Source organism: Citrobacter sp. CK206 (genome assembly GCF_030333125.1).
GTDB classification, from domain to species: Bacteria; Pseudomonadota; Gammaproteobacteria; order Enterobacterales; family Enterobacteriaceae; genus Citrobacter_B; species Citrobacter_B koseri.
The window spans coordinates 1-57,370 of the sequence record NZ_JAOWGM010000021.1; the positions used below are offsets into that span (position 1 = coordinate 1).

Genomic DNA, 57,370 nt, shown 5'->3' on the forward strand with positions numbered 1-57,370 from the left:
GTGGAGCGGTAGTTCAGTTGGTTAGAATACCTGCCTGTCACGCAGGGGGTCGCGGGTTCGAGTCCCGTCCGTTCCGCCACTTATTAAGAGCCCTGAGCTAACGCTCAGGGCTTTTTTCTTGCCTGCTGTTCCATTATTGCTTATTTCGCAAAAATCCTCTGCGTTCTACGATCTTTTTCCGCATAAAAATAACCAAATTGAACTGTCTCCGTATCTGCAAAACCGCAAGGTCGTGGATTGGGCAAAAAAGGCGATTGCCGCACTGGACTGCAACGATCGCCTTGTCAGCCCGGAAGGTCTGGCGCCAGAGTGGGACTGATCGGCTAACACTCTCTCTGTATCCTTAACCCTCTTTTACAGCTCCTTCGGGGGCTGTTTTTACATGATCGCTGAGAAAATCGATAAACGCCCGAATGCGGGTACTGACCGCACGATCGCTGTAATAAACGGCACTGAAAGGCATCTCTACCGGTAGGCGCTTATCGGCCATCAGCTCCACAAGCTCTCCCCGCGCGATTTCTTTATCAATCATATAGTCAGACAGGCAGGCGATCCCGTTACCACTCAGACAAAGCTGCTTGAGCGTCTCACCGCTATTTGACGACAGACCGCTGCTGATTTCATGGAGTTGTCCGTCGCTGCATGCTACAGGCCATGTATTGAGCGAAGCCGGTTCAGTGAATCCGAGACATAGATGCTGTTTTAACTCTTCAATGGTTTCGGGTTTGCCAAAGCGGGCAATATAATCCGGCGACGCGATAATCTTTCGATAACTGGTAAAGAGCGGGCGGGCGCGCAGGCTTGAATCGGTCAGTGTCCCGGCACGTATGGCGACATCGACCTTTCGTTCAATCAGATTGATGAATGTTTCTGAGGAAACCAGTGATAGCGTCATTTCTGGATAACGCTCGCGAAAAGGCTTAACCAGCGGCATCAGAAAGTGCAGTATCACCGGCGTGGCGGCGTCGATACGCAACAGACCGCGTGGAGTGCTTCGCGTTTCCATCACCTCCGTTTCAGCGGCGGCCATGTCTTGTAGTATCGACTGCACGCGACGAAAATAACGTTCGCCTTCTTCCGTCAGACTCAACTGGCGTGTTGTGCGATTAAGCAGACTCACGCCCAGTTTCATTTCCAGCTTTTTGACTGCCCGGCTGACCGCAGAATTCGCCTGTCCAAGTTGCTCCGCAGCGCGGCTAAAGCTACCGCTTTCGACTACGGCAACAAATATCACGAGTTCTTCTGAAGTGGCTTTCATTTTTGCACCTGAAGCAAAATTATATTGATATTTTGGCTATTTTTTCATTAAAACATCCTGGGCTGTTGGTTTCAATCTGCGCGTGAGGTGTGGTGGCCGGAGCGCCTGTTCTGACGGCGTTAACCTGTGATCGGTTGGATAGGCCAGTTCGCGCTGTTCCTGGTTAAATTTACGGAGGTAAGCGCTTGCTTACAAAACAATATGTAACTGCTCGTTGAAAGTGTGAGCTAAAATCCCTATAACAGAATAACCAGTCCGTGCCCGGGCTGGTTGACGTTACAGAGGTTTTAAAGTCAAACGTGCGAAAAAATACTTATGCCATGCGCTATATTGCCGGACAACCCGCCGAGCGGATTTTACCGCCTGGGTCGTTTGCGAGTATTGGCCAGGCATTACCCGCCGGAGTGCCGTTAAGCAGTGAAGACCGCATTCGGATCCTGGTGTGGAATATCTTTAAACAGCAGCGGGCCGAATGGTTATCGGTGCTGAAAAACTTTGGCAAAGATGCGCACCTGGTTTTATTACAGGAAGCGCAAACCACGCCCGAACTGGTGCAGTTTGCGACCGCTAACTATCTTGCAGCCGATCAGGTTCCTGCTTTTGTGTTACCTCAGCATCCTTCGGGTGTTATGACGCTTTCTGCTGCTCATCCCGTCTACTGTTGTCCGCTGCGCGAACGTGAGCCCATTTTACGTCTGGCGAAGTCAGCGCTGGTGACCGTTTATCCTTTGCCTGATACGCGATTATTGATGGTGGTAAACATTCACGCCGTTAACTTCAGCCTTGGGGTGGATGTGTACAGTAAGCAGTTACTTCCTATTGGCGATCAAATTGCGCATCACAGCGGCCCGGTGATTATGGCCGGTGATTTCAATGCCTGGAGCCGACCACGAATGAATGCGCTGTATCGCTTTGCGCGCGAGATGTCCCTGCGCCAGGTGCGTTTTACTGACGATCAGCGCCGACGGGCGTTTGGCCGTCCTCTTGATTTTGTGTTTTATCGAGGTTTAAACGTTAGCGAGGCTTCCGTACTGGTCACGCGCGCGTCCGATCATAACCCGCTACTCGTTGAATTCAGTCCCGGCAAACCTGAACAATAAGGTGTGTCAGGTCTGCCGTGGGGCAGGCCTGAAGTGGTGCTGCCCTTTATTTTGCAAACAACCAAAGGACAACACGATGACAACACACTCCCACCATGACAACGTCGAAAAGCAGTTTGGCTCTCAGGCAAATGCCTATTTAACCAGTACCGTTCATGCTTCTGGTCGTGACTTACAGCGACTGGCGGAACGGCTGTCCTCTTTTTCGCATGCCAGCGTACTGGATATGGGATGTGGCGCCGGGCACGCCAGTTTTATTGCTGCGCAGAACGTAAAGCAGGTGGTGGCTTACGATTTGTCTTCGCAGATGCTTGAGGTCGTCGTACAGGCGGCGAAAGGGAAAGGTTTAGAAAATATCGCGACCCGACAGGGGTATGCTGAAAATCTGCCGTTTGAGGATCACGCCTTTGATGTTGTGATTAGCCGCTATTCTGCACATCACTGGCATGATGTTGGGCAGGCACTGCGTGAAGCCAACCGGGTCCTGAAAGCGGGTGGCGTGTTGATTATGATGGATGTGATGTCGCCTGGGCATCCGGTGCGCGATATCTGGTTACAGACTGTAGAAGCGTTACGCGACACTTCTCATGTACGTAACTACTCCAGCGGTGAGTGGCTGTCTCTGGTGAATGATGCGAATCTGATTGTCGATACGTTGTTAACGGACCGCTTACCGCTGGAGTTCAGTTCATGGGTAGCGAGAATGCGTACGCCTGCGGCGCTGGTTGAGGCTATTCGTTTGTATCAGAAGAGCGCATCCGCGGAGGTAAAAGCGTATTTCGCTTTGCAGGAGGACGGTTCGTTTACCAGCGATACGATTATGGTTGAGGCGCATAAAGCGGCATAAATAAAAAAGGCACTGGGGGGAAACCAGTGCCTTTTCTGAGTCATGCTATCAGGAGTCAGGTGTGCTGCTGTTCTTCACAAACAACGTTAGCTGATCGCCTGGTTGCAGATTTGCTGTATCGCTGTTCCAGCGCATCACATCTTTGATGTTCACCCCGTGACGTTTGGCGATACTCGAAAGCGAATCACCTTTCCGCACACGATAGGTAATGCTATCGCTGTTGTTGGCCAGACGCTGTGCGCTACTGCCTGCGCCAATCGTCAGACTTTGGCCCACTTTCAGGTTAGATCCGCGCAGACTATTCCACTGCTGCAAATCTTTCGTGCTCACGCCAAGGCGTGCCGCGATGCCGGAAAGCGTATCGCCAGAGCGAACTTTGTAGCTACGGCTGTTCAGCGGCGTATTGTCTGCGACCAGCGTAGACTGTACGGCAGCAATTTCGCCTGAAGCCAGAGACTCACGCAGTTGTTCTGCATGCTTCTTTGGCACCATCACGTACTGTGGGCCGCTAACGCCTAGCGTAGAGCCTTTCACGCCAGCATTAAACGCCTTCAGCTTGGTGACGGACATGCCCGCCATATCTGCAACTTGTGCCATCTCAACCGGGCTGCTCAAACGAACGCGCGCCAGCGCACGACTTTCGTCTGTGGTTGGCAGACGCACGCCATAGCGTTTGCTGTTTTTGAGAATATCACTCAATGCCAGCATTTTTGGCACGTACAGCTTCGTTTCCTGAGGTAACGAAAGCGACCAGAAGTCGGTGGCTTTGCCACGCGCCTTATTCGCTTTGATTGCCTTCATCACGCGACCTTCGCCGCTATTATAAGCTGCAACGGTCAACAGCCAGTCGCCATCAAACATCTTATTCAGACGCTGCATCATGTCTAACGCGGCCGTTGTGGAAGCCACAACGTCACGACGCGCATCATAATTGCGGGTCTGTTTCAAACCATAATTGCGCCCTGTGCTCGGAATGATCTGCCAGATGCCTGCGGCATTGGCGCCAGACGTTGCGTGAGGGTCAAAAGCGCTCTCCACTATGGGTAGTAGTACCAGTTCCATCGGCATGTTACGTTTCTTAACCTGCCCGGCTATCCAGTACATATACGGCTCTGCCCGTAAAGTTACATCGTGGAGATAGCTCTTATTGCGTAAATACTTCTGTTTCTGTTCGCGTATCCGGTTGTTCTCCGGAATTCCCATCTTTAGCTCGTCGCCAATGAAAGCCCACAAGTCTTGATCTGGCGCGAGAGACGTCCCATCGTCCATCCATCGTGCCTGACTCGTAAACTTTCCTGCTTCCCCTTGACCAGCTGCAGAAAGGCTCTGTGCGTGCTGTTGGACGTTGCCAGTGTTCTGAGACGACTGGCACCCCACAAGCAGGACAGAGGCGAGTAATATCGCTTTTGCCTTCATGTGTGTGTCAATAGTTGCTTAAAAGACGACCGATCATAACGGCGAAGTTCGCCAATGACAAGTAGGAATTGTCAGAAGCTGTCTTTCTTTGACCTTAACCAGGCAAAACGCTCTTCAGGTTGTTGCAACTTTGTTTCTTTGTTTATTTCATTAATTAAATCAGGATCTTCCGTTCTCAAAAAAATATTATTTTTCCGCTCATTTTTCAGAATTACGGGGAGTGTAATTTGGTTTTTTGCGCGTAACTCATTAACTTTACGATAATATTCATTTATGAACGAATCGTGCGGTAGGATGCTCAATGCAAACTTCATGTTTGCTAAAGTATACTCATGTGCGCAACAAATCAGCGTATCGTCAGGAAGGGCGCTGATTTTTTTAAGTGATTGATACATCTGTGAGGCTGTACCTTCAAACAGGCGTCCACAACCTCCAGAGAAAAGGGTATCGCCGCAGAAAAGGTAAGGGTGGCTAAAGTAACAGATATGTCCTAAAGTGTGACCCGGTGTGGCAAATATACTAAATTCATGCCCTAAAACGAGGGCGCTATCGCCATCTTTGACTACGCGCGTGGTTCCCTTATCTTGTGTTTCTGCCGGTCCGTAAACCACTACGTGCGGAAAATGTTGAAGAAGTTCTTTCACGCCGCCAACATGGTCGTGGTGATGGTGAGTGAGGAAAATCGCTTCCGGCTGCCAGTTCTTCTCTTTGATGGCGTTTAGCACGGGAGCCGCTTCGCCAGGATCAACGATCAGACAACGACCTTTATTATTACTCAGAACCCAGATGTAATTGTCCTGAAATGCGGGAATACTGTTAAGATTCATAAATTACCTCTTAGTGCGTAGCGGAAGGTTGTGATGAAACCGGCAAGGATCCCTCAAACAGTCATAGCTCCCCATCGCTGGGGCGATTTGCCCTGGGGTGAATACTATCGTGAGGCGCTGGAGCATCAGCTTAACCCGTGGTTCGCCAAAATGTATGGTTTTCATTTGCTTAAAATTGGTAATTTAAGCGCAGAAATCAACTCTGAAGCGTGCGCCGTTTCTCATCAAGTCAATATTTCCCTGCAAGGCGCGCCCGTCCAGGTTCAGGCCGATCCCTTACATCTTCCCTTTGCCGATAAGTCTGTTGATGTTTGTCTGTTGGCGCATACGCTACCGTGGTGCGTCGACCCACATCGGTTACTGCGTGAAGCCGATCGGGTGTTAATTGATGATGGCTGGCTGGTTTTGAGTGGTTTTAACCCGATTAGCCTGATGGGCCTGCGTAAGCTGGTGCCCGTCTTGCGTAAATCTTCACCTTATAACAGCCGGATGTTTACGCTGATGCGCCAACTGGACTGGCTCTCGTTATTGAATTTTGAAGTGCTGCACTACAGCCGTTTTCATGTTTTACCCTGGTCAAAGCAAGGGGGAAAGCTGCTGAGCACGCATATTCCGGCGCTGGGCTGCCTGCAACTGATTGTGGCGCGTAAGCGAACCATCCCGCTTACGCTTAACCCGATGAAACAAAATAAAAGCAAAGCGCGGATTCGCCAGGCCGTGGGCGCGACCCGGCAATACCGTAAGCCAGACGCTTAAGCCTCTGCCTGATAGCCAACGTCTTCCTGCGTAGGGTTCATCGCTGCCGCACGCGCCAGCTCATCGCAACGTTCGTTTTCAGGATGGCCGGCATGGCCTTTTACCCATTCCCATTTGATTTGATGTTGGCCCAGCGCGGCATCAAGGCGCTTCCAGAGATCGACATTCTTTACCGGCTTTTTCTCTGCTGTTTTCCAGCCGCGCTTTTTCCAGTTGTGGATCCATTGCGTAATTCCCTGACGGACATACTGGCTGTCCGTGCTTAATGTGACTTCACAATGTTCTTTTAACGCTTCCAGCGCGACGATGGCCGCCATAAGCTCCATGCGATTGTTAGTTGTGAGGCTATATCCTTCGCTAAAGGTTTTTTCATGGCCGCGATAGCGTAAAATAGCGCCATAACCACCTGGACCTGGATTTCCCAGGCAAGAACCATCGGTGAAAATTTCTACCTGTTTAAGCATCTCTGGTAGACTTCCTGTAATTGAAATCGATCGTAAAACGACAAGTCTGACATAAATGACCGCTATGAGCACTGCAATTACACGACAGATCGTCCTCGATACCGAAACCACCGGTATGAACCAGATCGGCGCCCACTACGAAGGCCATAAGATCATTGAGATCGGTGCGGTCGAGGTCGTGAACCGCCGCCTTACCGGCAATAACTTCCACGTCTATCTAAAACCGGACCGACTGGTGGACCCGGAAGCGTTCGGCGTACACGGTATTGCGGATGAATTTCTGCTTGATAAACCCGTTTTTGCCGATGTGGTTGACGACTTCCTGGAGTATATCCGTGGCGCGGAACTGGTGATCCATAACGCATCGTTTGATATCGGCTTTATGGATTATGAGTTCGCCAAGCTCAGTCGTGGTATTCCGAAAACAAGCGAGTTCTGCAAAATCACCGATAGCCTGGCGCTGGCGAGGAGGATGTTCCCCGGCAAGCGTAACAGCCTTGATGCGCTTTGTTCACGCTATGAGATAGATAACAGCAAACGTACGCTGCACGGCGCATTGCTCGATGCCCAGATTCTGGCCGATGTTTATCTGGCGATGACCGGCGGGCAAACGTCGATGGCCTTCTCAATGGAAGGGGAAACGCAGCAGCAGCAGGGTGAAGCGACAATCCAGCGTATTGTCCGCCAGGCCAGCAAGTTACGCGTTGTTTTAGCGACTGATGAAGAGCTGATGGCGCATGAGTCGCGTCTCGACCTGGTGCAGAAGAAAGGCGGAAGTTGCCTCTGGCGGGCGTAATTCGGGGTTTTACGACGTAAAAATAGCCGTCCGGGTGATTTTTACAGCAAACGATTCAAAACGTGAGAAAAACCGTTGACGAGGTGCGAGGCAATCCGTAATATGCGCTTCGTTCCCAAGAGGAACACAACGCGGAGCGGTAGTTCAGTTGGTTAGAATACCTGCCTGTCACGCAGGGGGTCGCGGGTTCGAGTCCCGTCCGTTCCGCCACTATTCAGAAAGCCTGAATCAGAAATGATTCAGGCTTTCGTCGTTTTAGCCTTCAACATAAATTATCCTTCTCTGTAGAAATGCCAGAATCGTTGCAGAGAAGGATGAACAATCATCAGCGTAACGTGAACGGGTCGGCGTCCTGCCATGCCGGAAATTTCTCGCGGTATTCCCGTAACGCCGTGAGTGACAGATCTGCATCAATACGTGTCGCCTGATGTGGCTCGGCGGTGGCGATAATCTCTCCTTGCGGGTTAATCACCCGACTGTCCCCACGGTAATGGTGCCCGTTGCCGTCAGTGCCAACACGGTTGCAGCCTGCTACATAGGCCTGGTTTTCAATCGCGCGTGCGGTGAGCAGCGCCTGCCAGTGTAGCGAACGCGGAGCAGGCCAGTTTGCTACATACAGCGCCAGGTCATAATCATTAAGATTGCGGGACCATACCGGAAAACGCAGGTCATAACACACTAACGGCAGAATACGCCAGCCGCGCCATTCAACGACAACACGTTTATCGCCCGCCTGGTAATGATGATGTTCATCCGCCATGCGGAACAGATGGCGTTTATCATAGCAATGAACGTTGCCGTCAGGTTCAACCAGTAAAAAACGGTTTACCGGGCCACGTTCGGTTTGCAACGCAGCGCTGCCCGCAATCAGGGCATCAGTCTGTTGTGCTTTGGCCTGCATCCAGTCGATCGCATCTTCTTGCGGGAGTGACTGAAGTGCGGCTTCCATTGCAAAACCGGTGGTAAACATTTCAGGTAAAACAATGACGTCACGTCCGGTGATGGTTTCCAGCAGTCTGTCAAAATGACGTAAATTGGCCGGACCGTCCATCCAGACCAGCGGTTGTTGCAACAGGGTAATTTTCAAACCAGGCACGATCGGGGCTCCTCGTTGAACAGCATTTTTACACTGTAGCATGAGCATCAACGAAAATGTGGCAATAAAAAGCCCCGCAGAAGCGGGGCTTTCAGGGGAGATGAGGATTAAGCGGCTTCTACTTTACGCACTTGCTTCTCTGGCAACTTTACCGGCTGAGTCGCCAGCGCGTCGGCATCAAAATCATCAACGTTAATGCTGCGCAGACGGCTTTCTTCCGCTTTCACCAGAATGGCGGCTTCATCGTTATCAATCAGCCCTTTTGCCAGCGCGTTATGCGCCAGTTCATCCAGACGGGTAAACGGCAGATTTTTACCCAGCTCTTTGCAGATCCGCTGGTGGATAGGATCTGCCGCTATTACGTCCAGCAGCGCTTCTTCCAGCAAACCGACCGGGTTATGCTCGCTCGGCGTCAGGTATTGACCGCGACCGATACGTGAACGGGTTGCACTCGGTACTTGTAGAATCTGCGCGACCTTATGATCCAGCTTGTCGGAAGGGGCAAGGTAGTGACGACCGGTTGGGAAGATCACCACGTTCAGCAGACCCGCAACAAAACGGTTCGGGAAGTTTTGCAGCAGTTCATCCATCGCTTGCTCCGCCTGATACAACGCATCCTGTACGCCCCAGTGCACCAGCGGCAGATCGGCTTCGTTACGGCCTTCATCGTCATAGCGTTTCAGTACGGCGGAGGCCAGATACAGCTGACTTAAAATATCGCCCAGGCGTGCGGAGATACGTTCACGACGTTTCAGGCTACCGCCCAACACCGCCATTGAGACATCAGACAGCAAGGCCAGGTTGGCGCTCAGTCGGTTAAGGTGCTGGTAATAACGTTTCGTTGCGTCGCTGGTTGGGGTGTAGCTGGTCAGGCCGCGGGTCAGACCGAGCCAGAAGCTGCGTACTTTGTTGCTACCGACATGGCCGATATGTTTAAACAGCAGATTGTCGAACGCATTCACATCGTTGCTTTGTGCGGCGGCCATCTCTTCCAGAACATACGGATGGCAGCGAATCGCCCCCTGACCGAAGATCATCATGCTGCGGGTCAGGATATTCGCACCTTCAACGGTGATGGCGATAGGCGCTCCCTGGTAAGAACGCGCCAGGAAGTTGCTTTCGCCGAGCATAATGCCTTTACCACCGGTAATGTCCATTGCGTCGATGATGGACTGCTGGCCGCGATGGGTACAGTGGTACTTGACGATAGCTGACAGCACCGCCGGTTTTTCACCCAGCATAATGCCGTAGGTAATCAGCGACGCTGCGGCGTCCATTACGTAGGCGTTACCGGCAATGCGCGCCAGCGCCTCTTCAATACCTTCCATCTTGCCGATAGAGATTTTGAACTGGCGACGAATATGGGCATATGCCCCGGTTGCCAGCGCGACGGATTTAACCCCGCCGGTCGAGTTGGACGGCAGCGTGATACCACGGCCTACCGACAGGCATTCCACCAGCATACGCCAGCCCTGGCCTGCCATCTTCGGCCCGCCAATGATGTAGTCGATCGGCACAAAGATATCTTTGCCGTGCGTAGGCCCGTTCTGGAACGGTACGTTCAGCGGGAAGTGACGGCGACCAATTTCGACGCCAGGCGTTGAGGTCGGGATCAGCGCACAGGTGATACCCAATTCTTCTTCGCCACCTAGCAGTTTTTCCGGGTCAGAGAGTTTAAAGGCCAGGCCCAGCACGGTCGCGATAGGGGCCAGCGTAATGTAACGTTTGTTCCAGGTCAGGCGCATACCCAGCACCTGCTGGCCTTGCCATTCGCCCATGCAGACGACGCCGGTATCAGGAATTGCGCCCGCATCGGAGCCCGCTTCCGGGCTGGTCAGCGCGAAGCAAGGGATCTCCTGACCACGCGCCAGACGCGGCAGGTAATGGTTTTTCTGCTCTTCAGTACCGTAGTGTTGCAGCAGTTCACCTGGGCCTAATGAGTTAGGCACGCCCACGGTAATCGCCAGAATCCCGGAAACGCCGGAGAGTTTTTGCAGCACGCGAGACTGCGCATACGCCGAAAACTCCAGGCCGCCATACTCTTTCTTGATGATCATCGCGAAGAAGCGATGCTCTTTCAGGTAGTCCCACAACTCCGGCGGCAGATCGGCTAATTCGTGCGTGATCTGGAAATCATTCGCCATACGGCAGGCTTCTTCTACCGGGCCATCCAGGAACGCCTGTTCTTCAGCGGTCAGATGCGGTTGCGGATAGTTGTGCAATTTTTTCCAGTCAGGTTTGCCCTGGAAGAGATCGCCTTCCCACCATGTTGTACCGGCATCAATGGCCTCTTTCTCCGTGCGCGACATCGGCGGCATCACTTTACGGAAGCTACGAAACGCTGGCGCAGAGATCATCGACTTACGCATCGGCGTAACGTTAAACGGTACGAGGATAATGGCCAGAGGAACCAGCACCCAGATAGACCACAGGCCAGCAACGCCCAGCGCGGCTGTCCATGCGAGTAAAATCAGGCTGCTGAGGAATAAGCTCACGCGGTGATAAAACAGCGCGCCGAGCAGAACAACCGTTGCGAGAATACTCAAAATCATCATAACGAAAAGCTCCCTTGCTTGTAGGAGGTCTGACCACTTGTGATGATATGGTTGTAGTGGATGTCATTTCTTTTAGCAATGTGTTTACAAAATAATTACAACGAAGCTCACATTGTTGCCGTTTTCACCGGCACAAAAAATCAAAAGCCAGCGGCATTCCTGTGGCTTGTGCTTCTCGCTTTCTGCGCTATCCGGTACACTGCATCTGTCAATTACATTCATGCTGAAGGATATCCTCATGTACCAGGATCTTATTCGTAACGAACTGAACGAAGCGGCGGAAACGCTGGCCAATTTTTTAAAAGATGAAGCCAATATTCACGCTATTCAGCGCGCGGCGGTCCTGCTGGCAGACAGTTTTAAAGCGGGTGGCAAGGTACTTTCCTGCGGTAACGGCGGCTCTCATTGCGACGCGATGCATTTTGCCGAAGAGCTGACCGGTCGCTACCGTGAAAACCGTCCAGGCTACCCGGCGATCGCTATTTCTGACGTCAGCCATATCTCCTGTGTCAGTAATGATTTTGGTTACGACTATGTTTTCTCTCGCTACGTTGAAGCGGTTGGCCGTGAAGGGGATGTGCTGTTAGGGATCTCAACTTCGGGCAACTCTGGTAACGTGATTAAAGCGATTGCCGCAGCACGCGAGAAGGGAATGAAAGTCATCACCCTGACCGGGAAAGATGGCGGTAAAATGGCAGGGACGGCGGATATTGAAATTCGCGTGCCGCATTTCGGTTATGCTGATCGTATTCAGGAAATCCATATCAAAGTGATTCATATCCTGATCCAATTGATCGAAAAAGAGATGGTTAAGTAAGCGGATAATTCTTTACTGTGTTTTTGCCGGATGACGACGTTAAAGCGTCTTATCCGGCCTACATTTGATTTGTCCAGGCCTGATAAGCGCAGCGCCATCAGGCGGTTCAGCGTTTTAAGGTAGGTGATGTATGTGCGAACTGCTCGGGATGAGCGCCAATGTGCCAACCGATATTTGCTTTAGTTTCACCGGGCTGGTTCAGCGTGGTGGAGGAACCGGGCCGCACAAAGACGGCTGGGGCATTACGTTTTATGAAGGTAAAGGGTGTCGCACATTTAAAGATCCGCAACCCAGTTTTAATTCGCCCATCGCCAGACTGGTGCAAGACTATCCCATCAAATCCTGTTCCGTCGTCGCCCATATTCGCCAGGCGAATCGTGGGGAAGTGGCGCTGGAAAATACGCATCCGTTTACCCGTGAGCTTTGGGGACGTAACTGGACGTATGCGCATAACGGGCAGCTCAACGGCTACAAATCGCTTGAAACCGGTAATTTTCGCCCGGTTGGTGAGACGGACAGCGAAAAAGCGTTCTGCTGGCTGCTGCATAAGCTGACGCAGCGTTATCCGCGCACGCCGGGCAATATGATGGCGGTATTTAAATATATTGCGACGCTGGCAGAAGAACTCCGTAAGAAAGGCGTCTTCAACATGCTGCTGTCAGACGGGCGCTATGTTATGGCCTATTGCTCGACCAATTTATTCTGGATCACCCGCCGCGCGCCGTTTGGCGTTGCCACGCTGTTGGACCAGGATGTGGAAATCGACTTCAGTTCACAAACCACACCGAATGATGTGGTTACCGTGATTGCAACGCAGCCGCTGACGGGAAATGAAACCTGGCAAAAGATTATGCCAGGCGAATGGCGATTATTTTGTCTCGGGGAGCGTATAGTTTGACGCCAGCTGTGGCTGAACCACTTCATGGCTCAACGGTTTGCTGACCACGTAACGGCCATCAACAACGGAAACTGTTGGTGGCTTACGGGTTTGCTCAAAGTAGTCGTAGCCCGGTTTTAGCTGCGTCCAGAAATCTTTGTAATACGAATACTTATGGCGCTGCATATTTGCATCGGTCATGCGGAAGGGATAGATGCTCACCTGTACGCTGGATTGCCCGAATACCAGGGCGCCGGTTACAAACTGGAAAATCTCATCAATGCCGCTGTCGGTCATGGCATAGCAACCGACGGAGACGCAGGCGCCGTGGATCATCAGATACTTACCTTCATAACCGTGTGCGCGGTCATAGGCGTTCGGAAAACCGATATTAATGGCCTTATAGAAACGGCTATCCGGTTTGAGCTGATTACGCTGGACGCTGTAAAAACCTTCCGGGCTTTTAAAGTCACCCTGGCGTTGTTTGGGGCCTAAGCCACCGGAATAGTTGCAAATTTTGTAGCTGTCGAGCAATTGATATTGCTCACCCATCTTGACGTACAGATCGAGAGTACGCTCTTCTTTAAAGATCTGAATATAGACAGGCGACCCCATCAACTGCTGCTTATATTCTTTGCTGACTGGCGTGGTTGGGCTGCTACTGCTTAGCAAACCGGCAAATGAGACGCACGGGATCAGAAGCATCGCAAGAAAAAATGCGATTTTACGCATACTGCTTATTCCTTGATAAAACGGTTACACACGCCAGAACGGCAAACAGAGTCCCCAAATCAGACTAATCCGTATTTGGTGCGCTCACATTATCACCACGGCAGTTTTTCGCAAGCCCCAGGCGATGCGTTTACAATTTAGTTTCTCTTTATACTGAAATTTAGCCGTCAAGGCAGTCAGAACCCGGCGCATTCTGCCGCGGCTTAATTTCCACTCGCTTCTCACAATACAAAATATACTGTATACTTAAACAGTATTGCAGAGGTGAGCCATGCGCAAAATCATACATGTTGATATGGACTGTTTTTACGCGGCGGTTGAAATGCGCGATAACCCGGCCCTGCGTGATATTCCCATTGCTATCGGCGGCAGCCGCGAGCGCAGGGGCGTTATCAGTACGGCAAATTATCCCGCCCGCAAATTTGGCGTGCGCAGCGCGATGCCGACCGGTATGGCGCTTAAGCTTTGCCCGCACCTCACGCTATTGCCGGGGCGGTTTGAGGCATATAAAGAAGCGTCGCAGCATATCCGTGAAATCTTCTCTCGTTATACCTCGCGTATAGAGCCGCTTTCGCTGGATGAAGCCTATCTGGACGTCACCGACAGCACTTATTGCCACGGCTCCGCCACGCTTATCGCTCAGGAAATCCGTCAGACGATTTTTAACGAACTCCAGCTCACCGCATCAGCAGGTATTGCTCCGGTTAAGTTTCTGGCAAAAATTGCTTCTGATCTTAATAAACCGAATGGGCAATATGTGATTACCCCCGCCGATGTTCCTGAGTTTCTCAAAACCTTACCGCTGGGGAAAATTCCGGGGGTGGGTAAAGTGTCTGCGGCCAGGCTGGAAACGATGGGGCTGCGTACCTGTGAAGACGTGCAAAAGTACGATCTGGCGATGTTACTCAAGCGCTTTGGTAAGTTTGGCCGCGTGTTATGGGAGCGTAGCCAGGGGATTGATGAGCGGGATGTAAACAATGAAAGACTGCGTAAATCGATAGGCGTTGAACGTACGCTGGCGGAGGATATTCACGAATGGGCGGAATGCGAGGCGATCATTGAGCGGTTATATCCAGAGCTGGAAAGGCGGCTGGCAAAAGTGAAGCCTGACCTGCTCATCGCCCGCCAGGGGGTTAAATTAAAATTTAACGATTTCCAGCTGACCACTCAGGAGCACGTCTGGCCGCGTTTAAGCAAGGACGATTTAATCACGACGGCGCGTAAAACCTGGAATGAGCGGCGGGGAGGGCGGGGCGTGCGGCTGGTAGGGTTACACGTTACGCTACTGGACCCACAACTGGAAAGACAGCTTCTGCTGGGGCTGTGACTTTGATGTATTGCCGGATGGCGGCGTAAACGCCTTATCCGGCCTACAAATCAGCGTGTAGGCCGGGTTAGTTGTAGGCCGGATAAGCGCAGCGCCATCCGGCAATGTTTCGTAGCGACTTACTTCGCCGGAATAGACTTCAGCAGTTCAGTCAGAAGCCGCCAGTAGTGACCGACGCTTTCGATATGAACCTGCTCATCTGGAGAGTGCGGGCCGGTAATGGTTGGCCCGATAGAGACCATGTCCATATCCGGGTACGGTTTTTTGAACAGACCGCATTCCAGACCCGCGTGAATAATCTGGATGTTCGGCGTCTTATTGAACAGACGCTGGTAAGTTTCACGCACCAGGTGCATTACCGGCGAGTTCGCATCTGGCTGCCAGCCCGGATAGCCGCCTTTTGCTTCGGTTTTCGCGCCAGCCAGTTTACCCAGCGAATCCAGCATGCTCACCACGTAGTCTTTACCGCTGTCGATCAGCGAGCGGATCAGGCAGTGGATTTCCACGTTGTTGTCGGTCATGGTCACAACGCCCACGTTCAGGGACGTCTCAACCACGCCTTTCGCTACGTCGGAATTGCGAATCACGCCGTTTGGCGTGGCGTTCAGCAGACGGATAAAGCCGTCGCGGGACGAAGCAGTCAGCGCCGCTTTGTCGTTAGCGGCAGCTTCCAGCAGAACCACCAGATTCTTCTCTTTCTCTGCCAGCTCGTTTTTCAGGATCTCCTGATAAGCGTTCACCCGCGTTTTCAGCGCATCGACGTTATCTGCCGCTACGGCAACGGTGGCGAAGGCTTCACGCGGGATAGCGTTACGCAGCGTACCGCCGTTGAAATCAACCAGACGCAGACCCAGTTCTTCAGCATGATCCGCCAGGAAGCGCACCAGCAGCTTGTTGGCATTGCCGAGACCGACGTGGATTTCGCCGCCGGAGTGGCCGCCTTTCAGGCCTTTCAGCGTCAGTTTAAAGCTCTGGAAACCCGCCGGAATGGCTTCACGGGACAGCGGCAGGTTAGAGGTAAAATCGATACCGCCTGCACAGCCCATGTAGATCTCACCTTCTTCTTCGGAGTCGGTATTGATCAGAATATCGGCCTGTAGCCAGCCAGGTTGAAGGCCGAATGCGCCGTCCATACCGGCTTCTTCCGTCATGGTCAGCAGCACTTCCAGCGGGCCGTGCACGACGTTGTCGTCAGCCAGAACGGCCAGCGCGGAAGCCATACCAATGCCGTTATCCGCGCCCAGCGTGGTGCCGCGGGCTTTTACCCACTCGCCGTCAATATAAGGCTGGATCGGATCTTTGGTGAAGTCGTGTACGGTGTCGTTGTTTTTCTGCGGAACCATATCCAGGTGCGCCTGCAAAACCACTGGTTTGCGGTTTTCCATACCTGCGGTGGCAGGTTTACGAATCAGGATATTACCGACCCGATCGCGCTCAGCGTGGAAACCTTTCTCTTTGGCCCAGCCCATAATGTGTTCAGCGAGCTGCTCTTCATGGTAGGACGGATGAGGAATAGAACAGATTTTTGCAAAAATATCCCACAGCGGTTGTGGAGATAATTGAGACAGTTCAGACACGATAAGTCTCCTTGACGATGTCCTGCAAAACTTTCTTGCAGGCCACAGGGTTAGCAGATTGATTGTCACCACAAGTCGGGCTTGCGAGATGCGATTGAGAATACCACTTTCCTGGTCTTCGGGTAGTATAAAGCACGTAAAAAGAGGGCTGGATTCCGCGAAACACTGGTTTTTAGCGCGTCAGGTCTCTATAATCTCGCGCAACCTGGTTCACCCTCAATTTTTAAGCCGTAGATAAACAGGCTGGGACACTTCACATGAGCGAAAAATACGTCGTCACCTGGGACATGTTGCAGATTCACGCACGCAAACTGGCAAGCCGCCTGATGCCTTCTGAACAATGGAAAGGCATTATTGCCGTCAGCCGTGGTGGTCTGGTACCGGGCGCATTGCTGGCGCGTGAGTTGGGTATTCGCCATGTCGATACCGTTTGCATCTCCAGCTACGACCACGACAACCAGCGCGAACTGAAAGTGCTGAAACGTGCGGAAGGCGATGGTGAAGGTTTCATCGTGATCGACGATCTGGTCGATACCGGCGGTACTGCTGTTGCTATCCGCGAAATGTACCCTAAAGCTCATTTCGTCACTATCTTCGCTAAACCGGCTGGCCGCCCGCTGGTGGATGATTATGTGATTGATATCCCGCAGGACACCTGGATTGAACAGCCGTGGGATATGGGCGTGGTATTCGTCCCGCCAATCTCTGGTCGCTAATCACTGAAATTTTCAACGCCTGGCAATGCCGGGCGTTGTTTTTTTTAGCCGCACACACGTTACAATAGGCCTCAGTAAGTACCCTTGGAGGCTGCACGAATGTCACAGGCTAACCTCAGCGAAACCCTGTTTAAACCCCGTTTCAAACATCCTGAAACGTCGACGCTTGTCCGGCGCTTCAATCACGGAACGCAGCCGTCCGTGCAGTCCACTCTGGATGGTAAAAACGTGCCGCACTGGTATCGCATGATCAACCGTCTGATGTGGATCTGGCGCGGTATCGATCCGCGAGAAATCCTTGATGTGCAGGCGCGTATCGTAATGAGCGAAGCCGAGCGAACCGACAAAGAGCTGTACGACACGGTGATTGGCTACCGTGGCGGTAACTGGATCTTTGAATGGTCGAAACAGGCGATGGAATGGCAGCAGAAAGCCTGCCAGGAAACAGACTCACAGCGCAGCGGGCGTCACTGGCTGCACGCTTCCTCGCTCTACAACATTGCGGCTTACCCGCATCTTAAAGGGGATGAGCTGGCGGAGCAGGCGCAGGCGCTGGCGAACCGCGCGTATGAAGAGGCCGCGCAACGCTTGCCGGGCTCGCTGCGTGAAATGGCGTTTTCGATCCCCGGCGGCGCGCCTGTCACTGCGTTTTTGCATATGCCGAAAGGGGATGGCCCGTTCCCGACCGTACTGATGTGCGGCGGCCTGGACTCCATGCAAACGGACTATTACACCCTGTTCGAACGTTACTTCGCGCCGCGCGGTATGGCGATGCTGACGCTGGATATGCCGTCGGTTGGATTCTCGTCAAAATGGAAACTCACCCAGGACTCCAGTCTGCTGCATCAGCATGTGTTGAAAGCGCTGCCTGGGGTGCCGTGGGTTGATCATACCCGGGTGGCGGCGTTTGGTTTTCGTTTTGGCGCTAACGTTGCGGTACGTCTGGCCTACCTGGAAGCGCCGCGACTGAAAGCGGTAGCCTGTCTGGGGCCGGTGGTCCATGCGTTGTTAAGCGATTCACAACGTCAGGGGACGGTGCCGGAAATGTATCTTGACGTGCTGGCAAGCCGTCTGGGGATGCATGATGCGTCAGATGAAGCGCTGCGCGTTGAGCTAAATCGTTATTCACTGAAGGTGCAGGGGTTGCTCGGCAGACGCTGCCCAACGCCGATGTTATCTGGCTTCTGGAAAAACGATCCGTTTAGCCCGGAAGAGGAGTCCCGGCTCATCACCTCGTCATCTTCCGACGGTAAGCTGATGGAGATTCCGTTTAATCCGGTGTATCGCAATTTTGACACTGCGCTGAAAGAAATTACCGGTTGGATCAATCACAGATTGTGTTAATGGATTGCTAAATTTTATTGTTTTGGTAAAACAGTTGCTTCACCAAAGGAGATCGCAATGACGTTACCGAGTGGACACCCGAAAAGTAGATTGATCAAGAAATTCACTGCGCTTGGCCCGTATATACGCGAAGGGCAGTGCGAAGATAATCGTTTTTTTTTCGATTGCCTGGCTGTTTGCGTCAACGTGAAGCCAGCGCCTGAGAAACGTGAATTCTGGGGCTGGTGGATGGAACTGGAAGCGCAGGAAAAACGCTTTACCTACAGCTACCAGTTTGGCCTGTTTGACAAAGAAGGTAACTGGACCGCCGTGCCGATTAAAGAGACCGAAGTGGTTGAACGCCTGGAGTACACCCTGCGCGAGTTTCATGAAAAATTGCGTGCACTGCTGACTTCGCTGAATCTGGCGCTGGAACCCGCCGATAACTTCAAAGAACCGGTGAAGTTAACGGCGTAACATAGAATAATGCCGGATGACGCTACGCTTATCCGGCCTGCAACAGTGCAAAAGAGTAGGCCGGATAAGACGCCTGAGCGTCGTCATCCGGCAAATTAAGACAATCAGAACTGGTACGTCATACCAATCGCGACGATATCATCGCTGCTTACGCCCAGCTTGTTATCATCGTCAATCTGGTTGATTTTATAATCAACGAACGCAGACATATTTTTATTGAAATAATATGTTGCGCCCACATCGATATATTTCACGATATCTTCATCACCGATACCTTCAATATCTTTGCCTTTAGACTGAACATAGCCCAGGGAAGGACGCAGACCGAAATCAAACTGATACTGGGCAACCGCTTCGAAGTTTTGCGCTTTATTGGCGAAACCACCGGAAATAGGCGCCATGTTGCGGGTTTCAGAATAGATAGTCGCCAGGTAAATGTTATTGGCGTCATATTTCAGACCCGTCGCCCAACCTTCCGCGTTTTTACCTTGTCCGCGAGATTGCAGGTTCTGCTCATTGGTGCGGTCTGAATTGGCGTATGCGCCGATGATGGCGAAGTCGCTGCCGCCGAAGTCATAGCTCAGAGATGTGCCGAAACCGTCGCCATTCTGCTTTTTGACGTCGCGGTTTTCGTTTTTACCCTGATATTGCAGGGTTAAGTTCAGACCATCGATAACGCCGAAGAAATCGGTGTTACGGTAAGTTGCCAGGCCACTGGCGCGTTTGGTCATAAAGTTGTCGGTCTGTGCAAGGCCGTCGCCGCCGAATTCAGGGAACATATCCGTCCACGCGGCAACGTCGTACAGGGCGCCCAGGTTACGACCATAATCTAACGAACCGAAATCGTTCAGCTTCAGACCCGCAAAAGCCAGACGGGTTTTCTGACCGCCTTCGCTTTCTGTTTTGTTACCGGCGAACTCAGCTTCCCAGCGACCGTAACCGGTCAGCTGATCGTTAATCTGCGTTTCGCCTTTAAAGCCAAAGCGGATATAAGTCTGGTCGCCATCTTTGCTGTCATCATCACTGATGTAGTGCATCGCTTTTACTTTGCCATACACGTCCAGTTTATTACTGTTTTTGTTATACACTTCTGCTGCCTGCACGGATGCCGATGCAACAATACCCATCACCACTAATGCCAGAGTGCTCTTTTTCATTTTCATTCCTGATTTAAAATTACGCGCTAATATTCGCTGGGAGTGATCCCCGTGAAAAACAGGATGGTTTTTAACGCTCTGCAATGAAGGTTTTATGACAAATTAAGAATATTTTTAAAAAAGGATGATTTATTATTGCGGTAATAAAATTGTCAGAAACTGCCGCTACGCTTGCTGATCCTGCGCAACAAAATTTCATGCTTTGTGCTCTGGTTGTTGGCAACCGGGGCCAGTCCTGCTAAAACGTTCGTTTGATATCATTTTCCCCTATTTTGAATGGCAGAGAATCATGAGTGACAGCCAGACGCTGGTGGTAAAACTCGGCACCAGTGTGCTAACGGGCGGATCGCGCCGCCTGAACCGTGCCCATATCGTAGAACTTGTTCGTCAATGCGCGCAGCTACATGCCGCAGGCCATCGTATTGTGATCGTCACGTCGGGCGCTATCGCCGCCGGGCGTGAGCATCTTGGCTACCCAGAACTCCCGGCGACCATAGCGTCTAAACAACTGTTGGCGGCGGTGGGGCAGAGTCGTCTGATTCAGCTTTGGGAACAGCTATTCTCTATCTACGGTATTCACATCGGGCAGATGCTGCTGACGCGTGCGGATATGGAAGACAGAGAGCGCTTCCTGAACGCGCGTGACACCCTGCGTGCGCTGCTGGACAACAATATTGTCCCTGTCATCAATGAAAACGATGCCGTGGCGACCGCTGAAATAAAAGTGGGCGATAACGACAATCTTTCCGCGCTGGCTGCCATTCTGGCGGGCGCCGACAAATTGTTGTTACTGACCGATCAGCAAGGGTTGTTTACCGCCGATCCGCGAACTAACCCGCAGGCTGAACTGATTAAAGACGTGTACGGCATTGATGATGCGCTGCGTGCGATTGCGGGCGACAGCGTCTCTGGCCTGGGAACCGGGGGAATGGGCACCAAATTGCAGGCTGCCGACGTTGCCTGTCGTGCCGGAATCGACACCATCATCGCGGCGGGTAGCAAGCCGGGCGTGATTGGCGATGTTATGGCAGGCATTTCTGCGGGAACCCGTTTCCATGCGCAAGCCTCCCCGCTGGAAAACCGCAAACGCTGGATCTTTGGCGCGCCGCCTGCCGGTGAAATCACGGTGGATGAAGGGGCGACATCTGCGATTCTGGAACGCGGTAGCTCATTATTGCCAAAAGGCATTAAAAGCGTGACAGGTAACTTCTCGCGTGGTGAAGTGATCCGCATCCGTAACCAGGAAGGGCGCGATATCGCCCACGGCGTCACCCGTTATAACAGCGACGCGCTGCGCCGTATTGCTGGTCACCACTCTCAGCAGATTGACGCGATTCTTGGCTATGAATATGGCCCGGTCGCTGTCCATCGCGATGACATGATTACCCGTTAAGGAGCCGACGTATGCTGGAACAAATGGGCATTGCTGCCAAAGCGGCGTCCTACAAACTGGCGCTACTCTCCAGCCGCGAGAAGAATCGCGTACTGGAAAAAATAGCGGACGAACTGGAAGCGCAAACTGAAAGCATCCTGAGCGCTAATGCTCAGGACGTTGCCGAGGCGCGCGAAAACGGCCTCAGCGAAGCGATGCTGGATCGTCTGGCATTGACGCCGGCGCGCCTGAAAGCGATTGCCGATGACGTCCGTCAGGTGTGTAACCTGGCCGACCCGGTCGGACAGGTGATTGATGGCGGTCTGCTGGACAGCGGGCTGCGTCTGGAACGTCGTCGTGTTCCACTGGGCGTCATTGGCGTGATTTACGAAGCGCGTCCCAATGTGACCGTTGACGTCGCCTCGTTGTGCCTGAAAACCGGCAACGCGGCGATTCTGCGCGGCGGTAAAGAGACATATCGCACCAATGCGGCAACGGTTGCGGTGATTCAGCAAGCGCTGGAAGCCAGCGGCTTACCTGCTGGCGCAGTCCAGGCGATCGACAGCCCGGATCGCGCGCTGGTCAATGAAATGCTGCGTATGGATAAATACATCGACATGCTGATCCCTCGTGGCGGCGCGGGCCTGCACAAGCTGTGCCGTGAGCAGTCGACGATCCCGGTGATCACCGGCGGGATTGGCGTATGCCATATCTTTGTTGACGACAGCGCGGAGATCGAACCAGCGCTGAAGATCATCGTCAATGCGAAAACCCAGCGTCCGAGTACCTGCAACACGGTGGAAACGCTGCTGGTGCATCAGGATATCGCTGCGCGTTTTCTGCCTGCGCTGAGCAAGCAAATGGCGGAAAGCGGCGTCACGCTGCATGCTGACGATGCGGCGCTGGCCCAACTGAAATCAGGCCCGGCTAACGTGGTGGCGGTGAAAGCCGAAGAGTATGACGACGAGTTCCTGTCGTTGGATCTGAACGTGAAAATCGTGGCCGACCTGGATGATGCGATTGCGCATATTCGTGCACACGGCACTCAACATTCCGATGCGATCCTGACGCGCACTCTGCGCAACGCCGATCGTTTTGTGAATGAAGTAGATTCGTCCGCCGTTTACGTCAATGCTTCAACCCGATTTACCGATGGCGGACAATTTGGCCTTGGCGCGGAAGTGGCTGTCAGCACGCAAAAATTACACGCACGCGGCCCAATGGGGCTGGAAGCGCTGACCACCTACAAGTGGATCGGCATTGGTGACGATACCATTCGTGCGTAATTAAAACCGGAGTGATGCAAAATCAGCCACTTGATTCACAAGGCTATTGACGCATCATCCGGTTAGTTTTAACCTTCTACCCCGTGATTCACACTCGTGGTCATGTCCTTTCAGGGCCGATATAGCTCAGTTGGTAGAGCAGCGCATTCGTAATGCGAAGGTCGTAGGTTCGACTCCTATTATCGGCACCATTTCAAACTCTTCCCAAGTCTACCGAAATCAACTTAAAGCCCGTATACTGCGGCTTCAAGCCCGTATTTTATCTCCTGTTATCAACTGGACTCAACCGGAATCAAGTTACAGTTGGGGGCATAAGTGGGGGCATTCTGTGTTCGGTCCAGGGAGATGCCCCCAATGAAGCTTAATGCGCGACAGGTAGACGCTGCTAAACCCAGAGAGAAAGCCTACAAGCTGGCAGATGGTGCTGGTTTGTATCTTGAGGTTGTTCCCTCTGGTTCCAGATACTGGCGGATGAAGTATCGCTTCAATGGAAAAGAGAAGCGTATGGCTTTTGGTGTTTATCCAGCAGTGTCCCTTGCACAAGCGAGGGCACTACGTGATGAAGCCAAGAAAAAACTGGCCGAAGGTATCGATCCAGCGTTTGCCAAGAAAGAAGAAAAGCTGGTTCGCGATGTGCAACTCAATAATACGTTCCAGTCTGTGGCGCTTGAGTGGCACGGTACGAAGGTGAGCAGATGGTCAGAAGGGTATGCTTCTGACATTCTGGAGGCCTTCAATAAAGATATTTTCCCCTATATCGGCCAGCTGCCGGTGAATGAAATCAAACCGCTGGTTCTGCTTAATGTGCTGCGTCGAATGGAAAGCCGTGGCGCGACAGAGAAGGCCAAGAAGGTTCGCCAGCGCTGCAGTGAAGTCTTTCGTTACGCCATAGTTACTGGTCGTGCGGAATACAATCCTGCAGCGGATCTAACCAGCGCGATGTCAGGGCATGAATCGAAGCATTATCCCTTCCTGACTGTTGAAGAGTTACCAGACTTCTTTGAAGCCCTATCCAGCTATACAGGAAGCCCGCTAGTTGTTCTTGCCGCACGTTTGCTGATCCTTACGGGAGTTCGCACCGGTGAGCTTCGAGGTGCTTTCTGGAGTGAGTTTGATCTTGAGAAAGCGGTGTGGGAAATTCCTGCCGACCGAATGAAGATGAAACGGCCTCACCTTGTCCCCCTCTCTACCCAAGCACTAGAGATCGTACAGCAGCTCAAAGTGATGTCTGGGCAATATCCTCTTGTGTTTCCTGGGCGGAATGATCCCCGCAAAACGATGAGTGAAGCGAGTATTAATCAGGTGTTTAAGCGGATTGGATATACGGGGAAGGTTACTGGACATGGTTTTAGGCACACGATGAGTACAATTTTGCATGAGGAAGGGTTTAATACGGCATGGATTGAAACCCAGCTTGCGCATGTCGATAAGAATGCGATCCGTGGGACGTATAACCATGCGTTGTATTTGGAAGGAAGGAGGGAGATGATGCAGTGGTATGCGGATTATATTGATAACATTAGAAAACATAAGATAATCATGGTCTTATGATACAAACCTTAAATTGGTCGTTCATTAGTAGGTAGTGTGAAATCTAAAGCTTAGCTCCTCCGTTTTGGAGGAGTTCAACCCCAGTAATTTTTTTGTACTGATTTACATTTGCGTCTGACTGTCTGCTTAGTGCCAAAAGCAGAGGTTAAAGCAGTAAGGTCATGGTTATGTGATGAAACAGAAGATCTTCAGTGTTTATTTTTTATAAGATGGCTTAGGTCAGAGTTAACTAAGAAAAGATGAGGTAATAAAATGACAGATTATATTTATAATTCAAAAGGAAGCGCCGTAGGCTTTATCCGTGGGAAATATATACATAGCATGAACGGTAGTGCTGTCGGGCAACTTCGCGGAACACATGTCCACAGACTTTTTGGTCAATATGTTGGTGAACTCCATGAAAGCATGGTACTAAACAAGCATTTGGGGAATCTAGGGAATATAGGTAATCCGGGAAACCCAGGTAACGTGGGAAATCCAGACAACCCAGGTAATAGAGGGACTCGTAATTACGGATTTCCTGATGTATCAATTGACTTGTTTGGCGAATAGCTGTGCCAATTTCCGCTCTGTGCCAGGAGTGGAGGTTGCTGACTTCATGCTATGTTAGTACACATTATGAAGATAATTTGAATTGGCAAGGTCACATCATGGATACTTCTGAACACTGTAAAGAGGTCTACGCATACTTTGGTCTTGCGATGTATAGAGCACAATGTGTAGAGCAGTCGATAGTTCAACTTCTTATTTTCTTCGATTTTTTTACGAAAAATGTACCCACATTTACTACCCGCGATAAGTGGGAATTAGAGTTTGACAAGTTTGATAAGGTATTATCTGAGAAAACAATGGGGCAGCTTTTAGGCCTGATTAGAAAACTTGAGCTTCTTGATGGTAATATTGAAATCATGCTTTCAACAACTTTAAAAAAAAGAAACTGGCTAGCACATTCTTTTTTTGTCGATCATGCAGTAGATTTCATTAATAAAAATGGACGGGATCAGATGATTAGAGAGCTTAATGATTCAATCGAGCTATTTAATTCTGTTGAAGATATCCTCTACCCTATAGCACGTAACGCTGCACTAAAATACGGTTTAACCGATGAGTTATTGGACAAAATTCAAAGCGAACTGTGTAAATCTTCAACGAGTGATTATTAGGTAAGTTTAATTTCGAGAGTTTGAACTAGTTTTCCATTAGGTATCACAACTTCCTCTTTTCGCTCCGAGCGGATCCTCAATTCAGTTAGCTTGTCCGCTCAGTACCATGAATCGACTACAAAGGTACTCTGGATATCTAAAAGCTCATGGTTTGCTAGGATGGATATGTGATTGATATATCCATCTAGTTTTGGTCGATTTTTCTGCTGATATGTAATAGCTGAGGGTTATGGTCTAGACGTTGTATGTTAAAACAAAGCTGGAGTTATGTTTCCGACAAGAAATTTCTTGATAAAAAGGCCTCCAATTTTTGATGCCGAAATAAAATATTATTTGGTGATGTTATGTAAGGTTAATAACTTTAAAGTGTTAGTGTTTTTTTCGACTTTCGGCATGTCTATATCTCAATGGTGGCAATTTGTATTTTTTAGAGAAGACTCTCGTAAATGTTTGCTGGGAATCGAATCCATATTTATAGGCTATACCCATCACTGGCTCATTAGTCTCGATGAGATCTTTAGCTGCAAGTTTAAGTTTTTTATCTCTTATATATTTTCCAAGGCTGACTTCTTTTACCTGTACAAAAATCCGCTGAAGATGCCACTTGGAGTATCCTGCCCGCGCAGCAACATCCTCTATCTTCAGCGGCTTATGTAAGTTTGAATCAATCCATTGAGTTATCTCATCGACGATGTCTTCTGTTCTGAACATAGAACGACGCTCACTATAAGAGGGCTGTAACACATCCTGTTTGGGATTTTTTTTGATTTACTTATAGATTTCAGCAACCCCGTGCAGTCGGTTATTCCCCGTAGTCGACAGAATTTTGAACGATGTTGCTCCTTGCTCATCAGCCTTACGAGAGAGCGCATTCGATAATTCATCAAGCGTATAGGCATTGCTGGCTGAGACTAAACCTATCTTTTCTTTCCCATCTGCATGGTTAATTTCCTGAGCGGCAGATGCGGCATTCACTGCAATAAATCCCATGACTAATGAAGTAATAAGTAGTGATTTCATATCTAATACCTCTTTTAAACTCAATGTTTGAAACTGGATTCGTATCAGGGGAACTCTCCCCTCTGTACATTCAAATATACAGACCTAAGCTGTCATGAGACTGACCGCTATATGACAAAATTGTCAGGGTGGTAGATTGGTTAATTTTTTGAATACAGGTTCAGCTCGTTAATAATGCAGTCAGGTTCTTCACTCAGAGGCATATTGTCTATGTCCAGAACCCCATCATTTTTTTGTGGATCATCAGCCTGCAAATCTGAAAAGAGTGGGGTAAGATCCTGCTGTGCTTCGCCTCGCTCAGCCACCAGCTCGAACGTTTTATTTTTTGCCTCGTCGTTGCTCAGAACATCAACCAGCACTCGGGCGATTTGCTCCCGGGATATCACACCATCTTCCGGAGTGCCCGCATGGCGACGATCTCCCTGAAGCATAACGATTCTGTGCTCATCATCATTGTTGTAATCAAACCAGCCGGACCTGACGATGGTATAGGGGTGACCACTGGCCCTGACCAGACGCTCGGCACGTCTTTTCCAGTCATGAACCTCAGTGCGTTGATTCCAGGTGCTGAGCCGTTCAGTCACGCCAATCGTGGTCATCAGGCTGATACGAACAGGTCTATTCTTGAAAATTCGTAAAATATTACGCACTCCGCCGTAATCGATCGCTCTGGCACCAATACGCCCCTGACCATCAGAACCGAGCGTGAAGATGATAGCATCAATATCTTTCGGTAATTCGGTGAGTGTTTCAGGCATTGAAACATTGCCGTATAAAACATCCGTGCCACGAGGAAGCAATTTTACTTTGTGTTTATTTCTGACCAGCGCGACGGGCTGATGGCCCATTTCGATAGCGATATTCACGACATGAAGACCAATACCTCCGGTCGCCCCTGCAACGAGTATTTTCATGATAAACCTTCTGATAATTCGGACTTATTTTCGATATGGTCAGAATATCAATTATCATTATTGTCAGTAACAGGGCTAAAATGATTGTGTCTATGAACACCCTTCATGAGTGTGCGATGAAGGGAATGCCTCCATAAGGAAATCTCCGATGCTGAAAGAAAACTTCAACGAACTGCAAATCTTTCTTGTGGTGGCAAGGGAGCGAAGTTTTACCAAAGCAGCGGGCAAACTGGGCGTTTCTCAGTCTGCACTCAGCCACGCGATGAGGGCCCTGGAGGAAAGGCTGAATATCCGCCTTCTGACCCGCACGACCCGAAGCGTTGCCCCCACAGAGGCCGGTGAGAGAATTATTGCCTGCCTTGAACCGCGTATTGCCGATCTTGAACAGGAGCTGGAATCGCTGGTTCAGCTGAACGGCACCGCCTCCGGAAATATTCGTTTATCAGCCGGGGAGCATGCCGCGCGAAGTCTGGTATGGCCGAAGCTAAAACCCTTCCTCAGGGAATACCCGGAAATTAATCTCGAACTGGTGGTGGATAACGGCTTTGTCGATATTGTTGAGGGGCGTTTTGATGCCGGGATCCGCCTGGGCGAAAGCGTGGATAAGGACATGATTGCGGTAAGAATTGGGCCGGATATGAGAATGGCAGTAGTGGGAGCGCCGTCTTATTTCGAGGCAAATCCTGCACCTGAAACGCCGCACGAACTACAAAATCACCGGTGTATCAATATGCGCCTGCCGACAGCCGGTGGGCTTTACCACTGGGAGTTTGAGAAGGAAGGGAAACCGTTACGGGTCCGAGTGGAAGGGCAGGTAACGTTTAATCTGCAGGCAGAAAGGATTGATGCGGCGTTATCAGGTTTTGGCATCGCCTGTATACCTGAAGACAGGGTGCAGGATTATATAAAGTCAGGAGAGCTTATTCAGGTTTTGCAGGACTGGTGTCCGTCTTTCCCCGGATATTACCTTTACTACCCGAGCCGTAAGCAGCATCCGCCCGCTTTTGCGCTGATGATCGATGCACTTCGCTACCAGGAATAACGGGTCCCCCATTCGCAGAGGGCCCGTTCGAGTGTTAACGGCCCACGCGAGCCTGATGCTCAGGAGAGTAACGTTCGCCGACGACTTTAATGGTTTCAAGCGCCTGGGTTATCTGCCGTGAGTCATCCTGCGAAAGAATGATGTCGGCAGCCGCCAGGTTTTCTTCCAGCCGGTGCAGTCTGGTGGTACCAGGGATAGGAACAATCCACGGCTTTTGTGCCAGCAGCCATGCCAGCGCAATTTGCGCAGACGTCACGCCTTTCTCTGCCGCCAGTTCACCCAGCAATGAGACCAGCTTTTCATTGGCTTCAATCGCCTGCTCGGCGAAACGCGGCACGGTGCTGCGGTAATCATCCTTGCCAAAAGTGGTTCCTGGCTTAATCGATCCCGTCAGGAAGCCTTTGCCTAATGGGCTGAAGGGCACAAAACCAATGCCCAGTTCCTCCAGCAACGGCAGGATCTCCTGCTCAGGCTCGCGCCACCACATTGAGTATTCGCTTTGCAGGGCAGTGACAGGTTGTACGGCATGCGCACGACGAATAGTTTGTGCACCCGCTTCGGACAGACCGAAATGTTTAACTTTGCCTTCAGCGATCAGGTCCTTCACTGTTCCCGCAACATCTTCAATGGGGACATCCGGATCGACACGATGTTGATACAGCAGATCAATAACATCAGTCTTGAGACGGCGTAATGATCCTTCCACCGCTTCACGGATATGCTCCGGACGGCTGTTTAAAATCTGCTGCTTGTTGTCGTCGCCAAAAGTAAAACCAAACTTAGTGGCGATGACCACGCGGTCACGAAACGGTTTTAAGGCTTCGCCGACAACTTCTTCATTAAGGAAGGGGCCATACACTTCAGCGGTATCGAAGAAGGTGACGCCACGTTCAACCGCAGCGCGAATGAGCTCGATAGCCTGACGAGTATCTGTCGCCGGGCCATAGCCATGGCTTAAGCCCATGCAGCCGAGCCCAAGCGCGGATACTTCGAGTCGGGATTTACCCAGATAACGTTTTTGCATTGAATGAATACCTCTTTTATCGCGACTTAAACATCAAGTTTGCGGCTAGTCAGCCATTCCACCATCGCCGGGTCGCGGTGAGAGAAGAAGGCGCTGGTTGCAGTGTCGAGGGCAACAATCTGCAGCATATCTTCAGAGCTGAGTTCAAAATCGAGAATGTTGATGTTCTCTGCCATGCGTTCTTTGCGCACCGATTTCGCCAGCGAAACGATGCCTCGCTGGAAGATCCAACGCAGCACAACCTGACCCACGCTTTTGCCGTACTTCTGGCCAATCGCCGTTAACACGGGATGCTGGAACAGGCCATTTTTACCCTCAGCAAACGGTGCCCAGGCTTCCGGCTGAATGCCATGGCTTTGATTCCATGGAACAGCATGCAGCTGCTGGTTGAAGGGGTTAACTTCAATCTGGTTCACCGCAGGGGCAACTTTGTTGAAGGCGATAAGGTCGGCCAGTCGGTCAGGATGGAAGTTGCTGACACCAATGGCGCGAATTTTGCCTGCCTGCTGCAGTTCTTCCATAGCACGCCATGCCCCATGGACATCGCCATAAGGCTGGTGAATCAGATACAGGTCGACGTAATCAAGTTGCAGCCGATTCAGAGAGCGTTCGAACTGTGCTTTAGCGCCTTCGTAATTGGTATCCTGTAGCCAAAGTTTGGTCGTTATAAAAAGTTCGTTACGTGCGATACCGGTCTGTTTCAGTGCGTTCCCGACCTGGGTTTCATTCTGGTAAGACGCGGCGGTATCGATCAGGCGGTATCCCGTATCGATGGCATCAATAACTGCTCTTTCGCATTCAGCGGCATCAGACATCTGAAACACCCCAAAGCCCAACAGGGGCATTTCAATACCGTTGTTCAGTTTTACAGTTTGCATGACGTTATCCTTCAGCTGTTGTGTTGGAAAAGCATAACGCAAAGTGATTTATTCGATTAGATGGGGTAATTAGCTAGGGTTTATTAGATGTGTTCATTAATTTTTAGGGAGGGGGGAAGGTCGGCTTTGTGCCAGAAGCGGACATTGGGCTGTGCATGTTATTCAGTTCTAGGTATCTTGGCTGACACTTAGCCAGTACATTTAATAAAGCATTTCAGTTACTGATGGAAGATGACACTTTCACCGAGGGGCGCTTTATTAATTCTGTCTTGATTTGCAGGGTAATCCCGGCCCGGGTAGCCCAGAGAGATGCCGAACAGTAATTTCAACGCGGGGTCCACACGCAGTTCTTTGCGGATGGTTTCGGCATAAAAGCCCAGCATGTTCTGCGGAATGCCTCCTAACCCGGGAGCGGTGAGAGACAGCAGAAGCGTCTGAGCGTACATACCTATGTCACCCGCAACACGAACGTTATCGCCCACTTCTGGCATAAAAAGCAGCACAACATGGGGCGCGCCAAAGAATTCCAGGTTACGACGTGAATCATCGCGACGCTGCTCAAAATCCTCGCATTTATCCTTATGTCTTGTTGCATCAGTCATACCTGATGAACTTAAAGCAGAAGAGTCAATAAGTTAATTAGCCCTGCCGCTTAGTAAGATTTCTCACAAAAGGCAAGATGGTAGGTAGGGCGAGAGAGCCTGCATTTTGTCAGAGGAAAGTGAATTATTCTCTCTTTTCAGAGGGAAGTTCTAAAAAGTTGAATGTGAAAAAAAGCCTGCTGTTAGCAGGCCATAAATGTTATTAACTCATTTTTTGTTCGCTTCTGATAAATAGGGTGAGTATGCAGTTAAACGTGAAGCATAGAGCATAACAAAAATGCTATAAATATTTCCTGGCCGCATTAAGTATCTCCTGTGACGTTAACTCCCTGTCAGAAGCTACGTAAACAATACCATGATCGCCAGTTAAGGAAGGAAAACTTGCAGACATAATCCGAAGATGTGTTTCTTCACCGTTTGGATATTCCTGCCTGATAGAGGATATACCTTCCAGAACTGTCGTGACTTTACAGGATTCAGCATTAAAGAAAACAAGGACTTTTATCATATTCTATTACCTTGTTCTCGCGTGAATGTCAACTGGCAGATGCCATTAAGGTAAAAGCAAAGACGTGATGCTTTCGGAGGCAGCCTCGCCTCTTACGCACTTTATTATTTAACAAGCAGTTAGCTTCTGCTTTCAGACTTTTATGCAGCAGTCCTGCACTTCATCACATCGGTCAGTACACTCATAATTGCGAAAAAATATGCTGACCTGATATTAAGAATAAACGACTTTCATCTGATTTAAGTTATGGATCTGTCTACTCAGGAATAATCCTTCATCGTTATCGCAGATCCACAATGATTTATTTATCGCAAAGTATTACGTTTGCAGCAGCAGGACCTTTGTCACCGCTGTGAATGGCGAATTCAACTTTCTGTCCTTCAAATAAAGTTTTAAAGTTGTCGCCATTAAGTGCAGAAAAATGGACAAAGATATCTTTGCTGCCATCAAGAGGAGATATGAAGCCAAAACCTTTGTCTTCGTCAAACCATTTTACCAGGCCTGTAATTCTTGAGGTCATACTGACTCCCGTTATATATGATTGTATTGATCGTAAACGTATAGTATTAAACGTATAGACTCATAAGGAGGGGATATCAGCGATAGCGCCTGGTAATGAGGACTGCCCGGAAAATGTTTAACGTTCGTTAGTACATCGAACTGTTGGAATTCATTAAGGCACAGGGAATCAATATAAGCAAATTATATTTTAGACGTCCAGAGGTCCTGCAAGGAAAATAAAAGTGGCTGAATACTATTTTCAATGTATAGTCTTAACGTGTTTTCAATAAGGAATTGACTTGTCCCATAAAATGACAGGAATTGTCAAAAGCTTTGACATTCTTAGTGGTAAAGGCCTCATCATCCCATCTGATGGCCGAAAAGACGTTCTGCTTCACATTTCAGCCGTTAACTCCCGCGAATCAGAATTACTCATCCCTGGAAGCCGCATAGAATTTTGCCGGATAAACGGTCTCAGGGGGCCTGTGGCTGCGAACATTTATCTTTCCTGATTTTCAGTGTGTCAAAATAAATAGATTAAAACTTAACCATATGTGGTACGGTGAAGCTCATTCATTGAAAGGTTAATGGTTATGTCTGTTATCAATTATGCAATGAAACTCTTCAGCAGTGCGTCCACTGCCACTGCTGCCTGTCCTGTTTGTGGCTTAAAATCAGCACAACCGTTGTCAAAAATCCGGCTCAACCAGGCCATGCTTTGCCCCGGATGTAAATCTCTGTTTATCTTCCAACGCTAGTTCGAGTAAAACCGCAGATCAGAGCCCATGTCCTATACTTATGTTAGATTCCGGCAGTTGTTAAATCCCTGATGCCTGACGCCCATCCTGAGAGAACGTTTCTGAACTGATTTCGCAACTGCTCCTGCGCGTTAACGTCGCATCAGAGCAATGCTATGAAAATGAACCCAAGAGCGTGGTTTAACCGCACCCGTATTCCGATGAATGCTGCCGAAAACGTAACGTTTTCGGCGAACGATCCTGCGAGTGAAAGCACACCGCGGTCAGAACTCTTTTCGACCGTCCAGATGGAGCGCTACGGTCAGAAGCTGGCGCAGACTCATAAAGTATCGCCGGATAAACATCCTTATTATCTTCTGAAACGGCTTGGCGACAATGAGGACGTCATCACCCAAAACTGCTATGAGCTTAACGCGGGTAAAAAGACCAGTATCATGCCCGCCGGTGAATGGTTGCTGGACAATTATTATCTTATTGAGGAACAAATCCGTACCGTCCGCCAGCACTTGCCGAAAAGTTTTGGAAAAGGTCTCCCGTCGCTGGTATCGCCACTGAATTGCCCACGAATTTATCATATCGCATCAGAGGCAGTTGCTCACGGTGATGGCCGCTGGGATGCCGCGAGCCTGACCAGCTATCTCACTGCCTATCAACAGGTGACACCGCTGACGCTAGGTGAAGTCTGGGCACTACCGGGAATGCTGCGCCTGGCGCTGATTGAAAATCTTCGTCGTATCAGCATGGAAGTGATAAATGCGCAGCAGGACAGAAACCTTGCCGATACGTGGATAACCAGGATTTTCGAATGTGCAAAGAGTGCACCTGGTAATTTAATCATGGTGGTTGCTGATATGGCGCGCTCTCGCCCCCCGTTAACCAGCGCGTTTGTCGCAGAGCTGATGCGGCGCCTGCAGGGGCATGGCAACGCGCTGTCGTTACCTCTGACCTGGGTTGATCAGTGCCTTCGGGAACAGGGGCTCACCACCGACGTTCTCATACATAGTTTCAATCAACAGCTTGCCGCCAGCCAGCTGTCTGTCAGTAACAGCATCGCGGGTCTCCGATTAGTGAGTGAAACGGACTGGGCTGATCTCGCCGAAACGATAAGCGTCGTTGAACAGGCATTACGCAATGATCCTGCCGGGATCTATCCCCGGATGCACTTCAATACCCGAGATCATTACCGCCACGTTGTAGAGATCCTGGCCAGAGACAGTGGTCTCAGCGAGCATGAGGTTGCTGACAGGGTGCTGGCGCTTTCAGAGGAAAAAGCACCCAATACACCGGAACATCATGTTGGTTATTATCTCGCGGGCGAAGGTCGACAGGCGCTGGAAATTCATCTCCTGGCAGACACTTCAGGACTCATACGCTTGCGGCACAGTTTCAACAGAATAACCCTGCTGTCATGGCTTGGCAGCCTGGCATTGTTGACAACCGCAGCGACCGCGGCAATATTGCACGAAACTGCCATGCAGGGCGCAGACTGGCTGTTAATCGCGGTGATATTGCCTCTGGTTATCGCTTTAACTCAGTTAATGAGTGATTTACTCAGTGACGCAACCACCCGTTTTCGCGTTCCTCGCCCCTTGCCGGGGATGGATTTTTCAACCGGAATTCCCGCTGACAGTGCCACCATGGTCGTCATCCCCTGCATGCTGACCAGCCACGAAAGTTTCAGCCAGCTCCTCTCCAGTCTTGAAGTCTGCTGGCTTGGGAATGAAAACGAAAATCTCAGGTTCGCGCTGCTCACTGATTTTGCTGATTCTGAAAATGAACCCTCGCCGGAAAGTCACGCGCTGCTCAGACAGGCGATCGCCGATACGCAGGCGCTGAATCGGCGCTACCCCTCCGGTCCACCACGTTTTTATCTGTTACACCGCCAGCCTGAATGGAACCCCGAGGAAGGAATGTGGATGGGCTATGAACGCAAGCGGGGAAAACTGGCGTTACTGAACAGCTGGTTGCGCCATCCGGGGACGCAATTCGTCAGCGTTGCAGACATGCCTGCTCACATTTTACCGGGTCACATTAAATACGTTATTACCCTGGACAGTGATACGGTGCTGCCGCGCGATACGGCTCACAAACTGGTCGCGGCGATGGCCCATCCGTTGAATACGCCAGAGTATGATCCGGTACGCCAGAGGGTGGTCAAAGGATTTGGTATTTTACAACCCGGTCTTGCGGAGGAGATACCACGCAACGGTCAGGGGCGTTACGCAGGCCTGCGAAGCAGCATACCCGGCAATAACCCTTATTCGATGATGTCTTCGGATATCTATCAGGATCTCTTTGGGGAAGGATCGTTCGTGGGCAAAGGGATTTACGATGTTGACATTTTTATGCAGGCCACTGCCAACACCTGCCCGGAAAATCTGGTTCTTAGCCATGACCTACTCGAAGGGTGCTATGCGCGCTCGGGTCTGCTGAGTGAGGTGTTACTCTACGAACAGTACCCTAATAATTATCTGTCGGATGTTGCGCGGCGTTCACGCTGGATCCGGGGCGACTGGCAACTGCTTAACTGGCTGAAACCACGTGTCCGAAAAGCCGATGGAGCCCGGGCCAGGAATCCGCTGACTGCGCTTTCTTACTGGAAATTACTTGATAATCTGCGTCGCAGTCTGGTCGCTCCCTCTTTACTTGTATTGCTGTTCTTCACCCTGCTTGGGGTACCCAATCCGGTTTACTGGCTGGGCATCTTATCACTGATTTGGCTGTTGCCAGCCATCCTATGCATCACCCATGACCTTCTCCATAAACCTCTGCGCCGCCGCCTGAAGCCGCATCTGTTACTGGTGGGGTCGGGCGCGCTGAAGCGTCTGTCTGGAATCGGTCTTAATGTTGCGATACTGCCGCACGAAGCCGGATATTCACTGAAAGCGATCGCCGTGACGCTATGGCGATTGGGGATAAGCAGGCGTCACCTCAGCCAGTGGGTCAGCCACAGCCAGGACAGCAATCAGGCCAGACCCACTGTTGCACGTTTTTATCAGGCGATGTGGCTGAATGTTGTCGGTGGCGTGGCGCTGATAATACTGACCGGACAATTTGCCCCCCAGCTACTGTGGATTGCGTTGCCGATCGGTTTGTTATGGTGCGTGGCACCGCTGCTGATGAGCTGGTTGAGTCGCCAGCCCGTGCGTAAGGTTTTTTCGCCAAATCAGAAACAAAAACAGCTGTTACGCCAGACAAGCCGTGAAATCTGGGCTTTTTTTGAAACCTTTGCCACAGCAAAAGAGAACTGGCTTCCGCCTGATAATTATCAGGAAATACCACAACCGACGGTGGCACATCGAACTTCCCCTACCAATATTGGTCTTTCGCTTATGGCTAACCTGACGGCATGGGACTTTGGCTACCTGCCTGGCGGAGAGGTGCTCCGGCGCGTGTCGCTCACGCTCGACACGCTGGATAAAATGGAGCACTACCGGGGCCATCTCTACAACTGGTATGACACCCGTACGCTGGTCCCCCTCAGTCCACGCTATATCTCCAGCGTCGACAGCGGCAATATGGCCGGGCATTTGTTGACGCTGCGTGCAGGGCTGTCCGCCATGCGTCATCAGCCTGTTTTAAACAGCCAACAGATACTGGCAGGACTGAACGATACGCTGGATATTCTGGAAAAACAGTGGGGTCAGAACCCACCTGACAACCTGAGACTGCTGCGCAAACACTGCCTGAGCGCGGTGTCACTCTCTCCACAGGCATTTTTCAGTGAACTGAAAAACATGAGCATCCAGTGCAACCATCTGTCCACGTTATGTCATCAGGGGGCGCCCCTTCAGATTCGCTGGGCAGGACATCTGGAGAATCAACTGGTTCAGTTCTGCAATGAGTGGTCGTTATTGCTTGGCTGGTTACCTGTATCGTGGGACGAACAGACGCTGCCGACGCTGAGCGAGCTTGCCCGTCAGACATCAACCGGTACAGGAACATCACAGGCGTCAGCGACGGAGCAGGCCCGAATGCGACTCAATATTATCACCGAGCTAGAACAGCGGCTGGATGAGCATGCGAGAATGGATTTCGCCTTTCTGTACAGTGAAGCAACCAGTCTGCTCAGTATCGGTTATAACTGTGACACGAATACGCCTGACAAGAGCCACTACGATCTCCTGCCGTCTGAAATCCGCCTGACCAGTTTTCTTGCCATTGCGACTAATCAGTTACCTCTTAAAAGCTGGTATGCGCTGGGGCGATTGTTTACCACGATTGATAATGAAACTGCCCTGATGTCATGGAGTGGGTCCATGTTTGAATATCTGATGCCGAATCTGGTGATGCCCACCTGGCCCGGCAGCCTGCTCGATGAAATGAGTCAGTCGGCGGTTATGCGCCAGATTCTCTGGGGGAAAGAACGCGGGGTACCATGGGGTGTTTCAGAGTCTGGCTATCATGCTTTTGATGTTCAGCATAATTATCAGTATCAGGCATTTGGCGTACCGGGTCTTGGTCTGCGCAGGGGGCTTGCCGATGACATGGTTGTTGCTCCTTACGCCACACTGCTGGCGCTGATGGTTTCCCCACAGAGAGCCTGTGAGAACCTGTTCAGGCTGCAAAAAAATGGTGCATGCGGCGAATACGGTTTTTATGAAGCGCTGGACTATACCCCCTCACGTCTTGCAACCGGCCAGCTTTATGCGGTCGTACAGTCCTGGATGGCGCATCACCAGGGTATGGCATTTCAGGCGCTGGCTCATGTGCTGCTTGACGCCCCCATGACTGAACGCTTTATGTCCAGTACGGTATTCAGGTCAGCGAGTCTCCTGTTACAGGAGCGCGTGCCGGATGCGGTCGATCTGTACAGTCCGCGCCGTCACTTTGAATCTCATGAGGGCAGGGTCAAACCCGTTCGCTATGAACCCCGTATTTTCTATAGCGTGGATACACCAGCTCCTGATATTCAACTCCTGTCCAACGGCCATTATCATCTGATGTTGACCGCGGGCGGCGGTGGTTACAGTCGCTGGAATGATATTGCACTCACACGCTGGCGCAGTGATACCACCCGTGATAACTGGGGAGCATTCTGCTACATCCGTGATACACAGACGGGGGATGTATGGAGCAATACCTGGCAACCGACAGGCAACTTCAGCGGACAAGACGAGGAAGTTTTCTTCACCGATGCGGGGGCTGAATTCCGACGCACCTTCGGAGAACTTAGCGTCAAAACTCAGGTGGTGATCTCCCCGGAGGATGATGTTGAGTTGCGACGGCTCACACTGATCCATCGTGGTCGCCAGCCCCGCTCTCTGGAACTGACAACCTATGCTGAAGTGGTAATGGCACCTGATGCCAGCGATCTGGCTCACCCTGCATTCAGCAATCTGTTTATTCAGACTGAGCTGGATCCTGAGCGTGGCGCCATTCTTTGCCACCGGCGCCCGCGCTCTCCGGATGAAGCGAGCCCCTGCCTGTTTCACATGATGGTGGTGCATGGCGATAACCGACATAACGTCTCGTTTGAAACGGACAGGGCAAAATTTCTTGGTCGTGGCAGAAACCCTGCTGATGCCCTGGCAATAGAGACGGGAGGGACGCTCAGCAACACGTCGGGGTCAGTGCTGGATCCGATACTGGCAATACGTCACTCCATCACTCTACAACCGGGGCATCCGGTCACGATTGATATCATTTATGGTATCAGCGAGACCCGCCAGCAGAGCCTGGCGCTGCTGGAAAAATATCGCGATTACCCTATTGCCGATCGCGTCTTTGAACTGGCCTGGTCTCACAGTCTGGTGGTATTACGCCAGATGAATGCCAGTGAAGATGATGCAACTTTGTTTAATCGTCTCGCCAGCGCTGTGCTTTACCCTGCCCAGGAGCTTCGCGCCGAAGGTCTGGTGATCAGCCGCAACCGGCGTGGTCAGTCCGGTCTGTGGGGCTGGGCAATTTCAGGCGATCTGCCGATAGTGCTGCTCAGTATAACCAGCGAAGAAAGTATTGCCTCAGTGACAACACTGATTCAGGCACACCGTTACTGGAGACAGAAAGGGCTGGATGTTGATTTGGTTATCCTGAATAACAGCCCCGGCGGCTACCAGCAGGGATTACAAAATCAGATTATGGAGTTAATTTATGCCGGGTCTGAAGCCAGTCTGCTGGATAAAAAGGGCGGGCTTTTTGTCCGCAACGGTGAGCATCTCTCCGCTGAGGATAAGTTGCTTTTGATGAGCGTGGCCTGTCTTTATCTTGATGACCGCGCTGGGGGTATTAATGAGCAGCTTAATCAGCGTATTCATACCCTGAAATCGCCGGCTAGGGCATTCATTCCGCGTGCTGTGCGCGAACGTAATCAACATACGGACTGGAGCCCTGATATCAGTCAGCTATGCCATTTCAATGGGTACGGTGGATTTTCTCAGGATGGGCGGGAGTATCAGATCGTCCTTCGGGAAAATGCGCTTACACCGGCTCCCTGGTCGAACATACTGGCAAATTCCCGTTTTGGCAGCGTGATCTCAGAGGCAGGACAGGCCTACTCTTGGTATGAGAATGCACATGAATACCGGTTGACGCCGTGGGAGAACGATCCGGTGAGCGATCGCAGCGGCGAGGCATTTTACCTGCGCGATGAAGAGAGCGGGGAGTGCTGGTCGCCAACGGCTTTACCTATTCGCGGACACGGTGATTACCTGACCCGCCATGGTTTTGGCTACAGCGTTTTTGCCCATCGAGAGAGTGGTATCGACAGCGAGTTGACGGTCCTGGTTGCCGAAGAGGATCCGGTTAAACTGGTGCTCCTGACGCTCAGTAACTCTTCGGGACGGACACGTCAACTTTCCGTCACAGGCTATGTAGAGTGGACGCTCGGAGAAACACGAACTCGCTCAGCTCCTCACATTGTGACACATGTGGCCAGAACGCCCGGCGGCTGCGGGGTACTTGCGAACAACTTTTATGGTGATAATGGTGGCGGCCGAACTGCATTTTTTGCCGTCAGCGGTAATGACTGTTCTCTGACAGGGGACCGCCGGGAGTTTATTGGCCGTAATGGTTCCCTTCACGCCCCGTCGGCCATGAAACTGCAAAAGCTTTCTGGTAAGACGGGGGCCGGTCTGGATCCCTGCGGAGCGGTGCAATCGGCGGTGACATTAATTGACGGGGACCAGAGGACATTTATTTTTATCCTCGGCGCAGAGGAGAATGATGTTTATGCTCAGGAGACGCTGGCCCGTTACATGAACGAGGATACGGTCCGCCAGGAGCTGAACCGGATTCATAATCACTGGCACAATGTGCTCGATAAAATCGTAGTTAACACCCCCGACACGTCCATAAATTTACTGGTTAATGGCTGGCTGTTGTATCAGACGGTAGCCTGTCGTCTTATGGCCCGTAGTGGCTACTATCAGTCTGGCGGTGCATTTGGTTTTCGCGATCAGCTGCAGGACTCACTGGCACTGAGCCATGCCGATCCGAACCGGATGCGTGAACAGATAATACTCTGTGCCTCCCGGCAGTTTATCGAGGGGGATGTGCAGCACTGGTGGCACCCGCCACACGGCAACGGTGTCCGTACCCGTTGTTCCGATGACTACCTGTGGCTGCCGCTTGCCGTTTGCCACTATGTTGAAACGACGGGGGATATGGATGCTCTGGGAATATGCATTCCTTATCTGGAGGGACGCCCGCTTCAGCCTGGTGAAGAGTCTGTCTATGACACGCCGGTCATCAGCGGCACCGAAGAGACTCTCTGGTTACACTGTGTCAAAGCTATTCGACATGGGCTGCGGTTCGGGGAGCATGACCTGCCGCTGATGGGGGCTGGTGACTGGAATGACGGGATGAACCGGGTGGGTATCGAAGGCAAAGGCGAAAGCGTCTGGCTGGGCTTCTTCCTGTACGATATTTTGCAACGGTTTGCTGCGCTGGCGGAGCGCAGGCTGGATGAAAGTGTCGCCTCGATGTGCCGTTCACAGGCTCTGCGCCTGCAAAGCAATCTCGAAGCCCACGCCTGGGATGGTGAATGGTACCGGCGTGGATATTTTGACGATGGTACTCCCCTGGGGTCGAAAGCCTCACAGGACTGCCGGATTGATGCGATTGCGCAAAGCTGGTCTGTATTGTCCGGGGTCGCGAGCGCGGGGCGGTGTGCAAAGGCCATGCGGGCGCTGGATAAGCATCTTGTGGATAACGAAGGGGGACTGATTAAACTGTTAACGCCTCCTTTCGATGGACACGGTCCAAATCCAGGTTACATACAGGGGTACCTGCCCGGTGTGCGGGAAAACGGAGGGCAGTATACTCATGGCGCCATCTGGGCCGTGATGGCATTTGCCCGGATGGGGAATGCCGAACGTGCCTGGCAACTCTGGTCAATGCTCAACCCTATAAATCATACTCTGAATGCGGACTCTGTCGGGATTTATAAAGCTGAGCCTTATGTCATGAGTGCTGATGTCTACAGCGTCGCTCCCCATACCGGACGCGCAGGATGGAGCTGGTATACCGGTTCTGCTGGCTGGGCCTGGCGTTTGCTTACCGAGGAATTACTGGGGATAAAACGCACCGGCGCTGACTTTACTGTTCATGCCCGGTTACCGGATGAGTGGCCGTCTTTTTCTATGGCCTATCAGTATGCCGAAAGCCATTATCAGATTAGTGTCTCACGCGGCGATGCAGAATATCGCGTGACACTGGATGGTGTTCTCCTCTCTGATGACAGAATACCGCTGAAGAATGATGGACAAAACCATACGGTTGAGATCATTCAGAAATAACACTTATCCCAGAGGCGCATTAACGTCTGCCGTTAATGCGCTGATTATCCCTGAGAACATCAATCGCAGTCTGCATGGCGATTTTGTCATCCCGCCTTTTTTGTTTGTCCTGCATGACCTGAAGGTATTCCAGCAAGGTGCGGGTATTAATCGGTCGGCCCTGTTTGCCCACAGCCAGCACGGCTTCGCCAAGAATAATTTTCACTGGCGGTAGTTGTGCCGGATACCAGTCAAGGGTGTCTTCTGATTTCATCATAAATTTCTCACGGAAGGGTAGTGTATCATAAATCAGACGTTCAGTTTTCAATATCTGATATCCTGATTCAGACACAACTTAACATAACTTATGCCAGTTATTTTTATATCAAAGCGTATAATAATTACTGTATTCCTCAGAGAATTATTTATGTCTTATACTAAAGGGCTCAGGTATTTTAAAGGAAGACCGGTTCATGTTGCCTGCCCGGTATGCGCACACAGAGCTGATCAGAAAGCAGGTAAACTAAGAAAAGATGCGGTTCTTGAGTGCCCTGCCTGCGGACTGTTGTTCAGACCTTCAGAATGCTGGTGTATCGGCGGCTGATCAGCTTCTGCCACTTAACGTAAGTGATGTCGGGAAATGACAACATTTCTCCTGTGCTGCGGTTGTCGAGGGTATGATGATGAAATTTAAAAAATCTGTTTTTATTGAAGGGCATATCCTGTCGAACAGCTGTCACGGGCAGGCCGGTCAACCTTTCTGTATTCACCGGGTCAGGTTTAGTAATGGTAAATATGCGATTATCCGGGTGGCATCCGGGATATGTTTCAAACCTGGCGAAATTATTCAACGAAACGATTGCGAGTGGTTTTATAAACTTACCAAAATTCGCCTTCTTTCTTTTGAGTACCTTGATGATGATGAATCCAGAAGACAATTTCTTGAGTATCAATGATAAATCCATGAATTTATAACAGAATAACTTTACTGGCTTACAATTCATTCATGACTCTTTAAATCCTTTACCAGTCATTGCAAAATTATTTGTTTTATTCTGAATTTAGATAAATTTAAATTGTCTAAAATAAAATGTATCGCTAAAGACGAATTGCCTCATTGTTTTCCTTTTGCGTTATAACCTTCATTAGCATTAAGGAAATTTATGGCACAGACTTTTACTCATAATTTACTTTATCCCCGCTACTGGCTTACCTGGTCTGGTTTGGGTCTGCTGTGGCTTCTCGTTCAACTTCCTTACCCGGTTTTACACATTCTGGGCTCCGGCCTTGGAAAAATATCCAGACCCTTTCTGAAACGCCGGGAAGGAATTGCGATTAGAAATATCGAACTCTGCTTTCCCGAGATGACACCGTTTGCCCGGAGCCAGATGGTCAATAAAAACTTTGTTTCTCTCGGGCTGGGACTGATGGAAACAGGAATGGCCTGGTTCTGGAGCGATGCGAGAGTCAAAAAATGGTTTGATGTCGAAGGGCTTGAAAACCTGACCGGTGCGACCAGAGGAGTAATAGTTGTCGGGATTCATTTTATGTCCCTTGAATTGTGTGGAAGAGTAATGGGTTTATGCCATCCTATGATGGCAACGTATCGCCCACACAATAATCCACTAATGGAATGGGTACAGACAAAAGGGCGTATGCGTTCAAATAAGGCTATGATTAATCGACGTAATTTATCTGGTTTTGTTCATGCGCTAAAAGCTGGTGAAGCCGTTTGGTTTGCACCAGACCAGGATTATGGGTCTAAGGGAAGCGTTTTTGCACCTTTTTTCTCGGTAAAAAAAGCAGCCACGACGAACGGAACGTATGCTCTGTCAAAACTCGCTGGTGCACACTTGATCACACTTAGCATGATCCGACGTAGCGATAAAAAAGGTTATCACATGTATATCAGCAATCCGTTGTCAGGCTATCCAGGGGAAGACAAGGTCGCCGCAGCGGCTTATATGAACAAGATCATCGAGCGTGAAATTCTCCGAGCCCCTGAGCAATACCTGTGGATGCATCGCAGGTTCAAAACGCGTCCTGAAGGCGAAGTCTCTTTATACAAATGAATCACTCTACTTGTCATGAGCCAGAATCTGTCTTTCTTGCCACTGCGTATTTGTAAAAAATGGATAGGGAATTATTCGATCGGCTTCATGTTAACGATGGCGTAACTGACAGCCAAGGCTAATCAATGGAACCTGTTAGGATTTGAAGGTCCTCTTTTCGCTCAAAGCAGACCGTCACGTTCCCATTTTATTTTTTTGATAAAACTGATGTTTGTATTGAGCCTTCATTAATGAAGGCTCAATATTGGCTCTTCCTACTGCAGATCTTTTTCCTTCAAAAATTGACTAACCAAATCAGCAATCTGCACATTATTTAAATCAGAGAACGGGAAGTGGGTATTCCCTTTGATTCCCACTTCAGGCAGATGCGTCACCGTCACATCCCCGCCATGCTTGTTCACCACGTCACGCCACTCACGAGCCATCGCCAGACGTACGCGCCAGCTGTCCTGCGCGGGCATGGCTACCCCACATGTAGATGATGTGGAGTCAAATAACGAAGGTGGGTTAAAGAGACTTGAGGTTGTTACTTTCGATCTAGCATATATCAAGACCGTTTGTGATATAAAAGCTTTGAGACCTAACTTTGTACTACACGATTCTATTGATGAAATCGATATTCAACACGTTCGCAAAATTTTTGATGAGTCGATTAAATTGTCAGGGCAACATATTGTATCTATGCTGTCTGATAAATTAATAACAGAAGATTACCAGAAATATACTCGTTATATTATTCTTGAATTATCTCAAGATAATAAATTTTTTAAGCTTTAATTCTGCAGGCTGCTAACTTAGCAGCCGTTCTTCTGGAATGTTGCTCCTTATAAAAGCAATTGCGAAAATTAATAATCGGCATGTTGGTGTTCATATTTTTACACTTAGTGTGTTGAGTGTTAAAATTAAAGGAGGTTTTTTTGAATTATCCCTCCTATGTAAATGATTACAAAGTTCAACTATACAGATTATTTAACTGAGGTAATTTGAAGAAATATGATTCATCTGTGTTTTTAAAGTCCCCAGATGCATTTTCTCTGAGAGATGAGTTAATAAGGATGCAACAATTCTCAGCTCTGGTTATACCAACGTAGTGGAGGTTAAGTTCTTGTTGAAGCGTCGGGTATCGAGGTGTGTATCTGTCTTCGCTGTTATATTCTCTAAATGGGAAAGACCATTCATCTAAATCTAGGTGAAATACTAATTTGAATTCCAGTCCTTTAGATTTATGAAGGGTCATTACTTGTATCTCATTATCATCTAATGGTTTGAATTGTTTGACTAAAATATCGTCTGAGATTGTTCTTATTACAGCCCCATCAGTATGTTCTGTTGAATTTATCCCTAAAATATATGCAATATCATGAAACTTATGTATTAAATCTTCATTTTTTAATTCATTTCTAATTGTTTTTATTTTTTTTCTTAGTAAGAGCAGAGTGTTATCATCTACTATAACCCCATCAAAAACTTTGTTAATAAACTCTTGTGCTGTACTTATAGAGCCGTACTTGTATGCTAACAGATCTTTGTATAGATCTGAGCAATCAGTACCAATTTTATCTAGAGGTGTGTCAACATAAAGCCTGAAGTTTAAGTTTAATCCAGAGCAGAATAATGTTAGTGATTTTTCTTTTCTTGCTAAAATGGCTATTTGATTTGCTTTTTCTAACTTCCATTCGCCACTACTCAGCCATCCTGAAATCCAAGAGGAAATCGTAACAGCAGCATCTTTAAGATTTCCATTAAGTCGTCTCCTAAATACTCTTATCTCATCCGCAGGTAGTAAAACATAGGATGGTTCAAGCAATCTTGAAGCATAATTGCTTATTGATGGGTGGCATCTATGGTTGAAATTTATCTCAAAATGCTTAAAGCATTCTGTATTACTTACCAATTCTAAAAGAAGCTCCGAATTCCCTCCTCTAAATTCATAGATTGATTGCCAAACATCACCAACAGCAATGGAGCATAAGCCAAGTTCGTTTATTTTTAGAAATAGCTCATGCTGAGATAAAGACGAATCTTGATACTCATCTATGAATATATGGCTATATCTTGCTTTGATATACCGCTTCGCAGCAGATGATTCATTAATTATTTTTAATGCTAAGGCCGAGAATGACCCCATCCAAAGTATTCCCTCATCGTATAGTTTTTTATACCCAGGGTCCTCATTGATATTAATAACTGATGGTGTGCCAGCAAAATTGCTTTCTATGAAATGGTTATATGGAGATTCCAATTTCTTTAAGACTTTGCATTCTGTTGGTGTTCCTCCCCATACCCTTGAAAGAAATGGAATAATTATTTCCTTTAAGCAAAAACTATCAATAGTACCAAAGAAACTATGTTTTACATTGTGTCCTTCAGCCTTGCATCTACGTTCCAGTTCTGAACTTGCTTTTTTTGTGAATGTAATTGCAATGACCCCTTTATGCTCTGGAAGACAGTCGGTAATATTTCTGATTTTTTCTTTTATAACCGTAGTCTTACCGCTTCCCGGACATGCTGTTATTACCATGCTTCCAGTGTAGTCAATGGCTAATGCTTGCTGAGGTGTTGGTGAGAAAGTACTCATTTCATTCACCTCTAATTATTTTTACAAGATGGTTTAACGGTTTAATTAATTCACCGGCATTAAGCTTGTGAAGGTCTGTTTTTATATCTTTAAGAAGTTCTCGCATTCTTAATGCTTTTTTCTTTTGTAAGTACTCTATCGCACCTTGGTCATTTTTCTTACCTAAAGCGTTTAAAATTGGTGCGCTTAATTCTCCTACCAGATCAGTTTCTAAATCAACTTTGGATAAATATACCCCGCATTTATTTATTTCTTCAGAAACTGTTTGCCAATCACCGCTGGTCAGAGTATCTATAGGTACTATTTGTATGTCGCTATGTTCAAACTTTTCCAAACCGGCTATATCTAAACATCGGTTTATACCTGAATATTGCCACTTGTCTTGATCTTTAAGTTTAGATATATCGTTATCCGTTCGCATTACCCATGGGATCTCTAAAGCATCTAGTATAGCTACGTAAATTTTAAATGATATTCCGTCCACTGAAACCAGTGAAATATTTAAATAATCAAGATCAATGTTTAAATTTTCGGCTAAAGAATGGTAGAATAAAACTTCTGATGGTCCTTCGATTAAGAAAACTCCATTTGAAAAAAACGATTCTGCTGGCAATATACTCATCCGATAGCTCATTCCTTCCCAGCCATCTGAAATATCTTTAGAACACCCTTCACTTGCGGCTACTGTGTGTCCAGCACGGTCAAGCAACCTTATTACTGAGCCTGGTTCAAAGTTTACAGCTATTTGTGGTGAGTGGGATGAAATGATCGTTTGACCTGGAAGTTCTGATATCAAATAATCAGCCAGTTTTCTTTGTTGGTGAGGATGTAGGTGTGCTTCAGGTTCTTCGATAACATAGAAGATAACCTCGTTCTCGATATCATGTTCCTTAATACTTTTCGCTTTCCATAAAGCTAATAATATTTGATTGTTTCGCCCGTCTCCTCCAAGCATAACATTAGAACCATTTGTATTAGCTCCAAGTTGTAGGTTGTCAATAAAGTCATTTATTCCAATTGCCCCAGTATCTAGTTGCACAGAATACTCTGAGTAATGATGCGCAAGTTTTTTTAGCTCATCGTTGACATCTTTTGTAGCTCTTTCTACATATATAAGTTGAGATATTTTATCATTAATAGACTGTAAATCTATACTTATCTCTCCTAACAAATCGTCATCTTCTTTTCTTTCTTCAGAGTTCAATGATTGCTGTGCGATTTTTAATAGTTGTCTTTTTTCTTTACGAATAAACCTCTCTAAATCTCGTTGTGATTGAATATATTTTAAATTAACGAATTTAAGATAATAGCGAGAGTTGATTTCTTGTAAAGACTCTAAAGACTCACCAATAAAAAGTTTATAGCTGAGATCGGATTTTTGTGCAATGTACTTAATGAACGATTCACCTGAGTCACTGACATTCCCTTTCAAAATTGAAAGTACTGCATCTTCATTGATATCTTTAAAATGAATAATAATTTCAAATTCTTCACATGATTTTCCGTTTTCTAAATGAAAGTCAAGTTCATTTGGTTCAATTTCTGAATCTGATATACTTTTATCTAATAGCATTCTTAGCGAATGCAACATATTACTTTTGCCAACATCATTGGCACCGATGACCAGAGTATTTGAGTTAAAATTGATGTGTGCATCTTTAAAGTTTCTAAAACCCTTGAGTTTCAGAGATGATATTTCCAACTTAAAATCCCTCTTTAAAGTAAAAAATCTATTTCATGATGAGGTATCACGTAAACTATGCAACCGAATTTTGCTCATTTTTTGCGGAAGATCTATTAGTTGATTTGGTTAAACGAAGGGACTACCATGATGTTAAATATATGATTTACCATATGTAATGCATCTATTCTTTAAGCAACACAATTTCAAGGCTTCGTTAAATTCGATGAAAATCATAGCATTACAACTCTTCAAAAACCTCTCCGATGAAACCCGTTTGGGCATCGTGTTGCTGCTCAGAGAGATGGGAGAGCTGTGCGTGTGCGACCTTTGCACTGCGCTAGAACAGTCACAGCCCAAGATCTCCCGCCACCTTGCAATGCTTCGGGAGAGTGGCCTATTGCTGGATCGCAAGCAGGGAAAATGGGTTCATTACCGCTTATCTCCGCATATTCCTTCCTGGGCTGCCCAGGTGATTGAGCAGGCCTGGCTAAGCCAACAGGACGACGTACAGGCCATCGCCCGTAAGCTGGCATCAGCCAACTGCTCTGGCAGCGGTAAGGCTGTTTGTATCTAAAAAATTTGCCTATACATATATGTTTTTACGAATGTGAGGTGTTAAAGATGAAAACGTTAACGGTGTTTGATCCGGCGCTGTGCTGCAGTACCGGCGTTTGTGGTTCAGATGTCGATCAGCTTCTGGTCGATTTTTCTGCTGATGTTCAATGGCTGAAAGGGCGTGGGGTCCAGATCGAACGTTACAACCTGGCGCAGCAGCCTATGAGCTTCGTTCAGAATGAGAAAGCGAAAGCTTTCCTTGAAGCTTCTGGAGCTGAAGGGCTTCCGCTGCTGTTACTGGATGGTGAAACAGTGATGGCCGGGCGATACCCGAAACGCGCTGAACTGGCTCGCTGGTTTGGTATACCGCTGGAAAAGGTGGGTTTAGCTCCCGCCAGTTGCTGTGGTGGTAAAACTTCCTGTTGTTGAGTATGTCAGGAGGACATATGAAATTCTTACAGAATATCCCGTCTTACCTGTTTTTCACCGGTAAGGGAGGTGTAGGAAAAACTTCGATTCAGGACCCGGAACGTACCAAAGTCCTGCTGGTCACTCTGCCTGAAACCACACCTGTACTGGAAGCTGCAAACCTGCAGTCCGATCTTGAGCGCGCGGGGATTCATCCCTGGGGCTGGATTATCAATAACAGCCTTTCTGTTGCACAGACTCATTCACCACTGCTTTGTCTGCGTGCTCAACAAGAACTTCCTCAGATCGAGGCTGTGAAGAACTAGCATGCAAGCCGCATAGCGTTAGTACCCGTACTGGCATCAGAGCCCACTGGCATCGAGAAACTCAGAGAGCTGGCAGTTTAATTTTTTGTATACACAGGGCGTCAGAGCCGTCCTGTCTGGAGGATTTATGTTACTGGCAGGCGCTATTTTTGTCCTGACCATTGTTTTGGTTATCTGGCAACCGAAGGGATTAGGGATCGGCTGGAGCGCAATGCTGGGCGCGGGACTGGCTCTGATATCTGGCGTTGTGCATGTGGGCGATATTCCGGTGGTGTGGAATATCGTCTGGAACGCGACGGCGACCTTTATTGCCGTAATTATTATCAGCCTGCTGCTCGATGAGTCCGGTTTTTTCGAATGGGCAGCACTGCACGTTTCCCGCTGGGGTAACGGTCGTGGACGTTTGCTCTTTACGTATATCGTTCTGCTCGGTGCGGCGGTGGCGGCACTGTTTGCCAACGATGGTGCGGCACTTATTCTGACGCCGATAGTCATCGCCATGCTGCTGGCATTAGGGTTCAGCAAAGGCACCACGCTGGCATTCGTCATGGCTGCCGGTTTTATTGCCGATACGGCTAGCCTGCCGCTTATCGTGTCGAACCTGGTGAATATAGTCTCGGCGGACTTCTTTGGACTGGGCTTCACTGAGTATGCGTCGGTAATGGTGCCAGTGGATATTGCCGCTATTATCGCCACACTGGTGATGCTACATCTGTTCTTCCGCAAAGATATTCCACCGACTTACGACCTGGCTCTCCTGAAAGCACCGGCAAAGGCGATTAAAGATCTGGCAACCTTCAGAACCGGCTGGATAGTTTTAATTCTTCTGCTGGTTGGGTTTTTTGTCCTTGAGCCGCTCGGTATTCCCGTTAGCGCGATTGCGGCTGTTGGAGCTGTGATCCTGTTTGCAGTAGCTAAACGAGGCCATGCCATTAACACTGGCAAAGTGCTGCGCGGTGCGCCATGGCAGATTGTCATCTTCTCATTGGGGATGTACCTGGTGGTCTACGGTCTGCGCAATGCCGGGCTAACCGAATACCTTTCTGGTGTGCTGAATGTACTGGCGGATAAAGGACTCTGGGCCGCGACGCTCGGTACTGGCTTCCTGACGGCTTTCCTGTCTTCCATCATGAACAACATGCCTACCGTGCTGGTTGGAGCTCTCTCTATTGATGGCAGCACCGCAACAGGCGTTATCAAAGAAGCGATGATTTATGCCAATGTGATTGGCTGCGATCTGGGACCAAAATTAACACCTATTGGTAGCCTGGCAACGCTGCTCTGGCTGCATGTCCTTTCACAGAAGAATATGACCATCACCTGGGGATACTATTTCCGCACCGGGATCGTCATGACTCTTCCTGTGTTGTTTGTAACACTGGCAGCGCTGGCGCTACGTCTCTCTTTCACGTTGTAATGAGATACTGATATGAGCAACATCACCATTTATCACAACCCAGCCTGCGGCATGTCTCGTAATACGCTGGAGATGATCCGCAACAGCGGTACTGAACCGAACGTTATTCTTTACCTTGAAAATCCACCTTCACGCGATGAGGTGCTCAAACTCATTGCAGATATGGGGATAACGGTACGGGCACTATTGCGTAAAAATGTTGAACCTTATGAAGAACTGGGGCTTGCGGAAGATAAGTTTACTGACGATCAGTTAATCGATTTTATGCTTCAGTATCCGATCCTGATTAACCGCCCGATTGTGGTGACACCATTGGGAACACGTCTGTGCCGTCCTTCCGAAGTGGTACTGGATATTCTTCCGGATGCGCAAAAAGGCGCATTTGCTAAGGAAGACGGTGAGAAAGTTGTTGATGATGCAGGTAAACGACTGAAATAAAGATGAAGGGGGCAAATGCCCCCTTATTTGTTAATTCTCCAAACTCTTCCGCAAGTCTGTTCGAACCAGTTCATTATGATGATTACCATTGTTTTTTTGGATTTTACAATAGTATCATGGGGTTAATGGTATTTAAGTTTGCTTCGTCTGAAGCACCATATCACGATGGTAATGAATTTATACCTTTCATTATGCAACAGCAGATAATGAAACCGATGTATCAAGCTGATCGACCAATTCGCAGATTTGCGATTGTTCATAGCTCAGGACCGGTCGTTGCTTAACCACACTTACTACAAGTGGTTTAATCAGCATATTGGCCGTTGCTCGGTCTTGCTCTTTTGCGGCGAAGATAACCTCCAGGGTTTTTTGGTCAATTACTGTTGCCAGATTCGCGTTCAGGTTTTCAAGTTCGTGTTCTGTAAGCATGAAACTTGTTGCAAGCCATGTAACCTGTTCCTGGATGAGAGCCAGCACTTTTACTCGGTCGTCTTCAACCAGTGCACCCGCTATTTTTTTGGAAATAGCTGTGGCAATCATACCGCCTAACAAGCCACCAGCTGCGCGTCCTGCTAAAGCACCGAAAGGACCTAATGGACTAAGCATCATTCCGCCAGCAATAGAACCAATTGCACCCCCAGCCACACCAGATGAAGTAACTGCCAGATTTTTTATAAACTGTGCCCCAGAAATACGACCTCGCACCATTTTGATCATATCCGGACCAGTGGTCACGGCGACCAGTGCGAAAGAGGTAACCAGTGTGCCACGCATCATCTTGTTAAGGGAGTTGAGATTGTTAGCTCCGACTCCCTGTTGAAGCGCATTACGAACTGTCGGGCTGGCAGCGGCAAAATCAATATTTTTAAGTAACCCCTGAACGGCACTGATACGGTGTAATTGCTGTACCGTCACATAAACTGTCAGTGTGCGGGTAAATGTTTTACCTGCCTGTATTGCTGCCGTTTGCAACGCAGCCTTACGATCGCCGGTATTGAGGTAGAAAATAGAAGCTGTCAGACCGAAGCTGATACCTCCAGCTGCGAGGCTGATGATAGATCCTTCCGCAATGTCGTAAGTGATAGATTCGAACGTGCCAAACTTAGTAATGTTTTGTGCCTGGCTATAAGTCAGGTGTCCCTGACGTACAAGTTTTGTGGCTTCTGCAGGATCGGTAACGCCGGGGACTTTGCCATCGCGAATTTTGTTCTCCATCGTTTCAAGCGCTTTCGAATACTGGTCTTTCGGAACCTCTAACTGCATTGGGGTTCCGTTACTGTCATAATAGCGATAATTACCGTTTTGTCCGTCAAAACCAGCACCGACGCTACGTGCAGCGGTTGCACAGTATTTGGTCTGAATCTCTGAACCGTTAACCAGCCTGTCTGCACCATTTTTCGCATTATCATCACCGAGAATATGTGCATCTTTTAGTTGGATTTTGTCAGTAAGATGATTTCCCCGTTCGGCTGCAAAACCATGTCCTTGTCCTCCCACTGCAAACATTTTTTCGTTAGTATTCCAGGCCTCCGGGAGTGTCATGAGAATCAGACCGTTTGTTGCTGCACTGGAAATAAATTCAGCCTGTGGTCGCTTGTGAATTTCAATGCAGAGTTTTTCCGTTTCCCGGCAAATATCAGAGCAATACCATTCCTGGCTCCCACCACCGCCCTGGTGTTTTGCGTTTTTAATCTCGCTCAAACCGCATGAAGTGCAGGTACAAAGCTCGTCGACATAGTGAAACGAGACAAATTTTCGACCATCCGAAAAAGAATAATAGTTCCCACCATCAAGATAACGGTTCAGGAGATCATCATTCGCAGCAGAGGGTAAATTCAGCCTATTACCAAAAAGGCTTCTTAGCTCATCTGATGAGTGTACTATTTTACTGTTTAACTGCTCATTAAATTCAGCCATCTTTCTTTCATACCAGGCATCATTTAAAAGCCAGTTTTCACCAGCCAGATCCTGCTCTCGAGTATCGCCCTGAAAAATATGCTGTGAGACCAACTTGAGATAGATAGTCTCTACGAATTCTGCTGAGAGGTTACTTCCTTCTTTTAGTTCCGTCAGCCAAAGTTTGTTATTGATCGCTTTTTGCTCATTTAACCCTGTATTGATGGCATTAGTTAACTTCTTGAGTTCCTGAATTTGGTTTGCCGCATAGAACTGTGTCAGTAAGGCTGCTATCCAGTATAGCAATCCTGTCCACCACATCAGTGAAGATGAGATATTATATTGCCAGGCTATAAACGGTGTAGCCGCAGAGCAGGCCATCAAAAAGTAAGACGCATAAAAACAGCAATAATACTCTTTAAGTTTGGCATTGATATCGGCTGGTATAAGCCCGTTTTGTAGAATAGCCTTGGTTTGTACAGGTACTGCAAGCAGGCCACTGGCAAATGCAGCGGTTAAAATAAACTTCATTGAATCAAATGAATAAGCTTCGTAGGCAATATGTTTACCATCAAGTCCCCACATAAAGCTAATCACCATTCCTGCTATGGCAAGAGGTACACCCAGCAGCCAACGTGAGTGAAGCGCATAGGTTACGCGCTCTACAATATAGCCCGCCAATAAAGGTGGGCCTGCAACAATCAATGCACCCAATCCTAATATCACACCTAGAATATTGAGAGATGCCTTAAACAACGCTTTTATAATAACAAAACCGATTACCAGTAAAATTAACGCACCAATTATCTGTAGCATTGTGGTTTTATCCTTGCTGTAATTTTTATTCGAGTGCTACGCCATCATAAATGTGTCAAGATCATCCGCATTTTTGATTATCTTCACCTCTTCAACACCGTGGGCCTGGGCAAGCGTGATGCTTGCTTCCAGCAACCGGCGATTGTTTTCCACGCTAAATGCAGCTGCGGTAAGCTCACCCAGCGCCGCGAACTCGTTCAAAATTCGGTTGAGTGCTTTCTGCTCAATCTCACTTAAGCGACATGTAAATTGCTCCATTTTTTTCGCCAGCAATTGGCGTGCTTTACTGTCCAGATTTTTAGCTACGGTAACCATAAACTTCCCTGAGATAGAACCAACCAATGCCCCCAAAACAGGCACAGGGATGATTGCCTGACCTGCGACAGACATTGCGCCAACGATGGCCGATTCCGCGCAGATGATAAGGCCAAGATCGGTAAATTCATCAGCATTAATCTCACCGCGCTGATAGGAGAGAGCAAGATTGCTTACACCTTTAGCGGCAGTGACCAGCGCGCTGGCGAACGGTGCTCCCAGAGAGGCATAATTGGTCAGGGTATAAATTGCTCCGGCGGATACACCGCCAATAGCGGCACCTTTCAATGTATCTAAGCCGACATCCTGCCAGTCCTGTCTGTTGAAATCTCCACGAAATATATTTTTACCATCACGGTATTTGCTATATATACCTGTTACAAGAGCAAAGGTTCCACCGAAAGCGGCTCCCATTGCGGTTGCACGCATGCCTTCACTTAGGGAGGGTTGGTGATTGTCAATAATTTCTGCTTTTTTTGCCTCGTTCTGTTCCGCTAATTCCTGATCATGTTTATCAAGCGTTTCGTCAATTTTTCCCCACTGAACATCTTTGTAATCAGAAACTCCAGGACGCACGACATCATTAAAGGATCTTCCCGTTGTACTTTCAATTTCTGCAACTTTATCCCTGATAGCCTGTATTGTTTTTTCGCTCAAGCCCTCCACCGGCTTCCCATCAATAACATTCTGAATCGTTTGCCAGGAGTCTTTGGGGATATGGTAAAAGGATTCTCCCTGGGTAAAATTGGGATAGGTTTCCATGTGCTGAAGGACATGGTTCAGGTTATTATTAACTCCGTTGATAAACTTTGACTGCACGTCAACGCCATCTATCATATAATCCGCCGGAGCGGTTCGACCCACTCCGTCAAACGTGGCGCTAAGATCAGAGGCATCCTGAACCCTTTCTTCTATTGCCTGGCGAGCATTGCGCACGCCAACTTCTACCTGCTCAGCAATTTCACCGTGTTTGGTGCTCATTGAGCCCAGGATGTTACCCGGTGACGCGATGAAATCACGCACCTTTTGCATTTGTTCGCCAGCCAACTCAAATGCACGCTCCTGCTGCGATAGTTTTAACAGTTCACTATCAATGCGGGTCTGATTAATGGCGTTAACCGCGCTGCCGATAAGCTGGTCGCCAACTGTATTATGGTTAATGCTCATTACTGGATTTTCTTGTTGATCAGTTTTGATAATGCATTGATATGGTTAATCAATGCCCCTAATTGATCTTTCTGATGGGTATTAAACTGGCAATAGTCTTGAGGCGCAGCCTTTTCCAGCACATCAATAATGCTTTCAGTACCATGATAGTGCTCGGATGTGAGCATCTTGAGTTCTTGCGCACCACGTTCCATCACGCGAAGTTCGCTGGTTTTTGCGCGAACCTGGCGCTCTTCCTGTTGTGCCTCATCAATGATTTTACCGTTTTTGCGACGGGCTAGTAGGGTTCCGCCAGCGATGCCTACAGCACCAATCCCCCAGCCTATTGGACCCGCCAGAGCCAGTAGTGCGCTTCCTGCTGACATGCCACCGCCACCCGCAGCCAGTGCGCCGCCGCCGAGCCATGCCAGGGCTGCATTTGTTGCGGCAGCTCCGCTTAACGTAGCAATAGCGGTACCCGTGGATGCTGTACCAAAAGTTGTTGCGACCGCCAGCGCAGCCGTAGGGGCAAATGCGGCGACCCCCGCCCCAACGGCAACCCCCGCAGCAGCCGTTCCTTTACCAATATGTGATGCGCGGTATTCTTCTTCCAGTTTTTCCACCACGTTATCAAATTCAGCGATTTCCGCTTTCAATTCGCTCCAGGATTTATCAAACTCTTTCGGTGTATTCGCCAGTCGATTAACAAAATTTTCACCACGGGCAATCAGGTCCTTACTGCATTTCTGGCGTAACAGAAAGAGGGCAGTGATCTCATCCTGGGTGTCTTTAGCCTGTACTTCATAACGGTTAGTTGCACTTTTGAGACTGGCTAATGCTTCTTTTCTTTCTGAACCACGTAACATTTTTTACTCCTGCTGTATGTTGTCAAAAATAATTTCACTGCAATGGGTTTTTCATTTCTATTATCTGCTGGTTGAGCTTCTGATAAAAACGTTGTTGTAGGCTAATCGGGGAAATAATAGTGAGGTTTGGTAACCAATAACGTAATAATGGAAATAGCTGGTTTTCGTGTGCCATTTTGGTTTGCACGATCAAGTCGCCATTAGGTTCCTGACGAATTAACTTTTGGGCAGGCAGAACATTTCGACGTTTAAAAAAATGGCTTACGTCGGCTGAAATTTTAAGGAGTACAATCTGCTTATCCAAAGAAAACCAGACATCATCTTCTTCAGCAAAGTATTGTGTGATATGGGGTTGTGGTGTGAAGTGCTCTGATTTAAATTTCAGCCAATGAATTTTGGTGAGCTGGAATCCTTTAACCTTTTCATTCTCTACCGCACCGAGATACCAGACGCTCTTTATGTTAATAAGCTTATAAGGCGCGACGGTCCGATGTTTCCCTTTATAATGAAATTCACAAAGGCTATTTTCACGAATCGCTTTATCGAACACACTATAGTTATTCTCAAGTACGCGTTTCGCTTCTGGATCTCCGGGCAGCGATCTGATGATCAGTGAAGTCATGTCAGGCTGGGAGAAGATTTTTTTTACAGGGAATAACTCTGCCATCCCCAGGGCATTGATGAGATTTTGTTGTTCTTTTAGAGCCTGAGGTTTAGCGTAAGCGGGAGCCAGCCTGTAAATACCATCACCATCGGGGACGATTCTGTCGCCCAGACGATTAAGATCACGATACAAAGTACGCTCACTGATGTTGAATTCGTCCATCATCTTCTTACGTGATACAAAACCGTACTGGTAAAGTTCTGCAATAATAGCGGTTATTCTTTGTACCATTACCTCATGCCCGCTCATGCGCGTTCTCCTTGTAATTTTTCCTTGAGATTACCAGTCGCTACTGACAGGGCATGTCAGTAGCGACTGGGGGATCATGTTTTCATATCGGCAAATTTCTCACATAACTTAAGGAGATTAAGTCGAAAAGTCAGTTAATGGCTTTTGCGGTCAATAACATAATCAGTCTCCTGCAGACAGTCGCGAGCAGCCACTCAGAGGTGAAAGAACAACTGACGTGTCAAGGCTTCAAAAGCGGAGTATGCTGAGATTCAGTCGATTAGAGCCAGGCTTAAAAATTTTTGTAGAGCTAGTTTGTTTTGCCTCAGGACTGGCTGCAGCCAAATGAGCGTTCATTCCGGCTGTATGACTTGGTGCGCTCCTTCGCAAAATAACTCAGCCTGAAAGTGAGTTTATCGTAAACCGTTTTGTAGTCTAAATCGTTGACGTCCAGGTAATACAATGGGTTGTCCGGGATATGTACCAGCGTTCGATATCCGGGGGGAG

The 57,370-nt window shown here is 49.0% G+C and carries 52 protein-coding genes, 3 tRNA genes and 4 pseudogenes (1 of these 59 cut by a window edge); 31 read left to right on the forward strand and 28 right to left on the reverse strand.

Annotation, left to right across the window (positions count from 1 at the left end; genetic code table 11):
• Window positions 1-2 precede the first annotated feature (2 nt).
• Both OGX81_RS03040 and OGX81_RS03045 read left to right on the forward strand, forming a co-directional pair.
• Window positions 3-79, forward strand: a tRNA-Asp gene (locus OGX81_RS03040).
• Window positions 80-241: 162 nt separating this feature from the next.
• Window positions 242-319 (forward strand): annotated as a pseudogene (locus OGX81_RS03045) (hypothetical protein); the annotation flags it as partial.
• Between the two features lie 24 nt (window positions 320-343).
• On the opposite strand, the gene yafC reads toward OGX81_RS03045, so the two are convergent.
• Window positions 344-1,258, reverse strand: coding sequence for a DNA-binding transcriptional regulator YafC (gene yafC, locus OGX81_RS03050; protein WP_012133790.1), 915 nt, complete (start codon window positions 1,256-1,258; stop codon window positions 344-346).
• A 299-nt stretch (window positions 1,259-1,557) separates the two neighbouring features.
• On the opposite strand from yafC, the gene OGX81_RS03055 reads away from it, so the two are divergent.
• Both OGX81_RS03055 and OGX81_RS03060 read left to right on the forward strand, forming a co-directional pair.
• On the forward strand, window positions 1,558-2,358 hold the full coding sequence (locus tag OGX81_RS03055) for an endonuclease/exonuclease/phosphatase family protein (protein WP_024130650.1): 801 nt from the start codon (window positions 1,558-1,560) through the stop codon (window positions 2,356-2,358).
• A gap of 76 nt (window positions 2,359-2,434) precedes the next feature.
• Window positions 2,435-3,205 carry a class I SAM-dependent methyltransferase gene (locus OGX81_RS03060; RefSeq protein ID WP_104869057.1) on the forward strand — a complete coding sequence of 257 codons (771 nt, stop codon included), beginning with the start codon at window positions 2,435-2,437 and terminating at the stop codon, window positions 3,203-3,205.
• A gap of 48 nt (window positions 3,206-3,253) precedes the next feature.
• Here the strand turns inward: OGX81_RS03060 and mltD are convergent, their stop codons facing one another.
• On the reverse strand, window positions 3,254-4,621 hold the full coding sequence (gene mltD, locus OGX81_RS03065; protein WP_047458772.1) for a murein transglycosylase D: 1,368 nt from the start codon (window positions 4,619-4,621) through the stop codon (window positions 3,254-3,256).
• 71 nt (window positions 4,622-4,692) lie between these two features.
• Window positions 4,693-5,448: a hydroxyacylglutathione hydrolase gene (gloB, locus tag OGX81_RS03070; RefSeq protein ID WP_104869056.1), complete on the reverse strand. Its 756-nt coding sequence runs from the start codon at window positions 5,446-5,448 to the stop codon at window positions 4,693-4,695.
• Window positions 5,449-5,481: 33 nt separating this feature from the next.
• Between gloB and OGX81_RS03075 the strand changes: the two genes are divergently transcribed.
• Complete coding sequence (locus tag OGX81_RS03075) at window positions 5,482-6,204, forward strand: class I SAM-dependent methyltransferase (protein WP_012133785.1); 723 nt, start codon at window positions 5,482-5,484, stop codon at window positions 6,202-6,204.
• On the opposite strand, the gene rnhA is transcribed toward OGX81_RS03075, so the two are convergent.
• On the reverse strand, window positions 6,201-6,668 hold the full coding sequence (rnhA, locus tag OGX81_RS03080) for a ribonuclease HI (protein WP_012133784.1): 468 nt from the start codon (window positions 6,666-6,668) through the stop codon (window positions 6,201-6,203). The two genes, OGX81_RS03075 and rnhA, sit on opposite strands and share 4 nt — an antisense overlap.
• Before the next feature lie 64 nt (window positions 6,669-6,732).
• Between rnhA and dnaQ the strand changes: the two genes are divergently transcribed.
• Both dnaQ and OGX81_RS03090 read left to right on the forward strand, forming a co-directional pair.
• Entirely contained in the window at window positions 6,733-7,464 is a 732-nt protein-coding gene (gene dnaQ, locus OGX81_RS03085; RefSeq protein WP_024130648.1) for a DNA polymerase III subunit epsilon, read from the forward strand.
• 133 nt (window positions 7,465-7,597) lie between these two features.
• A tRNA-Asp gene (locus tag OGX81_RS03090) sits at window positions 7,598-7,674 on the forward strand.
• Between the two features lie 115 nt (window positions 7,675-7,789).
• On the opposite strand, the gene OGX81_RS03095 is transcribed toward OGX81_RS03090, so the two are convergent.
• Both OGX81_RS03095 and fadE read right to left on the reverse strand, forming a co-directional pair.
• Window positions 7,790-8,560, reverse strand: a complete 771-nt coding sequence (locus OGX81_RS03095; RefSeq protein WP_047458766.1) for an amidohydrolase — start codon at window positions 8,558-8,560, stop codon at window positions 7,790-7,792.
• 107 nt (window positions 8,561-8,667) lie between these two features.
• On the reverse strand, window positions 8,668-11,115 hold the full coding sequence (fadE, locus tag OGX81_RS03100; RefSeq protein WP_047458764.1) for an acyl-CoA dehydrogenase FadE: 2,448 nt from the start codon (window positions 11,113-11,115) through the stop codon (window positions 8,668-8,670).
• A gap of 238 nt (window positions 11,116-11,353) precedes the next feature.
• On the opposite strand from fadE, the gene lpcA reads away from it, so the two are divergent.
• On the forward strand, window positions 11,354-11,932 hold the full coding sequence (gene lpcA / locus OGX81_RS03105; protein ID WP_024130646.1) for a D-sedoheptulose 7-phosphate isomerase: 579 nt from the start codon (window positions 11,354-11,356) through the stop codon (window positions 11,930-11,932).
• Window positions 11,933-12,062: 130 nt separating this feature from the next.
• Window positions 12,063-12,830, forward strand: coding sequence for a class II glutamine amidotransferase (locus tag OGX81_RS03110; protein ID WP_012133779.1), 768 nt, complete (start codon window positions 12,063-12,065; stop codon window positions 12,828-12,830).
• Here OGX81_RS03110 and dpaA read toward each other — a convergent pair.
• Window positions 12,801-13,541, reverse strand: coding sequence for a peptidoglycan meso-diaminopimelic acid protein amidase (gene dpaA, locus OGX81_RS03115; protein WP_012133778.1), 741 nt, complete (start codon window positions 13,539-13,541; stop codon window positions 12,801-12,803). The two genes, OGX81_RS03110 and dpaA, sit on opposite strands and share 30 nt — an antisense overlap.
• A gap of 271 nt (window positions 13,542-13,812) precedes the next feature.
• Between dpaA and dinB the strand changes: the two genes are divergently transcribed.
• Window positions 13,813-14,868, forward strand: a complete 1,056-nt coding sequence (gene dinB, locus OGX81_RS03120; RefSeq protein ID WP_012133777.1) for a DNA polymerase IV — start codon at window positions 13,813-13,815, stop codon at window positions 14,866-14,868.
• On the opposite strand, the pseudogene OGX81_RS22085 reads toward dinB, so the two are convergent.
• Window positions 14,824-14,979 (reverse strand): annotated as a pseudogene (locus OGX81_RS22085) (hypothetical protein); the annotation flags it as partial. The gene dinB and the pseudogene OGX81_RS22085 sit on opposite strands and share 45 nt — an antisense overlap.
• Window positions 14,980-14,987: 8 nt before the next feature.
• On the reverse strand, window positions 14,988-16,445 hold the full coding sequence (gene pepD, locus OGX81_RS03125; RefSeq protein ID WP_104869055.1) for a cytosol nonspecific dipeptidase: 1,458 nt from the start codon (window positions 16,443-16,445) through the stop codon (window positions 14,988-14,990).
• Window positions 16,446-16,702: 257 nt separating this feature from the next.
• Here pepD and gpt point away from each other — a divergent pair, with 257 nt between their 5' ends.
• The 3 genes from gpt to crl all read left to right on the forward strand — a co-directional run bounded on the left by gpt (window position 16,703) and on the right by crl (window position 18,961).
• Complete coding sequence (gene gpt / locus OGX81_RS03130; RefSeq protein ID WP_006685917.1) at window positions 16,703-17,161, forward strand: xanthine phosphoribosyltransferase; 459 nt, start codon at window positions 16,703-16,705, stop codon at window positions 17,159-17,161.
• A 99-nt stretch (window positions 17,162-17,260) separates the two neighbouring features.
• Window positions 17,261-18,505 carry an esterase FrsA gene (gene frsA / locus OGX81_RS03135; RefSeq protein ID WP_104869054.1) on the forward strand — a complete coding sequence of 415 codons (1,245 nt, stop codon included), beginning with the start codon at window positions 17,261-17,263 and terminating at the stop codon, window positions 18,503-18,505.
• 57 nt (window positions 18,506-18,562) lie between these two features.
• Window positions 18,563-18,961 carry a sigma factor-binding protein Crl gene (gene crl, locus OGX81_RS03140; RefSeq protein ID WP_047458752.1) on the forward strand — a complete coding sequence of 133 codons (399 nt, stop codon included), beginning with the start codon at window positions 18,563-18,565 and terminating at the stop codon, window positions 18,959-18,961.
• A 104-nt stretch (window positions 18,962-19,065) separates the two neighbouring features.
• Here the strand turns inward: crl and phoE are convergent, their stop codons facing one another.
• A complete protein-coding gene (gene phoE / locus OGX81_RS03145) occupies window positions 19,066-20,118 on the reverse strand; it encodes a phosphoporin PhoE (RefSeq protein WP_024130644.1) in 1,053 nt (350 codons plus the stop codon).
• Between the two features lie 289 nt (window positions 20,119-20,407).
• On the opposite strand from phoE, the gene proB reads away from it, so the two are divergent.
• From proB to OGX81_RS03175, 6 genes are all read left to right on the forward strand, one after another.
• Window positions 20,408-21,511, forward strand: a complete 1,104-nt coding sequence (proB, locus tag OGX81_RS03150) for a glutamate 5-kinase (protein ID WP_012133771.1) — start codon at window positions 20,408-20,410, stop codon at window positions 21,509-21,511.
• Window positions 21,512-21,522: 11 nt separating this feature from the next.
• Window positions 21,523-22,776 (forward strand): glutamate-5-semialdehyde dehydrogenase, encoded by a 1,254-nt coding sequence (gene proA, locus OGX81_RS03155; RefSeq protein ID WP_104869053.1) that lies wholly within the window; start codon window positions 21,523-21,525, stop codon window positions 22,774-22,776.
• A 115-nt stretch (window positions 22,777-22,891) separates the two neighbouring features.
• Window positions 22,892-22,967: transfer RNA gene (locus OGX81_RS03160), tRNA-Thr, on the forward strand.
• 163 nt (window positions 22,968-23,130) lie between these two features.
• Window positions 23,131-24,327, forward strand: a complete 1,197-nt coding sequence (locus tag OGX81_RS03165) for a tyrosine-type recombinase/integrase (RefSeq protein WP_275055258.1) — start codon at window positions 23,131-23,133, stop codon at window positions 24,325-24,327.
• 252 nt (window positions 24,328-24,579) lie between these two features.
• Window positions 24,580-24,879, forward strand: coding sequence for a 4-fold beta flower protein (locus OGX81_RS03170; protein ID WP_275055257.1), 300 nt, complete (start codon window positions 24,580-24,582; stop codon window positions 24,877-24,879).
• A gap of 98 nt (window positions 24,880-24,977) precedes the next feature.
• Window positions 24,978-25,490, forward strand: coding sequence for a hypothetical protein (locus OGX81_RS03175; protein ID WP_275055256.1), 513 nt, complete (start codon window positions 24,978-24,980; stop codon window positions 25,488-25,490).
• A gap of 369 nt (window positions 25,491-25,859) precedes the next feature.
• Here OGX81_RS03175 and OGX81_RS03180 read toward each other — a convergent pair whose 3' ends face one another.
• The 3 genes from OGX81_RS03180 to OGX81_RS03190 form a co-directional block, all read right to left on the reverse strand.
• Window positions 25,860-26,201 carry a helix-turn-helix domain-containing protein gene (locus tag OGX81_RS03180; RefSeq protein ID WP_275055255.1) on the reverse strand — a complete coding sequence of 114 codons (342 nt, stop codon included), beginning with the start codon at window positions 26,199-26,201 and terminating at the stop codon, window positions 25,860-25,862.
• Between the two features lie 57 nt (window positions 26,202-26,258).
• Window positions 26,259-26,510, reverse strand: coding sequence for a YdgH/BhsA/McbA family protein (locus OGX81_RS03185; RefSeq protein WP_275055254.1), 252 nt, complete (start codon window positions 26,508-26,510; stop codon window positions 26,259-26,261).
• A 140-nt stretch (window positions 26,511-26,650) separates the two neighbouring features.
• Window positions 26,651-27,424, reverse strand: a complete 774-nt coding sequence (locus tag OGX81_RS03190; RefSeq protein ID WP_286487526.1) for an SDR family oxidoreductase — start codon at window positions 27,422-27,424, stop codon at window positions 26,651-26,653.
• Window positions 27,425-27,572: 148 nt separating this feature from the next.
• On the opposite strand from OGX81_RS03190, the gene OGX81_RS03195 reads away from it, so the two are divergent.
• Window positions 27,573-28,466: a LysR family transcriptional regulator gene (locus OGX81_RS03195; protein ID WP_275055252.1), complete on the forward strand. Its 894-nt coding sequence runs from the start codon at window positions 27,573-27,575 to the stop codon at window positions 28,464-28,466.
• Between the two features lie 34 nt (window positions 28,467-28,500).
• Here the strand turns inward: OGX81_RS03195 and OGX81_RS03200 are convergent, their stop codons facing one another.
• The 5 genes from OGX81_RS03200 to OGX81_RS03220 all read right to left on the reverse strand — a co-directional run bounded on the left by OGX81_RS03200 (window position 28,501) and on the right by OGX81_RS03220 (window position 31,998).
• Window positions 28,501-29,490 (reverse strand): aldo/keto reductase, encoded by a 990-nt coding sequence (locus OGX81_RS03200; protein WP_275055251.1) that lies wholly within the window; start codon window positions 29,488-29,490, stop codon window positions 28,501-28,503.
• Between the two features lie 26 nt (window positions 29,491-29,516).
• Window positions 29,517-30,368 carry an aldo/keto reductase gene (locus OGX81_RS03205; protein WP_275055250.1) on the reverse strand — a complete coding sequence of 284 codons (852 nt, stop codon included), beginning with the start codon at window positions 30,366-30,368 and terminating at the stop codon, window positions 29,517-29,519.
• A gap of 218 nt (window positions 30,369-30,586) precedes the next feature.
• Window positions 30,587-30,970, reverse strand: coding sequence for a nitroreductase family protein (locus OGX81_RS03210; protein ID WP_136546415.1), 384 nt, complete (start codon window positions 30,968-30,970; stop codon window positions 30,587-30,589).
• A gap of 280 nt (window positions 30,971-31,250) precedes the next feature.
• Window positions 31,251-31,478 (reverse strand): hypothetical protein, encoded by a 228-nt coding sequence (locus OGX81_RS03215; RefSeq protein ID WP_275055249.1) that lies wholly within the window; start codon window positions 31,476-31,478, stop codon window positions 31,251-31,253.
• Window positions 31,479-31,779: 301 nt separating this feature from the next.
• On the reverse strand, window positions 31,780-31,998 hold the full coding sequence (locus tag OGX81_RS03220; RefSeq protein WP_275055248.1) for a cold shock domain-containing protein: 219 nt from the start codon (window positions 31,996-31,998) through the stop codon (window positions 31,780-31,782).
• A 280-nt stretch (window positions 31,999-32,278) separates the two neighbouring features.
• Here OGX81_RS03220 and cspF point away from each other — a divergent pair, with 280 nt between their 5' ends.
• The 3 genes from cspF to OGX81_RS03235 all read left to right on the forward strand — a co-directional run bounded on the left by cspF (window position 32,279) and on the right by OGX81_RS03235 (window position 41,475).
• The gene (gene cspF, locus OGX81_RS03225) at window positions 32,279-32,491 is read left to right on the forward strand and encodes a cold shock-like protein CspF (RefSeq protein ID WP_001446195.1); all 213 of its coding nucleotides are present in this window, start codon (window positions 32,279-32,281) and stop codon (window positions 32,489-32,491) included.
• Between the two features lie 81 nt (window positions 32,492-32,572).
• Window positions 32,573-32,737, forward strand: a complete 165-nt coding sequence (locus OGX81_RS03230) for a YnfU family zinc-binding protein (RefSeq protein WP_286458183.1) — start codon at window positions 32,573-32,575, stop codon at window positions 32,735-32,737.
• 155 nt (window positions 32,738-32,892) lie between these two features.
• Entirely contained in the window at window positions 32,893-41,475 is an 8,583-nt protein-coding gene (locus tag OGX81_RS03235; protein WP_275055247.1) for a glycoside hydrolase family 94 protein, read from the forward strand.
• 19 nt (window positions 41,476-41,494) lie between these two features.
• Here OGX81_RS03235 and OGX81_RS03240 read toward each other — a convergent pair whose 3' ends face one another.
• Entirely contained in the window at window positions 41,495-41,728 is a 234-nt protein-coding gene (locus OGX81_RS03240; RefSeq protein WP_004132711.1) for a YnaE/YdfK family cold shock protein, read from the reverse strand.
• 153 nt (window positions 41,729-41,881) lie between these two features.
• On the opposite strand from OGX81_RS03240, the gene OGX81_RS22040 reads away from it, so the two are divergent.
• A complete protein-coding gene (locus OGX81_RS22040) occupies window positions 41,882-42,058 on the forward strand; it encodes a YnfU family zinc-binding protein (RefSeq protein ID WP_353622264.1) in 177 nt (58 codons plus the stop codon).
• On the opposite strand, the gene OGX81_RS03245 is transcribed toward OGX81_RS22040, so the two are convergent.
• The gene (locus tag OGX81_RS03245) at window positions 42,024-42,407 is read right to left on the reverse strand and encodes a hypothetical protein (protein WP_275055246.1); all 384 of its coding nucleotides are present in this window, start codon (window positions 42,405-42,407) and stop codon (window positions 42,024-42,026) included. The genes OGX81_RS22040 and OGX81_RS03245 overlap by 35 nt on opposite strands.
• A 210-nt stretch (window positions 42,408-42,617) precedes the next feature.
• Here OGX81_RS03245 and lpxP point away from each other — a divergent pair, with 210 nt between their 5' ends.
• Window positions 42,618-43,526 carry a kdo(2)-lipid IV(A) palmitoleoyltransferase gene (gene lpxP, locus OGX81_RS03250; RefSeq protein ID WP_248622763.1) on the forward strand — a complete coding sequence of 303 codons (909 nt, stop codon included), beginning with the start codon at window positions 42,618-42,620 and terminating at the stop codon, window positions 43,524-43,526.
• Window positions 43,527-43,780: 254 nt separating this feature from the next.
• On the opposite strand, the pseudogene OGX81_RS03255 reads toward lpxP, so the two are convergent.
• Window positions 43,781-43,993 (reverse strand): annotated as a pseudogene (locus tag OGX81_RS03255) (alpha/beta hydrolase); the annotation flags it as partial.
• Here OGX81_RS03255 and OGX81_RS03260 point away from each other — a divergent pair.
• Window positions 43,986-44,303, forward strand: a complete 318-nt coding sequence (locus OGX81_RS03260; protein ID WP_275055245.1) for a DUF2326 domain-containing protein — start codon at window positions 43,986-43,988, stop codon at window positions 44,301-44,303. The pseudogene OGX81_RS03255 and the gene OGX81_RS03260 overlap by 8 nt on opposite strands.
• A 175-nt stretch (window positions 44,304-44,478) precedes the next feature.
• Here the strand turns inward: OGX81_RS03260 and OGX81_RS03265 are convergent, their stop codons facing one another.
• Window positions 44,479-46,104 carry a UvrD-helicase domain-containing protein gene (locus tag OGX81_RS03265; protein WP_286458186.1) on the reverse strand — a complete coding sequence of 542 codons (1,626 nt, stop codon included), beginning with the start codon at window positions 46,102-46,104 and terminating at the stop codon, window positions 44,479-44,481.
• A gap of 1 nt (window position 46,105) precedes the next feature.
• On the reverse strand, window positions 46,106-47,806 hold the full coding sequence (locus OGX81_RS03270) for an ATP-dependent nuclease (protein WP_286487527.1): 1,701 nt from the start codon (window positions 47,804-47,806) through the stop codon (window positions 46,106-46,108).
• A gap of 205 nt (window positions 47,807-48,011) precedes the next feature.
• On the opposite strand from OGX81_RS03270, the gene arsR reads away from it, so the two are divergent.
• The 5 genes and pseudogenes from arsR to arsC all read left to right on the forward strand — a co-directional run bounded on the left by arsR (window position 48,012) and on the right by arsC (window position 50,932).
• On the forward strand, window positions 48,012-48,362 hold the full coding sequence (gene arsR / locus OGX81_RS03275) for an As(III)-sensing metalloregulatory transcriptional repressor ArsR (protein ID WP_039272869.1): 351 nt from the start codon (window positions 48,012-48,014) through the stop codon (window positions 48,360-48,362).
• 47 nt (window positions 48,363-48,409) lie between these two features.
• The gene (gene arsD / locus OGX81_RS03280) at window positions 48,410-48,772 is read left to right on the forward strand and encodes an arsenite efflux transporter metallochaperone ArsD (RefSeq protein WP_121265158.1); all 363 of its coding nucleotides are present in this window, start codon (window positions 48,410-48,412) and stop codon (window positions 48,770-48,772) included.
• 86 nt (window positions 48,773-48,858) lie between these two features.
• A pseudogene (locus OGX81_RS03285) lies at window positions 48,859-49,158 on the forward strand (ArsA-related P-loop ATPase); the annotation flags it as partial.
• A gap of 46 nt (window positions 49,159-49,204) precedes the next feature.
• A complete protein-coding gene (arsB, locus tag OGX81_RS03290; RefSeq protein ID WP_275055242.1) occupies window positions 49,205-50,494 on the forward strand; it encodes an arsenite efflux transporter membrane subunit ArsB in 1,290 nt (429 codons plus the stop codon).
• Between the two features lie 12 nt (window positions 50,495-50,506).
• A complete protein-coding gene (arsC, locus tag OGX81_RS03295; protein ID WP_121265162.1) occupies window positions 50,507-50,932 on the forward strand; it encodes a glutaredoxin-dependent arsenate reductase in 426 nt (141 codons plus the stop codon).
• 189 nt (window positions 50,933-51,121) lie between these two features.
• On the opposite strand, the gene OGX81_RS03300 is transcribed toward arsC, so the two are convergent.
• The 5 genes from OGX81_RS03300 to OGX81_RS03320 all read right to left on the reverse strand — a co-directional run.
• Entirely contained in the window at window positions 51,122-53,644 is a 2,523-nt protein-coding gene (locus tag OGX81_RS03300) for a YeeR family protein (RefSeq protein WP_275055241.1), read from the reverse strand.
• Window positions 53,645-53,680: 36 nt separating this feature from the next.
• Window positions 53,681-55,126, reverse strand: coding sequence for a hypothetical protein (locus tag OGX81_RS03305; RefSeq protein WP_121265166.1), 1,446 nt, complete (start codon window positions 55,124-55,126; stop codon window positions 53,681-53,683).
• The gene (locus OGX81_RS03310) at window positions 55,126-55,971 is read right to left on the reverse strand and encodes a hypothetical protein (protein ID WP_047738096.1); all 846 of its coding nucleotides are present in this window, start codon (window positions 55,969-55,971) and stop codon (window positions 55,126-55,128) included. Before OGX81_RS03310 ends, OGX81_RS03305 begins: the two co-directional genes overlap by 1 nt.
• Window positions 55,972-56,005: 34 nt before the next feature.
• Window positions 56,006-56,884 (reverse strand): helix-turn-helix transcriptional regulator, encoded by an 879-nt coding sequence (locus tag OGX81_RS03315; protein WP_121265170.1) that lies wholly within the window; start codon window positions 56,882-56,884, stop codon window positions 56,006-56,008.
• A gap of 304 nt (window positions 56,885-57,188) precedes the next feature.
• Window positions 57,189-57,370, reverse strand: partial view of an inovirus Gp2 family protein gene (locus OGX81_RS03320; protein WP_121265172.1) — the end only. Its footprint extends 430 nt past the window's final position; 182 of the gene's 612 nt are visible here — the last part of the coding sequence; the start codon falls outside the window, past its right edge; the stop codon is at window positions 57,189-57,191.

Bases quoted from the DNA above. Each gene is read 5' to 3' on its own strand.
- OGX81_RS03185 (WP_275055254.1), bottom strand. From the start codon at position 26,510: ATGAAATCACTACTTATTACTTCATTAGTCATGGGATTTATTGCAGTG.
- crl (WP_047458752.1), top strand. From the start codon at position 18,563: ATGACGTTACCGAGTGGACACCCGAAAAGTAGATTGATCAAGAAATTC.
- gpt (WP_006685917.1), top strand. From the start codon at position 16,703: ATGAGCGAAAAATACGTCGTCACCTGGGACATGTTGCAGATTCACGCA.
- dinB (WP_012133777.1), top strand. From the start codon at position 13,813: ATGCGCAAAATCATACATGTTGATATGGACTGTTTTTACGCGGCGGTT.
- arsB (WP_275055242.1), top strand. From the start codon at position 49,205: ATGTTACTGGCAGGCGCTATTTTTGTCCTGACCATTGTTTTGGTTATC.
- OGX81_RS03260 (WP_275055245.1), top strand. From the start codon at position 43,986: ATGGCTACCCCACATGTAGATGATGTGGAGTCAAATAACGAAGGTGGG.
- dpaA (WP_012133778.1), bottom strand. From the start codon at position 13,541: ATGCGTAAAATCGCATTTTTTCTTGCGATGCTTCTGATCCCGTGCGTC.
- frsA (WP_104869054.1), top strand. From the start codon at position 17,261: ATGTCACAGGCTAACCTCAGCGAAACCCTGTTTAAACCCCGTTTCAAA.
- OGX81_RS22040 (WP_353622264.1), top strand. From the start codon at position 41,882: ATGTCTTATACTAAAGGGCTCAGGTATTTTAAAGGAAGACCGGTTCAT.
- OGX81_RS03220 (WP_275055248.1), bottom strand. From the start codon at position 31,998: ATGACCTCAAGAATTACAGGCCTGGTAAAATGGTTTGACGAAGACAAA.
- OGX81_RS03170 (WP_275055257.1), top strand. From the start codon at position 24,580: ATGACAGATTATATTTATAATTCAAAAGGAAGCGCCGTAGGCTTTATC.
- yafC (WP_012133790.1), bottom strand. From the start codon at position 1,258: ATGAAAGCCACTTCAGAAGAACTCGTGATATTTGTTGCCGTAGTCGAA.
- OGX81_RS03175 (WP_275055256.1), top strand. From the start codon at position 24,978: ATGGATACTTCTGAACACTGTAAAGAGGTCTACGCATACTTTGGTCTT.
- OGX81_RS03310 (WP_047738096.1), bottom strand. From the start codon at position 55,971: ATGTTACGTGGTTCAGAAAGAAAAGAAGCATTAGCCAGTCTCAAAAGT.
- OGX81_RS03200 (WP_275055251.1), bottom strand. From the start codon at position 29,490: ATGCAAAAACGTTATCTGGGTAAATCCCGACTCGAAGTATCCGCGCTT.
- OGX81_RS03060 (WP_104869057.1), top strand. From the start codon at position 2,435: ATGACAACACACTCCCACCATGACAACGTCGAAAAGCAGTTTGGCTCT.
- OGX81_RS03315 (WP_121265170.1), bottom strand. From the start codon at position 56,884: ATGAGCGGGCATGAGGTAATGGTACAAAGAATAACCGCTATTATTGCA.
- OGX81_RS03300 (WP_275055241.1), bottom strand. From the start codon at position 53,644: ATGCTACAGATAATTGGTGCGTTAATTTTACTGGTAATCGGTTTTGTT.
- gloB (WP_104869056.1), bottom strand. From the start codon at position 5,448: ATGAATCTTAACAGTATTCCCGCATTTCAGGACAATTACATCTGGGTT.
- proB (WP_012133771.1), top strand. From the start codon at position 20,408: ATGAGTGACAGCCAGACGCTGGTGGTAAAACTCGGCACCAGTGTGCTA.
- proA (WP_104869053.1), top strand. From the start codon at position 21,523: ATGCTGGAACAAATGGGCATTGCTGCCAAAGCGGCGTCCTACAAACTG.
- phoE (WP_024130644.1), bottom strand. From the start codon at position 20,118: ATGAAAAAGAGCACTCTGGCATTAGTGGTGATGGGTATTGTTGCATCG.
- OGX81_RS03180 (WP_275055255.1), bottom strand. From the start codon at position 26,201: ATGTTCAGAACAGAAGACATCGTCGATGAGATAACTCAATGGATTGAT.
- OGX81_RS03305 (WP_121265166.1), bottom strand. From the start codon at position 55,126: ATGAGCATTAACCATAATACAGTTGGCGACCAGCTTATCGGCAGCGCG.
- arsC (WP_121265162.1), top strand. From the start codon at position 50,507: ATGAGCAACATCACCATTTATCACAACCCAGCCTGCGGCATGTCTCGT.
- OGX81_RS03205 (WP_275055250.1), bottom strand. From the start codon at position 30,368: ATGCAAACTGTAAAACTGAACAACGGTATTGAAATGCCCCTGTTGGGC.
- fadE (WP_047458764.1), bottom strand. From the start codon at position 11,115: ATGATGATTTTGAGTATTCTCGCAACGGTTGTTCTGCTCGGCGCGCTG.
- mltD (WP_047458772.1), bottom strand. From the start codon at position 4,621: ATGAAGGCAAAAGCGATATTACTCGCCTCTGTCCTGCTTGTGGGGTGC.
- dnaQ (WP_024130648.1), top strand. From the start codon at position 6,733: ATGAGCACTGCAATTACACGACAGATCGTCCTCGATACCGAAACCACC.
- OGX81_RS03195 (WP_275055252.1), top strand. From the start codon at position 27,573: ATGCTGAAAGAAAACTTCAACGAACTGCAAATCTTTCTTGTGGTGGCA.
- lpxP (WP_248622763.1), top strand. From the start codon at position 42,618: ATGGCACAGACTTTTACTCATAATTTACTTTATCCCCGCTACTGGCTT.
- OGX81_RS03235 (WP_275055247.1), top strand. From the start codon at position 32,893: ATGAAAATGAACCCAAGAGCGTGGTTTAACCGCACCCGTATTCCGATG.
- OGX81_RS03075 (WP_012133785.1), top strand. From the start codon at position 5,482: ATGAAACCGGCAAGGATCCCTCAAACAGTCATAGCTCCCCATCGCTGG.
- arsR (WP_039272869.1), top strand. From the start codon at position 48,012: ATGAAAATCATAGCATTACAACTCTTCAAAAACCTCTCCGATGAAACC.
- OGX81_RS03230 (WP_286458183.1), top strand. From the start codon at position 32,573: ATGTCTGTTATCAATTATGCAATGAAACTCTTCAGCAGTGCGTCCACT.
- rnhA (WP_012133784.1), bottom strand. From the start codon at position 6,668: ATGCTTAAACAGGTAGAAATTTTCACCGATGGTTCTTGCCTGGGAAAT.
- OGX81_RS03110 (WP_012133779.1), top strand. From the start codon at position 12,063: ATGTGCGAACTGCTCGGGATGAGCGCCAATGTGCCAACCGATATTTGC.
- OGX81_RS03240 (WP_004132711.1), bottom strand. From the start codon at position 41,728: ATGAAATCAGAAGACACCCTTGACTGGTATCCGGCACAACTACCGCCA.
- OGX81_RS03190 (WP_286487526.1), bottom strand. From the start codon at position 27,424: ATGAAAATACTCGTTGCAGGGGCGACCGGAGGTATTGGTCTTCATGTC.
- arsD (WP_121265158.1), top strand. From the start codon at position 48,410: ATGAAAACGTTAACGGTGTTTGATCCGGCGCTGTGCTGCAGTACCGGC.
- OGX81_RS03210 (WP_136546415.1), bottom strand. From the start codon at position 30,970: ATGACTGATGCAACAAGACATAAGGATAAATGCGAGGATTTTGAGCAG.
- OGX81_RS03215 (WP_275055249.1), bottom strand. From the start codon at position 31,478: ATGATAAAAGTCCTTGTTTTCTTTAATGCTGAATCCTGTAAAGTCACG.
- lpcA (WP_024130646.1), top strand. From the start codon at position 11,354: ATGTACCAGGATCTTATTCGTAACGAACTGAACGAAGCGGCGGAAACG.
- OGX81_RS03165 (WP_275055258.1), top strand. From the start codon at position 23,131: ATGAAGCTTAATGCGCGACAGGTAGACGCTGCTAAACCCAGAGAGAAA.
- OGX81_RS03265 (WP_286458186.1), bottom strand. From the start codon at position 46,104: ATGAGTACTTTCTCACCAACACCTCAGCAAGCATTAGCCATTGACTAC.